Raw genomic sequence first — 57,671 nt, forward strand, 5'->3', positions numbered from 1 at the left:
CAAATTTCAAAAATGGGTATTCCCATTATCGGGAGGGTGTTTTTTTGCGTTTTTTTGAGCAAAAATCCCATTTTCGTATAAAAAGTCCGGTAAAAATGACACATCGAATTTCGTCGTTGGCTTGTTTCTCCGCTGCTCATGTATCTAAATGCGCAGGGGACCTTCTGCTAAGACCGCCCACGTCAATAGCCAACTGCAGAAGTCACCACATCCTTTGGAAGCCCGCTCCTTGGAAAAGAAAACCACTTTTCCTGCGTGCGATGCGATTTCAGTGAAGCTTTTCTTGTGCTCGAAACGGCGCCGCCTCGAACTTTCGACGCACAGGACGTGCTAGTGTCGGCGTTGCAACAGGACGTTGCGAACTTAGCCGACCGGTCCTTTTTATCCTCCTTTTTGAACAGACTCTTTAATGGTTGATATATTGTCTGATTATATGCCAGGCATCATCTTTTCCTTCGCCAGTTTCAGCTGAAAAAGGAATAACAACATCCCCCGAGTCAATATTTAACGCCCGGGTTGTCTGGTTTAAATGCTTTACGCGTTTGCCTTTCGGGATTTTATCCAATTTCGTGGCGATCACGATAACGGGCAGCTCGTAATGCTTCAAATAATCATACATCAATACATCGTCTTCCGTCGGCTCATGCCGAATGTCGGTAATCAGCACACAAGCTTTCAGGACGTCTCGTGTAGCAAAGTATTCCTCCATCATGACGCCCCATTTTTCTCGTTCCTTTTTGGATACTTTGGCATAACCGTAGCCGGGAACATCGACAAAGTAAAACAGGTCATTGATTTTATAGAAATTCAATGTTTGCGTTTTGCCTGGTTTTGATGATGTTCGGGCTAAATTTTTTCGTTGGATAAGCTTATTGATAAATGACGATTTCCCGACATTCGAACGACCGGCCAACGCAATTTCAGGAAGGTGGTTCTTCGGGTATTGTTGTTGGCTGACGGCACTTATCACAATTTCAGCTTCCGTTACTTTCATGTTTCTCCCCCGTTAGTGCGTGTGTTAACACCTGATCCAAATGGTTTACGTTTATAAATGTTAAATCGTCACGCACACTTTTTGGTATATCTTCAATATCTTTTTCATTTTCTTCTGGAATAATAATCGTTGTCAGGCCGGCCCGATGAGCACTTAACGATTTTTCCTTCAATCCGCCGATGGGCAGTACGCGCCCTCTTAGCGTTATTTCCCCTGTCATACCGACTTCTTTTTTGACGGCTCTGCCTGTCAATGCCGAAACAAGGGCTGTCGCCATCGTTATCCCAGCTGACGGGCCATCTTTGGGGGTGGCGCCTTCAGGGACGTGAATATGAATGTCATTTTTATCATGGAAATCCGGATCAATAGCGAGTTCCTCTGCCCGGGAACGAATATAACTGAAGGCAGCCTGTGCCGACTCCTGCATTACATCGCCCAACTTTCCGGTAAGGGTCAATTTTCCTTTCCCGGGGTAATACGATACTTCAATCGATAACGTATCACCGCCGGCAGCTGTATAGGCCAAGCCGGTAGCCGCTCCTACTTGGTTTTCCTGTTCCATTTGCCCGTAACGGAAAAGCGGTTTACCCAAAAATTCCTCTAAGCTTTTCTCAGTGATAATCACCCGCTTTTTCTCACCGGAAAGTATAATTTTTGCAGCTTTGCGGCACAGTTTGGCCAGCTGACGCTCTAGGTTGCGCACACCTGCTTCACGTGTATACGTCCGGATTAACTTCAGCAAGGCGTCTTCACGGATTTGCAGGTTGCTCTTCTGCAGTCCGTTTTCTTGCAGCTGCTTCGGCAGTAAATGTTCTTTAGCGATGTGCAGTTTTTCCACTTCCGTATACCCGGCAATCGTGATCAGTTCCATACGATCCAATAATGGGCCAGGGATGTTATTGACATAGTTCGCCGTCGCAATGAACATAACATTGGATAAGTTATACGTTTCCTCAATAAAATGATCACTGAACTGACTGTTTTGTTCGGGGTCCAATACCTCCAGCATCGCTGACGACGGATCGCCCCGGAAATCACTGGCCATTTTGTCAACTTCATCGAGCAAAAACACCGGATTGATTGTTTTTGCCTTTTTCATACCCTGGATGATTCTGCCGGGCATCGCGCCGATATACGTGCGTCTGTGACCACGAATTTCGGCTTCATCACGGACACCACCAAGCGAAATGCGGACAAAATTCCGATTGATGGAACGGGCAACTGATTGAGCCAGGGATGTTTTTCCGACCCCGGGCGGCCCGACAAGACAAAGAATTGGACCTTTGACGGATTGGGTTAATTTTTGGACAGCCAAATATTCCAACACTCTTTCCTTCACTTTCTCAAGTCCGTAATGATCTTCATCAAGGATGGCTTCTGCCCGGTCGATCTCTATGGTATCCTCTGTCTGCTCTGTCCACGGCAGTGCCAGCAGCCATTCAATATAATTGCGGATGACCGAACTTTCCGCAGAGCTTTGTGGAACTTTCTCAAACCGGTCCAATTCTTTCATGGCAACGTCAGTAATCCGCTCCGGCATATTGGAAGCTTCAACTTTTTCCCTCAGCTGTTCGGCTTCCCCGGATTTCCCGTCTTTTTCACCCAACTCTTTTTGGATGGCCTTTAATTGTTCACGTAAATAGTATTCTTTCTGGGTTTTCTCCATTGAATTCTTGACACGTTGTCCGATTTTCCGTTCCAGGTCCAGCACTTTCTTTTCATTCGTAATCAGTTGCACCAAATGCTGTAAGCGTTCTTTCACATTAACCATTTCCAACAGATCTTGTTTGTCTTTTAATTTTAAAGAAAGGTGTGATATGACGCTATCGGCTAGCCTGCCAGCGTCATCAATGTCGGAAACGGTCGCTAATGTTTCCTTCGTTATTTTTTGAGAAACGTTTATGTATTGTTCAAATTGTTTAAGCAGCGAACGCATCAAGGCTTCTTCTTCATTTTCTTCGCCGTGTTCATCTTCCAGTTGTTCAATGTCAACCGTAAATTCCTCATTGCCATCGATAAATCGGCTAATTTCGCCGCGGTGAAGGCCTTCCACTAATACCCGAATGGTCCCGTTGGGGAGTTTCAGCATTTGTTTGACATAAGCGACTGTGCCAATCCGATAAATATCTTTGGACTCCGGTTTATCCACACTTACCTGTTTCTGGGCAGCAAGGAAAATGGTTTGGTCACCCATCATGGCTTTTTCCAGAGCAGCAACAGAATTGTCACGGCCAACATCCAGGTGCAATACCATGGACGGAAAGACAAGTAACCCGCGCAGTGGCAGGAGAGGCAGTTGTATGGGTTCTTTAGTCATCGTATATGTACCTCCATCATAACTGGTTTCCGATGTATTTCATTTAATCGGTCAAGTGTATAGAAAATATGGTTATTTGTAAACCAATACAGCTGACCATTAGTATGGCCTGGTAGCCAAATACTACTCACAGTTAAGACAAAACATAGAAAGAGACTGACAGCAGCCATCAGCTCTCCCGCTTGTTGAAATGCCTGGCAAGCGGAGCCAAAGAAATGTCAGTCTCTGACCATTAAAATGCATGTTCAAAAGGAAGGATAAAAAGGACCAGCAGGCTAAGTTCGCGACGACAATCGCTAACGCCTGCACTAGCACGTCCTGTGCGCCGAAAGTTTAAGGATTACCGGACTTTTGAACAACCTCTTAAATTATATTTTCATTTGTTCTAAATTAGGCTCTTCACCATAATCTATGGTTGACAAATCAAATTTAATTTGATTATAGCGATCGCTACGGAAAAACACTACGCTTTCCGTGGGCCCCGAGTTCAGCCTCCTCGAAAAAAGAAGTTCGCTTTTTTCTGCTCAGGTCTACACTGCGCTTTCCCACAGGAGTCTACGTGTTTTTCCTCCGCTATCCAGTTGGTAATACCATATTTATTCATATATTTCAACCTTAGATTTTGGTGTTGACCCCTACCTTAAGCACTTTCTTTCGGCAATTTTTCATTTTCATCCTGGACAGTGCCATCGTTGAATACAAATTTAGGTCTTCCATTCTCTTTTTGAACCGTGTCTTTTGTGATAATGCATTTTTCGATATCCTCACGGGACGGAAGTTCAAACATGACATCCAGCATGATGCTTTCTATAATGGAACGCAGGCCGCGTGCACCGGTTTTCCGTTCGATTGCCCGGTTGGCGATTGCTCTGAGGGCTTCTTCTTCAAATTCAAGCTCGACATCATCGACTTCAAACAGTTTTACATACTGCTTAACAAGGGCATTCTTCGGTTTGGTCAGAATCTCAACAAGCGCATCCTCATCCAGTGGCGTCAGACTGCCGATGACCGGAATCCGGCCGATGAATTCAGGAATCAGACCATACCGCAGCAGATCTTCCGGCAATACTTTCTTCAGCAGTTCACTTTCATCTAAATCCTGCTCTTCATTATCAGAGCCGAAACCAATCACTTTCTTGCCTAAACGGCGTTTAACGATTTGGTCTATTCCGTCAAAAGCGCCACCGACAATAAACAAGACGTTGGTCGTATCAATCTGGATAAACTCCTGATGCGGATGCTTGCGTCCACCCTGTGGCGGTACACTGGCAACCGTTCCTTCCAAAATCTTCAGGAGTGCCTGCTGGACACCTTCCCCTGACACATCACGGGTGATGGAAGGATTTTCTGATTTACGGGCGACCTTGTCGATCTCATCGATGTAAATGATGCCCTTCTCCGCTTTTTCCACATCATAGTCAGCCGCCTGGATCAGTTTCAGCAAAATATTTTCCACGTCTTCCCCAACATAACCCGCTTCTGTCAGCGATGTGGCGTCCGCCATCGCAAATGGAACGTTCAGAATACGTGCGAGTGTTTGGGCTAGCAGTGTTTTACCGGAACCGGTTGGACCGAGCATGGCAATGTTACTTTTGGCCAATTCCACGTCATCGGCATTATTTTGCGGTGTGTTAATACGCTTGTAATGATTATAGACAGCAACAGACAAGTTCTTTTTGGCCTCATCCTGACCGATAACATAATCAGCCAGCGTCTCGTTAATTTCTCTTGGTTTTGGCAGTTCTTCAAACTCGGTCGCTTCCTCTGTACCAAGTTCCTCTTCCACAATTTCCGTGCAAAGTTCGATACATTCATCACATATATAAACGCCTGGACCGGCCACTAATTTACGAACCTGATCCTGACTCTTTCCGCAAAACGAACACTTTAATTGTCCCTTTTCTTCATTAAATTTAAACATTGCATTTTCACTCCTAAAGTTTAAATCTGCTTCTTTTTGTCGTGCCTACATTTTAACTTATCGTCATCATATCAAATCAACATACGAAAACAAAATAATAACGCTTTTCCAGCTCCATTTTATAATGGGGAAGCCACCAAAAACAACTTCAGTAATCTGACAAGGAGGCTGAAACAGGAAACAAAACCCCCTGCCGTTTCATCTTTAATTATCGTATGTTAGTTGGACGGGATAGATAACAAAAATTAATAAAAGTTTAAAACAAGGTGCGACATGTCGCACCTTGTTTTAACATGATATTAAGCTCAATTTCCAGAATCAAACCGTTTTACGATGCTCGACCAGGAACTCGATAGCTTTTGTTCCTTTAAGTTCTTCTTTAAGGGCATCGGTATTGCCGCCAAGCATTTGTTTTAATTGTTCTGCATCTGTACCGTACATGGATGCCATATTGCTGATTTCCTTCTCAACATCCTCATCGGTGACCTCTAGATTTTCAGCATTGTAAATAGCTTCCAGTGTCAAATTCGTTTTGACCCGTTTTTGGGCATCCTCACGCATTTGATCTTTCAAGGCCTCTTTATCTTGGCCGGAGAACTGATAGTACATATCGAGTGTCATGCCCTGCATTTGCAGACGCTGTTCGAACTCCTGCAGCATGCGGTCCAATTCCGATTCGACCATGGCATCCGGGATGTCCACTTCGGCATTGTCGGAAGCTTTTTCAATCAATGTTTCCCGTTTTTGATTTTCAGCATCCTGTTCCCGCTGGCTATGCAATTCCTCTTTTTTCTTTTCTTTCAGTTCGTCAAGCGTTTCAACTTCTTCATCAACGTCTTTGGCAAACTCATCGTCCAGTTCTGGCAGTTCTTTTGTTTTAACGTCATGGATTTTGACACTGAATACGGCTTCTTTTCCTGCTAGATGTTCGGCATGATAATCTTCAGGGAACGTCACATTGATGTCGGTTTCTTCCCCTAAGGCTTTTCCGACCATTTCTTCCTCAAAACCCGGGATGAATTGGCCTGAACCAATTTCTAGTGAGAAATCTTCACCTTTTCCGCCTTCAAATGGTTCACCGTCAATGAAGCCTTCAAAATCCATCACAACCGTGTCACCTTCTTCAATGTTGCCCGCTTCTTTAACAATCAGTTCGGCATGATGTTCGCGCTGATGTTCAATCTCATGGTCCACGTCTTCATCTGTCACGTCGACTGACTGTTCTTCCACTTCTAATCCTTTATAGTCACCTAATGTCACTTCCGGCTTGACATTGACTGTAGCTTTGAAAATGAGATCTTTTCCTTTTTCAATCTCTTCAATGTCAACTTCCGGCTGCTCGATCGGTTCAATGCCTGTTTCTTCAACAGCCTTTGTATAGGCATCAGGAAGGACAATATCAACAGCATCCTGATACAGAGATTCCACACCAAAACGCTTTTCAAAAATGTTACGCGGAACTTTTCCTTTACGGAAGCCCGGAATTTGAACATCCTTCACGACCTTTTTGAAAGCCTGGTCCAATGCTTTATCAAACTCATCGGCACTGACCTCTATCGTCAGGATACCCTGATTCCCTTCTTGTTTTTCCCATTTTGCTGACATAACATACCCTCCAAAATCTATTATTCCTTAACATGATAACGGTTCTTGACAGTACATTTCGAATGTTTATGAGCAAATTTGCAACCATCTCATTATAACATAAATCTATGGCCTTTCAACCATTATAGACATCCGTTGCAGCAGCTATCCTTCTCTAATGGTTGCGTATAATGCATCGCACATTTTAATTTCGTCCATATATTGAATGATCTGTTCATTTCTATCTGTTTGCTTTGTCTTATGTATATCCAAATAGTTTTCCCCAATTACCGTTAACGCAGCGGCGATAGAATTAACATCATTTTCATGTGGCATAAGAGGATACCGGACATAGAGGTAATGCCATAATAACTGTTCCATTAATTGAAAAAGCGTTGGATTTTCCTGTTCTTGCTCATTAATGCTTAATAATGTCTGCTGCATCACTGGGTGAGTAGTTAACGGTGATACCTGATCCGGGGCTACAGAAAGTTCTGCGCCTAATTTATGTACTAACACCTTCTCTGAAAAACCGTTTTCTTGGAGCCACATAAAAATGGCTGTTTTGGTGACAGGATGTACACGGTCATCAGTCAAAAGGGATGCCATTCGGTCTGTCGGATTGGCAGTCAGTTTACGTATCTGTTCAACCAATGTGTATTGACGAACATGGTTTTCGGTTTCTACAGCTTGGAATAAATCATCGATGTATCCAGGCGTCTTCTCGGTCCTGATTTCATCACGCATCCGTTTACTCATATCATACAACTGCCGGAATTGGTCTGTCATATCTTTCGGTACCGTTTTGGCGGCAAACTCCTGTTCAACCTGTTCCATCAACAATTCGTATTGACTTGTCTGGAATAATATTGTTAAGTAGATATGAACATATTGATCGTAATGATTATCGTTATGTATTAACAACGCCTCACAAAAGTCCTGTGCTTCCTTATAACGGTTCAGTTCCATCAGACACATTAACCTGCCAATGTTGATTTCATGATTATGTACCCCAAAGCCGAGTAGTTGATCGAGCTTTTCCAATGCTTCTTCATATTTTTTGTTTTTGAGTGCCAAAAGGCTCTCTTCTTCTAAAGCCTGACGCCACTTTGGAAAAAGAATCACATTTTCCGGGCTGTTGTCCATATATCCACCCCTTTCATACCGCAGAAAATTTCTTAATAAATAACCATACCCCGAACATTCTACTTTAAAACCTGACATATGGTTGCAGGCTTTTGAAAGAATAAGTTCCCCTATTTGATTTTCAATTTACATCCTATCATATACAATGATCTAATCGCCATCAATCTACCTGCTGATACATAAAAAATAAAATTTTACGCTTTCTTACCCTGTTGACAAATTGTTTTAAAGTGCCTATAATAAGTTTTGTTCGTCAGTGACGAGTATGACCCGGTTCATGAATAACAAAATAGAAATCATTATTTACCATGCGGCTGTAGTTTAGTGGTAAAACCTCAGCCTTCCAAGCTGATGTCGTGGGTTCGATTCCCATCACCCGCTCCATACATAATACCATGTCCCAGTAGCTCAGCTGGATAGAGCAACAGCCTTCTAAGCTGTAGGCCGCAGGTTCGAGTCCTGCCTGGGACGTTGACTTGAAATGCCCGGCATCTTACTGATAAGATGCCGGGCATTTTTACTTATTACATCCTTTAACTATAAACCCGTTCAAGCAGTGGGTTTTAAGATAATGACGTTTTTAGCGATAAATCTTCAAGCCGATAACCGTCAATCGTATAGAAGTGCACAGAAACATTGTCTAATGTATCCCATGCCATAATGGCATACGTCTTGTCTTTTCGCCCCCGGGGCAGCAGAACACTCCCCGGATTGATCAGTAATTGATTGCCGGTTTTTTCGGCACCCGCAATATGTGTATGGCCGAAGCAGACGACTTGCGCCCCCTGCTCTTCTGCCCGATAGGCAATCACAAGCGGGTTAGATTTAACCTGGTGCAGGTGACCATGTGCAATAAAAAACGTTACGTCATCAACTGTACTGACCTGTTCTTCAGGATATCTGACATCCATGTCACAGTTGCCGCCAACCTTAATGAACCCTGCCAATTCCGGATCATCCATTTCCAGCTCTGAATCACCGCAATGTATCTTATAATCCGCATGATGCCGGGTCTGAATGGTTTTAAGTTCATTCGTTGAGCCGTGGCTGTCACTAACTATTAATACGCTTGGCACTGTATCACCTCAATTACTGACGGCATATTGTCTGACCCAGTCTTCCAATTGATCAATGGCATGTCGCCGATGACTAATCCGATTCTTTTCCTCATGCGAAAGCTCTGCCATTGTTTTTGTATAACGGTCGGGAATAAAAATCGGATCATAGCCAAACCCATTTGAACCTGCCTGTTCAGCAGCAATTTTCCCTTCACAGTATCCTTTTTTAAAGACAGTGGGTTCTCCAGGGATAGCTACAGCTAGGACACAGACAAAGCGTGCGGTCCGTTCTGGCGCCCCAACGCCCTGTAATTCGCGCAACACTTTGTGAATATTCTTCATATCATCTTTCGGTTCACCGGCATACCTTGCCGAAAAAATGCCCGGCCGACCGCTCAACGCGTCAATGACCAATCCGGAATCGTCAGCTAAAACAGGTTTTCCCAGCAGTTCTGCTATTTGTTCGGCTTTCAATGCAGCATTTTCCGCAAATGTTGTGCCCGTTTCCTCAATATCATCCATTTCCCGAGGCAATTCGGGCAATGAAACAGCATTGATCCGGTACCTAGCAAAAAATGTCTTGAACTCCTTTGCCTTTCCTGGGTTTTTTGTGGCAATAATCATCTCGTTCACGGTGAATCTTCCTTTGTCTGTTTTGTCTCGCCAATCCGAGCAGCAAGGTTCCCTAAATGCGATTTCTGGATACTGTTCAATTCCCGCATGCCCTGTCCAGCAAGTCCAAGCATTGTTTGCAGCTGATTACCTGTAAATGTCGCTTCTTCACCGGTTCCTTGTATTTCAATGAACTCGCCTGCCCCTGTCATGACGATATTCATGTCTACAGCAGCTTCAGAGTCTTCTTTATAGTCCAGGTCGAGCAGTGCTGTACCATCCGATGATATCCCGACGGAAATGGCTGCCATAAAGTCTGTCACCGGCATTTTTTTTAGCGTCCCTTTCTGCAGCAGTTTATCAAACGCCAATACGACAGCAACAAAAGCTCCTGTAATCGACGCTGTTCTGGTCCCACCATCCGCCTGCAGAACATCACAGTCCACCCATACAGTACGCTCGCCAATTTGATTCAGATCGACAACCGATCTTAAAGCACGTCCGACTAAACGCTGAATTTCCATTGTCCGCCCGCTCACTTTCCCTTTGGACGATTCACGGATATTGCGCTGCTCTGTCGCTCGTGGCAGCATCGCATATTCTGCCGTAATCCAGCCTTTTCCTTTCCCGCGCATAAAAGGGGGCACGCGATCCTCAATACTTGCATTGCAGATTACTTTGGTATCTCCAAATTCAATCAGGACCGACCCTTCCGGATGTTTAATATAACCCGGTGTCATCGTAATCGATCGTAATTCGTTGTTTTCTCGCTGGTCATGTCTCAATGGAATCTATGCCTCCTTCACTATGCATCACCCATTATCCTAACATATTTTTTACCAGGAAACATAAATTATGAATTCAAGTCGAGAAGAAAAAAGACTGCTGAGCACAGTCTTTACAAATCATTAAATGATCTTTCCCGCTATAGTTTTTCTGTTGACACGAAAGATTTGACCGTCACAGGTTCTGTATAGGGTTCCCCGTTCTCATTAAACAGCGTTTCAACATCTTCCACTTTTACTTCAACCGCTTCTACATCCTCATCTTGTGTTAATGTGCGTACAAGGGTTTCCATCACATCGTTGGAAATGATGGCTTCATCACTATCCTCGAGCACTTCCTGATTGAAAACCACTTCCAGCACGCCTTTATTTAATCGTGGGCCATTCGCTAACTCTGCAGAGCTATTAAATACATGCTGCAGGTTCGTATCGAATCCCGGTCCTTCCATCAGTGTCTGAACAGTCGATTCGTATAAGCTATCTTCCACATTGACATGCTGGGTAACCGGCACAAAATAGTCATTGTCACCTTGAACAGACGGATAATATAATGTAACCGGTTCACTGTTGAGCAAATCGACTGTATTGGAATGGACAAGATTTATCCCGTTAACCCTTGAATACCCTTCACCAATTGGCGTTCCATCAACCGGCATCGATTCCTGCGGGGTTCCGTCAATACGCAGCTTCATTTCATCGACACTATCAAACTGGGTAACCGTATACGTCATAGCTTGCAATATGTTTAACTCGTCCTCAGCCTGATAATTTTCGAATTCCTCAGAAACATCAACGACCATTGTTCCACTGTTATCCAAATCCAATCCGAGTATTTCCGTCCCGGCCGGCAAAATAGCCTGAAATCCGTTGGGCAACAGAGAGGTAACCGGTCCATCCTTCACCAGGTATTCCAATGACTGTTTGGCCACTTCATTGGATGCCGGCTGCGGTAGTTGCAATGTCTGCGATGCTACCATTCCATTGGCATCCAGCAAATACAGCTGCCTGTCGATCGTCTCAGATGTTTCCCCCTTATCACCCTCCATGACTTCTTCCTGACTTTCCTCATCTTCTGTGGCACTAGCTTCTTCACCGGACTCACTTTCCAAATCATCGACTGCTTCAGCGTCCTGTGGCGGATCCATTTCGTTTTTATCCAATGATTGCTCCCCCTGGAAACATCCCGTTAATATAATCGCGAGACACACCGTCAGGCTGAATAGCAATAATCTGTGCTTCTGCATAGTTTCCCCCTCCTACGATGGTTTGTACTATTATATATACGAGCTGTTTTAAAATTTAGACCAATGTGGAGACAAAAAATTAAAACCCTTTTTGAGCATAAAAGTTCAAAAAGGGTTTTAAATAATTGCCCGCTTAATCGAAACAGACTGAAACTGATCGGCGGATGCTTTAAAAATACCTTCCGTGATTTTAACGAAAATGCCAATGTCGCCTGTTGTATAGAACTGATGAGTTGGCGTTGCCACCCCAGTCTGTAATTGATTATGAAATTCCAGAATTGTACTTGTTTCACGTGCCGTTTCCTCACTTGAGGAGATAACCGTCACCTGATCACCGATCGTCTTTTGAATGGTATCTATGATTAACGGGTAATGGGTACAGCCAAGTATTAACGTGTCAATATGATTCTGTTCCTTCAACGGCTTCAGCGACTGTGCCACAATATGATCAGCCCTTTCACCGGATAAAACACCCTGCTCAACCATCGGGACAAACAATGGACAAGCCAATGAATTAACACGAACGTCGGCTTTAATATGTTTTAATGCCGTCGCATAGGCCTCGCTCCGAATGGTTCCCTCTGTTCCAATCACACCAACATGGCCGTTCGTTGTATATTTGATGGCTGCACGTGCTCCCGGTTTGATGACACCAATGACCGGAATCGGCAATTGTTCCTGCAGCTCAGTCAACGTAAATGCTGTTGCCGTATTACATGCTATCACAAGCATTTTGATATCTTTAGGAAGCAAAAAATTCACCATTTCCCAAGTGAATCGTTTCACCTCCGCTTCTGACCTTGGCCCGTATGGACACCTTAACGTATCACCCAGATAAATTAAGCTTTCGCCCGGAAGCTGGCGCATTAACTCATGGGCAACTGTCAGTCCGCCTACACCGGAATCGATAACGCCTATAGCCTGATTCAAAAAATCGCCTCTTCGTGCTGTTATTGATAATCAACCTGCTCCATTTCTTCATAAAGAAAAGTTAACAGTTCATTTAATGTTTTCGTCTGATCTCCTGAAAAATTCTTCAGGACATCACCTAAGTACTCCTGACGCTTTTCCACCACGTCTTCAATAATGGTTTTGCCTTTTGGCAATACATGGATCCTAACGACCCGGCGGTCACTTGTATCCCTTACTCTCTCAACGAGCTCGTTCTTTTCTAGACGATCGACCAGATCTGTCGTTGTGCTGAACGCTAAACCGTTTTTACTGGAAAGCTCACCAATCGTCAAATCATCGTCAACAAGAAACTGCAGGGCTACAAATTGCGGTGAGGTGATTGGATAATGATGAAGTATCTTCCTTCCATTTTGTTTGATGATGCCTGAAATGTAGCGGAGTCTTTTTTCAAGATCGGCAATTGTTTCTGCTGATATGTCTTTATTCAACCCGGGTAACCCCCCCAAAGAACTCGAATGTATACCAATCGTTTTGGAAAAACTAGGCTTGGCCTCGTATATAGCGCATCTTATACGTTATTCCATGACGTTTTATGACTGTATGTCAGTGTAACATAACATGACAAAAATCGCAGTTTTTCGGTGAAATTAGTACGTGAATGAAATCTTGATGGTTATTGTCCAATAATCTACTACCATTTTATTAAACGTCATTTAAAAATGTGCGCACCGTTTACGCATTATTTCATACGCTGTTAGTGACTAAATAATTCACCCTTCAACTGCAGCTCTTTGACAGCAAGGAGGGGTTATCATTTGAAGGACAACACGTACAAACCGAAGCAACTATTGACCAATCGTGAAAAAGAAGTATTCGAACTTCTCGTACAAGACAAAACAACAAAAGAAATTGCCCAGGAATTGTTCATATCAGAAAAAACTGTCCGGAACCATATTTCGAACTCAATGCAGAAATTGGGTGTTAAGGGGCGTTCCCAAGCTGTTGTAGAACTCCTCCGGATGGGGGAGCTAAAGCTTTAGGGAAAACCGACTTTCTTTTTAAGGAAGTCGGTTTTTATCATTTAACCGCCATTAATCGTTCTTTTATCGAATCAGATAATGGGACGGGCTTTCCGGTTTCCGGGTGTATGTATACCATTCTCCCGCGTCCTGTCAAACAGAGTTCCCCCTTTTCATTCAGTGCCATATAATGGACATCCAGAGAGGTATTGCCGATATGGTTCAGTTTGACATATAACTTAATGTTGTCATCGAAATAAATCTGTTGCTGATAATCACATTGCAGGTCTGCCACAATCGGCATGGCCGCGTCACTATCCTGGTTACCAAACATACCTGCCGCTTTTAAAAATTCGATCCGAGCTTCTTCAAAATAAATAAATGCCGACACATTATTAACATGACCGAACATATCCGTTTCGGAAAAACGAATTTTAACCGGAATAGAAAATGAAAACTCAGACCGCCATTGCGCTATGTTATCAATATATGAAACTTTTTTCAACGGTATTGCCTCCCTGTTATGAAAATGACCCCTGCCAAACAAGCAAGGGTCAAACAGATTGATAGAATTTATAGCCTAGTGCGCCTCATCACTGCCAAAGAAGTTCTTGAATGCCTGAATGTTTGTCGCACGGTTCATCGCAGCAATGGATGTGGTCAGTGGAATACCTTTCGGACATACTTGTACACAGTTTTGGGCATTGCTGCATCCCGAAACACCGCCATCTTCCATCAACCCTTCAAGGCGTTCACTTGCGTTCATTTCACCTGTTGGATGCGCGTTGAACAAGCGTACCTGGGAAAGTGCCGCAGGGCCAATAAAATCTGACTTATCATTGACATTCGGGCAAGCTTCAAGGCAAACCCCGCACGTCATACATTTGGAAAGTTCATAAGCCCATTGACGCTTTTTCTCAGGCATCCGCGGGCCAGGACCAAGATCGTGCGTTCCATCAATCGGGATCCAAGCCTTCACCTGTTTCAATGCATCAAACATTTGCTCACGATCGACGAATAGGTCACGGATAACCGGAAATGTCGACATCGGCTCAAGACGGATCGGCTGCTCCATCTCATCCACAAGAGCCGCACATGACTGTCGGGCCGTTCCATTAATAACCATGGAACACGCCCCGCAAACTTCTTCCAGACAGTTCATATCCCATTGAACCGGTGTCGTTTTCTCCCCATTAGCGTTCACCGGGTTTCTGCGAATTTCCATCAGTCCGGAGATAACATTCATATTTTTTTTATAAGGGACTTCAAAAGTCTCGTTATAAGGAGAAGAATCCGGGCTGTCCTGACGGGTAATGATAAACGTAACAGTATTTTGCTCAGCCATCCTCACTTACTCCCTTCACTTATTTTTGGAATAATCACGCTTACGCGGCTCGATATGCGAAACATCGATTTCCTCATACGTGATCGCAGGTTCATTATTCTCCTCGTCATATTGGGCAATTGTTGTTTTCAGGAAGTTCTCGTCATCACGCTCAGGAAAGTCCGGTTTATAGTGTGCCCCGCGTGTTTCATCGCGTTTCAGAGCACCGATTGTAATGACGCGTGCCAGCTGCAACATGCTTTCCAGCTGCCGTGTGAACATGACGCCCTGATTGTTCCAGCGGGACGTATCATTTATGTTGATATTTTCCCAGCGTTCCATCAATTCCTGGATTTTCTTATCTGTCTCTTTCAACTTGTCGTTATAGCGGACAACAGTGACATTATCGGTCATCAGCTCGCCCAATTCTTTATGAATCTGGTAAGCATTTTCCGTACCGTTCATCTGCATCAGGTTTTCAAATTTTTCCTGTTCTTCTTTTTCTCTATCCTCAAACAACTTGGACGGTAAGTCGTCGACGTGTTTATCCAAACCATCAATATATTTGATGGCGTTCGGACCAGCAACTGAACCACCATAAATAGCCGAAAGTAATGAATTGGCACCTAAGCGATTTGCCCCGTGCTGGGAGAAATCACACTCACCGGCAGCAAAGATACCCGGAATGCTCGTCATCTGATCATAATCAACCCACAGGCCGCCCATTGAATAGTGAACAGCAGGGAAAATTTTCATTGGCACTTTGCGCGGGTCTTCCCCGACGAATTTTTCGTAGATTTCCATGATGCCACCCAATTTGACATCAAGTTCTTTCGGATCTTTATGGGACAGATCAAGGTAAACCATATTTTCCCCGTTAATGCCCAGTTTTTGGTGAACACACACATCAAAAATTTCCCGTGTAGCAATATCACGTGGCACCAGATTTCCGTACGCCGGGTATTTCTCTTCAAGAAAATACCATGGTTCACCATCTTTATAAGTCCAGATACGGCCGCCTTCACCACGTGCTGACTCACTCATCAGACGGAGCTTATCATCACCGGGAATGGCCGTCGGATGGATCTGGATAAATTCACCGTTTGCATATTTGGCGCCCTGGCGATAGAGAATGCTTGCTGCCGACCCCGTGTTGATCATCGAATTAGTCGATTTGCCAAAAATAATCCCAGGTCCACCTGATGCCATGATGACAGCATCTCCCGGGAATGACTTAATTTCATGATTCCGGATGTTCTGACCGACGATACCCCGTCCGACATTCTCATCATCAATAATGGCACCGACAAATTCCCAGCTTTCATATTTATTGACCAGACCTTCCACTTCATAGCGGCGCACTTGTTCGTCCAGCGCATAAAGTAATTGCTGCCCTGTTGTTGCGCCTGCATATGCCGTGCGATGATGCTGTGTTCCACCAAACCGGCGGAAATCAAGCAGCCCTTCAGGTGTGCGGTTGAACATAACACCCATGCGGTCCAGCATATTGATAATGCTTGGTGCCGCATCACACATCGCTTTCACCGGTGGCTGGTTGGCAAGGAAATCGCCGCCGTAAACTGTATCGTCAAAGTGAATCCATGGTGAGTCACCTTCACCTTTGGTATTAACCGCACCATTAATGCCACCTTGAGCACACACAGAGTGAGACCGTTTTACAGGCACAATTGAAAACAAGTCAACATTTACACCTGCTTCCGCTGCTTTGATTGTTGCCATCAGGCCGGCTAAACCGCCCCCAACAACAATAACTTTTCGATTACTCATATGGATTCCTCACTCCTTGTTCTAAATAAAAGGTTGCTCACGCTTAAACGCCGTAAGCAAATTGAATTAGTGTTCTGACCCCGATATAACTCAGCGCCAAGAAGACGATCAGTGTCACATATGTAAGAACCTTCTGTGAGCGCGGTGATTGTGTAACGCCCCATGTCACCAGGAAACTCCAGAGCCCATTGGCAAAATGGAATGTTGTCGACACAACGCCGATAATATAAAACCAGAACATAATGGGACTTGTCAGAATCCCTTCCATCAGACTGTAATCCAACTCTTCATTACCAAGACCGATTTGGACACGCGTCTCCCATAAATGCCAGGCAATGAACACGAACGTTATGATACCGGTTATCCGCTGCAAAAAATACATCCAGTTGCGGAAATAACCGTATCGGGTCGTATTGTTTTTACCGACAAAGACAATATAAACCCCTAAGATGGCATGAAATAAAATCGGCAGATATATCACTACAATTTCCAAGACAATCCGGAACGGCAAATCATGCATAAAAGCAGCCGCCTGATTAAAACTTTCTTCACCATATACGGCAAAATGGTTGACCACCAAGTGCTGGATCAGGAAAATCCCGATTGGAATGACCCCTAAAAGCGAGTGGAGCCGACGGTAAAAAAACTCTCGATGCTCTGCCATTCTGTTTAACCCCCCTCAGTTTAAATGATTTGATTGACAGAATGCACATTATTTGGCAACAACCCTCTGCCTATTTATTAACCAAAAATGTACAATTTATGACACATTTATTGTAATGCTATCTATGTAAGGCGTCAAGAAAAGGGAATACCCCAGCAGTTAAAATATTAAAATATGCCTGACACTGCTTGCACTTTAACACATTTGCATGGATAATAATATTGTCGATTATTTTGGACAATCAATTACGGTGCAATTGTTATGGGAAAGGATGACATCAATGTCTAAAGATCATGACGCCATGCCGATTACAATCCTGGACAACCTGCATTCATCAGGAGCCGGATATGATATGATCCGCTACATTGGTTTACCTGATATATTCGGGACGGAATCGGATACCATGCTTTATTTTATGGGCAAAAATCTGGCCAGAAGATTTGAGATAGAGTCAATTTCCGATATTGTCTATGTGTATGAAAAGCTGGGATGGGGCCATCTAGAACTCGTCAAAGAAAAAAAGAAAGAACTTATTTTTCAATTAATGGCTGATTCGGTCGTTTGCCGGTTAACGGCTCCTCTGGATACGGAATTCCGTCTGGAAGCAGGGTTTCTGGCCGAATCAATCGAACGTGTCAAAGAGCGATCATGTGAATGCCGTGAAGAAATACATAAAAAAATTCACCAGATTGAATTCACCGTCATTTATACCGATTAGAAATCGGGCTAGTATTGCTTCCAGGAATATGAGAGTGAAACGGTTTTATTTTATTTTATAAAAAACGGAAGGGAGCGGAACAAATTACGTTGTTTCGCTCCCTTCTTCATTGTTTAAATGGGTGAGAATTCGCTGAGCGACGTCCTGTGGAACACCTAATTTCGTGATATCTTCCAAGGGCGCTTTTTTTATATCATTGACGGACTTGAAATGCGTCAACAACAGGCGTCTGCGTTTCTCCCCCACCCCGGGAATCTTATCCAGTGCTGACTGTACCAGGTTTTTTCCACGCAATTGCCTGTGGAAGGAAACAGCAAACCGATGGACCTCATCCTGGATGCGCTGCACAAGATAAAACGCCTGTGATTGTCTTGATAACTGGATGATCGCGGGTGGATCGCCATATAACAATTCACTTGTTTTATGTTTGTCGTCTTTTGCCAGACCAGCCAACGGAATATCCAACCCCAGTTCATTTTCCAAAACATCCAGCGCAGCACTCATTTGACCTTTTCCACCATCAACGATAATCAAATCAGGAAGCGGCCGTTCTTCTTTTAGGACTCTTGTATAGCGGCGGCGGATAACTTCGCGCATTGTTTCATAATCATCCGGCCCATCCACATTCCTGATTTTATACTTGCGGTATTCTTTTTTGTCAGGCCGTCCATCGGTAAACACAACCATCGCCGAAACAGGGTCTGCCCCCTGTATATTGGAATTATCAAACGCCTCTATCCAGTGCGGCGTCTCAATATGAAGGGCCTCACCAAGCTTTTCCACGGCCTGTACTGTTCGTTCTTCATCCCGTTCAATCAGTGAAAATTTCTCTTCCAAGGCAATTTGGGCATTTTTCATGGCCAAATCAACAAGTTCTTTTTTCCGTCCACGAAAGGGTGTATGAACATTTATCTCCAATAATTCGCTTAATAAATCTGTATCCGTACCAATCGGCACAAGCAGCTGTTTCGGTTTCAAATGGTACTGGTGCAAATAGAATCTTCCAATAAAACTAAGGAAGGTATCAGCAGGCTCATCGAAAAATGGAAATATGGACACATCCCGCTCGATTAATTTTCCCTGTCTGACAAAGAATACTTGAATGCACATCCAGCCTTTATCGTAGCTGTAGCCAAATATGTCACGATCCACTTGATCATTTAATGTCATTTTTTGCCGTTCCATAACTGATTCAATATGCTGAATCAAGTCACGCAGCTCTTTCGCCCGTTCAAAGTTCAATTCGTCACTGGCCTCATGCATGTTGGCAACTAAATCATCTTTAATGGCCTTATGACCGCCGTGTAAAAAAGATGTGATGTTCTGGATAATGTTTTTATACGTTTCTTTTGCTACTGGATTTTCACGGCAGGCAAGACACTGACCCATGTGATAATACAGGCATGGACGCCCCGGTGGATTATTGCATTTCCGCAATGGGTACAATCTATCAAGCAGTTTTTTCGTTTCTCTAGCGGCCAGCACGTTCGGATACGGTCCAAAATATTTTCCCTTATCTTTCCTGATATTTCGTGTAATCAGTAATCTTGGGTGCCGTTCGGACGTGATTTTCAAATACGGATATGACTTATCATCCTTTAAACGAACATTGTACCTGGGATTATATTTTTTAACTAAATTCATTTCCAGAATCAATGCTTCCATTTCGGATGACGTTACAATATATTCAAAATCCTGAATTTCCTGGACCAGCCGCTGTGTCTTTTTATCATTGGCGCCTCTAAAATAGGATCGGACGCGATTACGGAGTACTTTTGATTTCCCAACGTAGATAACTGTATCGTTTTTGTCTTTCATTAAATAGCATCCCGGCTGTGACGGCAAAACAGTCAATTTTTCATGTAGTTGTTGATTCATCTGCCAACCCATCCCCAAAAATCGTGATACCAAACTATAGAGAATCCCTTGTTACATGGTGTAACAAGGGATTCTATCACACTTCCGCTATAATTGTACACCTTACGAGGCGTGTTTGTTAATTAAATCAACCAGAGCTTCTTTAGGCTGGAAACCAACAACCTGATCAACAACTTCGCCATCTTTGAACAACAGAAGTGTTGGTATACTCATGACACCGTACTTACCAGCTGTTTCCTGATTTTCATCAACGTCCAATTTAACAATTTGGACGGTATCTTCCATTTCGCCATCAATTTCTTCCAGTACCGGGGCGATCATTTTGCATGGTCCGCACCATGGCGCCCAGAAGTCAGCCAGCACTAGACCTTCAGCTGTTTCCTGACTGAAGTTTTGATCAGTCACATGTTCAATTGCCATATTTTATTTCCCTCCTCATTCACTGAACTATGAGTTAAGTATATCATCGTTAGCTCTTCCTCGCGAATCGTTTGCTTATTCACCGCCAGACGTGTTCCAGGCGGTTTGATAGATCTCGGATAAGTACCCGGACGGATCTTTGGCTAGAATGTTTCGATTTGAAAAACACCTGACCGAAAACGATCAGATCGTTTCACATTTAAACCGCCACTTCCTTAAGCTCAGCCGTCAATTTTGGAATAACTTCAAAAATATCACCGACAATGCCATAATCAGCGACATTGAAAATATTGGCTTCCGGATCCTTGTTGATGGCTACGATTACTTTTGAGTTGGACATGCCGGCCAGATGCTGGATAGCACCGGAAATACCGACCGCAATGTACAGATCAGGGGTTACAACCTTACCAGTCTGACCAATCTGCAATGAATAGTCACAGTACTCCGCATCACATGCGCCACGTGAGGCACCAACTGCTCCACCCAGCACATCTGCCAGTTCATATAAAGGGTCGAAGCCTTCCGAACTTTTCACACCGCGACCGCCGGCAACAATAACATTGGCTTCTGACAGATCAACACCTTCAGACGCTTTGCGAATGACATCTTTAATGACGGTATTGAGATCTGTGACATCAACCTGTTTGGCTGTCACGTCACCGGAACGTGTATCATCCCGATCAAGCAGCGGTATGTTATTCGGACGGATGGTTACAAATGTCATGCCGCTTGAAATCACTTTTTTCTCAAATGCTTTGCCCGAATAAATCGGTCTGATAAAGACAGCCTGATCACCGTCATTTTCAATGGTGGTGGCGTCAGAAATCAAACCGGTGTCAAGCCTAGCCGCAAGCCGTGGTGTTAAATCCTTACCAATAGCCGTGTGCCCCATGACGATACCATCCGGTGATTCGTCCTCAATCACAGCCATAACAGCCTGCGAATAGCCTTCCGATGTATAGGTTGCCAAATTATCGTGCTTGACCGTCACGACACGGTCTGCACCGTAATAAATGACTTCCTGTGCCTGTTCGTTCATCTCATCACTGCCGCATAAGACACCGACAATTTCCGCTCCGGCATTAATCTTCTTGGCTGCAGCCACTGCTTCAAATGTTACATTCCGCAGTTCGCCATCTCTTGCTTCACAAATCACAAGTAATTTATCGCTCATTTTATTTCTCCTCTCCGTGTGGGTTGTCAGTTAAAGTACTTTTGCTTCATCTTTAAGCAGGGAGACTAGTTCTTTTACCTGGTCATCAACCTCGCCTTCCAAAATTCTTCCCGCTTCTTTCTCAGGAGGCAGAAATACATCAATCGTTTCTGTTTTGGCTTCGACATCCTCTTCTTCCAGATCTAAATCATCAATTTCCAGTTCATCCAACGGTTTTTTCTTAGCTTTCATAATACCGGGTAAGGAAGGATATCTTGGCTCGTTTAATCCCTGCTGACAGGTAGCCAGTAATGGAAGGCCGGTTGCAATTTTTTCGACGTCTCCTTCAACATCTTTATCAATATGGGCAGTGTCCTCATCAATGGCAAGCGCGGTTATCGTCGTCACATAATTGATTCCCAAACTTTCTGCCAGTCTTGGTCCGACTTGCCCGCTTGCTTCATCAATCGCTACATTACCAGCCAAAATGAGATCCGGTTCCTGATCCGCAAAATAAGCTTGCAGAATCTTGGCGGTGGTAACCTGATCACCATTCTCAATATCATCTTCCGTGTTGATCAGAACAGCTTTATCCGCCCCCATAGCAAGCGCGGTGCGTAATTGTTTTTCCGACTCTTCCCCGCCAACAGTAACGACTGTGACTTCCCCGTCGTGCTCATCCCGCTGCTTTATGGCTTCTTCCACGGCATATTCGTCATACGGGTTAATAATATATTCAGCGCCTTCATCTTCAATTCGCCCGTCTGATACAACGATTTTTTCTTCCGTATCAAATGTTCTTTTCAGCAATACATAGATGTTCATATAAGTTCCTCCTTTAGGTCACAATCTATTTATCCTGGAAGTTCGGTTTGCGTTTTTCAATAAATGCCTTTAGGCCTTCTTTCGCATCTGCCGACCCAAAAATACCGGCAAATGCCTTGGCTTCTTCTTGAACACCTTTAGCAAACTGTTCTGACTTGGCATAAGGAATCAGATCCATAATCGCGTTTATGGATAATTTACCCCTCGAAGCAATAATTTCAGCCAGTTCAAATGCTTTGTCATAAGCATTCCCACTTTGTACTGAATGATTGGCGAGCCCGAATACTTTTGCTTGTTCGCCGCTGATTGGCTCACCGCTTAGAATCATCTCATAGGCTTTAGCGGTACCAACATACTGCGGTAGGCGCTGTGTTCCGGCAAATCCAGGGATAATCCCAAGCGTTACCTCGGGCAGTCCAAGCTTGGCATCTTCGGTCACAACACGAATGTGACATGCCATTGCCAATTCCAGACCGCCTCCCAAAGCAGCACCGTGAATTGCAGCAATCACCGGTATTGGAAAATGTTCAATCCGGTCAAATATCCGCTGTCCTTTTTCCGACAGGGATTGATAAGCGGAAGTATCCTGCAGGGATGTCAATTCTTTAATATCCGCCCCGGCAGAGAAAAATTTACCCTCACCCGTTAACACAACGGCTTTCACGCTGGAATCGGTTTCAATTTGGTCCAGTAGTTCATTTAAATCATTTAGAAGGTGGCTTGAGAGAGCATTTGTTGGCGGGCTCTGGATAGTCAGTACCGCAACATGTTTTTTTGTCTCATAGGATAATGTACGCAAATCGATGTTCCTCCCCTCTATGACATTTTTAAGGAAAGACCATCCGTGATAAACGCGTGAGCATCCGGTGTCTGTGATGTAAGATCGTACTTCTGTTCCTTCATCACCCAGTTGGTAACAATTTCATCCATTGTACCAAAAATCATCTGTCTGACAAGCGGAATATTCAGATTATCACGAAAGACTTTTTCCTCGATCCCCTCTTTGATTATATCATCTATGACAGCAAGATAGGGTTTTAAAGCGTGATTGATTTTTAGTCTGAGTTCTTTATCAGACTGTCGTAACTCCAGCTGGGTAACAACTGCAAGATGGTGATCCTCTGAAAGCTGCCGGAAGTGCATTTCGATCAATGTGTACAGTTTTTCAACGGCATTGTTTTTATCACGGATAGCATTGGCAATTTTCTCAATAAATTGCCCCATTTTTTCTTCAAAAACAGATACGAGAATATCTTCTTTGTTTTTAAAATACAAATAAATGGTTCCGTCAGCGACCCCTGCTTTGCCAGCAATTTTGGCTACCTGTGAAGCATGATAGCCATTTTCTGCGATCACCTCAACAGCCGCTTCAATAATTTGATTGTACTTCGGTTTGTTTTTTTTCATGACGATCTCCTTAACAAATACGATACCAATAAATGAATGAATAGTCATTCACAATTTTATTTTACATGGCTGTGTGGCTTCTGTCAATATACAACTTGTTCAAACGATGTTCTGAATCAAACCGTCTCAGTTTTTGTTTGTTGCGCTTTCTCTTCCGCAACCAGCTGCCGGCGTAAAATTTTGCCAACCGCTGTTTTGGGCAATTCATCACGGAACTCGTATATCCTTGGTACTTTAAAAGCTGCCAGATTACTGCGGCAAAATGCGTTCAATTGCTTTTCATCAATCTGATGACCGGCTTTCAGGGCAACATAGGCCTTAACGGTTTCACCGCGGTACGGATCCGGAACACCTGCGACAGCAACTTCCTGAATAGCTTCATGCTCATATAATACTTCTTCCACTTCCCGCGGATAAATATTATAACCACCAGCGATAATCATATCCTTTTTCCGGTCAACAATATAAAAATAGCCACTTTCGTCCATATAGCCCACATCTCCCGTGAACAACCAACCGTCCTTTAAAACGTTATCGGTCTCTTCCTGATTGTTCCAATACCCTTTCATGACTTGCGGGCCACTGACAGCCACTTCGCCAATTTCACCGACTGGTGCCTCTTCACCGTTTTCCATTATGATTTTAGAATCTGTATCAGGCCACGGCACACCAATGCTACCGTTGACACGCTTCCCCCATATAAAATTGGCATGGGTGACAGGTGACGATTCAGTTAATCCATACCCTTCAACAAGATGTCCATCCGTCACTTTTTCAAATTGTTCCTGGACTTCCACAGGCAATGGTGCCGATCCACTGATACAGGCTTCAATGGACGATAAATCGTATTTTTTCAGATTGGGATGGTTCAATAATCCCACATAAATCGTTGGTGCGCCCGGAAACATGGTCGGCTTTTGCTTCTGGATCGTCTTAAGGACCTCTTCGGGATCAAATTTGGGAAGCAGGATCATTTTGTAACCGTACATAATAGACATATTCATGACAGCGGTCATCCCGTATACGTGAAAGAACGGCAGAACGCCTAAGACGGTTTCCTTACCAGGCTCAGCTTTATATAACCACTTCCGACACATTTGCACATTGGCAACCAGGTTATAGTGGGTCAGCATCACACCTTTTGGATTTCCGGTTGTTCCGCCGGTATACTGCAGTAATGCCAAATCATTTTTCGGATCCATATCAACTGGTGTATAGTGTTCATGACCCGTTTCCATAATCGTTTGCCAGATGTGTATATCTTCGGATGGTTCCACTTTCACAACCATGTTGTATTCTTTCTTTTGGATAAACGGATAAACCAAGTTTTTGGGAAAAGGCAAATAATCCTTAATCCCCGTGACAATCGTATGTTTTAACGGGGTGTTTCCGCGGACATGGGTGACGCGCGGCAATAGGATATCCAGGCAGACGATAAATGTTGCGCCTGAATCGTTCAGCTGGTATTCAAGCTCTCGCTCTTTGTACAGCGGATTGGTCTGGACAACAACCGCCCCTGCCAGCAATGCCCCATAATAACTGATGACCGCCTGCGGACAATTCGGCAACATCACAGCCACTCGATCACCCTTTTTCAGACCAAGCAACTGAAAATGGGCTGCCATTTTCCTTGCCTGTGAATAAACGTCCGCAAATGTCCATTCTTTCCCCATAAAGTGAAGCGCTTTCTTTTTAGGGAATTGTTCAGCTGTCGAGGCTAGAAAAGCATCAAGCGGCTTCTCATCATACGCAATGGTCGTCGGAATGTCATCTGGATAATGAACATGCCAATTCTTCTGTTTCACCATAAAACGTTTCCTCCTTTATGATTGCATACATTCATTATACCGATAAATGTGTATTTTTTGAAACTTTAATTACCTATTTTACGAAATTTTTCTAAAGGAAATAGAAAACCCCGACAACCAAAAACACCACAGCAACAACAAACATGATTTTTGCCAACCGTTCCAGCAACACGTTAATCTCCCCCAATACTCGCACCGATCACAAATGCCAGGCCGACGGAAATAAGCAGCGACATTAGACCTACTGCCTTATTACCGTGGCCGATTTCCTGATCGACTTTAATGGACGGTGTCATGAATTCAAAGATGATGTAGCCGAAAAGCAACAGGATGAATCCGAACGTCCCCCAGCCAATCATCTCCATCAGCGTATCGTTATGGGCTATGGACGCTCGGAAAATCACGGCCAACCCCATGATTTTTCCGCCGGTCGCCATAGCCACGGCAAAATTACCCCGTCTGATTTCCTGCCAATTATGGTAAGACGTAACAAACTCAAATATGGCCAGAAAAACAACCGTACAAAGAACAACAACACTGTATCTGGCGGCTGTTTCCACCAGAATGTTTTCCCAAAAACCAGTCATTTTCAACAAACCCCTTTGCCATTACGTCAATTCCAGAACCGTCACACCACTGCCGCCTTCCCCGGCTGAACCGGGTCTGTCTGCTGCAATCCGGGGGTGTTTTTTGGCAAATGCTTTTACACCCTTCCGGAGAGCGCCGGTACCTTTGCCGTGAATGATGAAAACTTTCGGGTAGCCCGCAAGCAGTGCATCATCGATATATTTTTCCAGCCTTCCGATCGCATCCTCATAGCGTTCACCACGCAAATCAAGCTCCGTTTTGACATGATAGCTAGAACCTTTGATGGTTGTTAGTGGCTTTTCGGTGGCAGGCTTTTTGTTATTTATCAACTGGATCTCATCACGTTTTACTTTGACTTTCATAATGCCGACTTGTATCAGGTACTCGTTCTCATTGACCTTTTCCAAAACTGACCCACGCTGGTTTGCTGACAACAGTTTAATATCGTCGCCTGGCTTCAGTTCTTGTTTTGTCGTGGGCTGTTTCGGTTTGTCCGGTTTTTCAGCAGACAGATTCGGCTGCGCTTCTTCAAGCATTTTACGGGCTTCAATCCATTCGTGTTCTTTTAATGCAGCATCTGTTTTCATTTGCCGTATGTCATTGACGATTGTTTCAGCTTCATCCCGTGCTTTTTCAAGTGCTTTGGCCGCTTTATCTTCCGCTTTTTTATATAATGCTTCCCGTTTATCTTCAAACTGTTGCCATGCGTTTTGTAAATCGTTTCGTAACGTTTCGCTTTCCTGCAATATATCATGCGCCTGCTCGTAATCCGCCTCAGCCTGACGTTGTGATTGTTCGAGGGAGGCAATCATATTTTCCACACTTGTGGCGTTCACCCCGACCTGGTTTTTGGCCTGGTCAATAACTGATTGGCTCATTCCCAGCCGTTTGGTGATGTCAAATGCGTTACTCCGGCCGGGTACACCAATCAGCAACCGGTAAGTAGGTTGTAATGTTTCCACATCAAATTCCACCGATGCGTTGACCACATTGTCCCGGTTATAACCGTAAGCTTTCAATTCGGGATAATGGGTGGTAGCCACGACACGTGCCCCCTGGGAAACCACATCATCCAGAATAGCCATAGCCAGGGCAGCACCTTCCTGAGGATCGGTACCCGCGCCGAGTTCATCAAACAGAACAAGGGATTTATGATTGATCTGACGAAGAATGGAGACGATATTGGTCATATGGGAAGAGAACGTACTCAAGCTTTGTTCAATCGATTGTTCATCCCCAATATCAGTAAAGACGTCATCAAAAATGGCCATTTGACAGCCATCAGCCGCAGGAATCTGCAAGCCGGACTGAGCCATTAACGTAAACAGCCCAATCATTTTCAATGTAACGGTTTTACCACCGGTGTTAGGGCCGGTTATGACGATGGACGTATAATCCTTCCCCAAAACAACATCATTGGGCACAACCTCATCATCAGGAATCAGCGGGTGCCGCGCTTGCTTGATGTCGATCAAGCCGTTATCATTCATGGCCGGCATAGCAGCCTTCATAAGCCTTCCTAGTTTCGCTCGTGCAACGATGAAATCAATTTGCGCCAATACGGTGACATTTTCATAAAGTATCGCTTCTTGATCCGCAATATGGGCGCTTAATTCGTGAAGAATCCGGTCAATCTCCTGTTTTTCTTTAACTTTTGCTTCTTGGAGCTGGTTATTCATGTCGATAATGGCTTTCGGTTCCATGAACAGTGTGGCACCGGAAGCGGACTGATCATGAACAATCCCGCCGATAGCCCCACGGTACGCCTGTTTTACCGGCAGAACATAACGGTCATTGCGAATCGTAATGATCGCATCCGACAACATCTTGCTCTGTGATTTGGTATAACTGTCCAATTTATCCCGTACGTTGCTTTCGTATGTGCGAATCGAGGAACGAATGCTTCGTAACTTAACAGAAGCACTATCCATCATGTTCCCTCTGTCATCGATGCAGCTGTTAATCGCTGTTTCCAGTTCACGTAATGTAACAATCCGGCCGGCCAATTCTTTTAAAATTGGTAAATCTTCTTCCATTTTTTCCAAAAACTGTTTAACCTGACGTGCGGCGTAAAGCGTAGTCGACACATCAAGGCATTCTTCAGCGGCCAAAACCCCGCCTATGACACTCCGTTTGATACTTGGCCGAATGTCAGCTATTCCACCTAATGGAACAGCCATATTCAACCGTAAAATCTGGCTGGCCTCATCGGTTTCCGCCTGCATTTCCCTCACGTCAGTTATATCAGTGGACGGTTTCAACTTGCCGGTTAATTCCTTTCCGATTGATGTTGCTGCCTGATTATTCAGTTGTTCGATGACTTTATCAAATTCCAACGTTTGATGTATAGGTTCATTCATCAGGCTTTTCTCCTTTAGCTGATTAAACGTTTCACGCGACTGAATTTATCTTTGATCTGACTCTATCGAACGATTCATAAAGTCGGTCAGTTTTTGTGTTGGCCACGTATTGATGACAGTCTCTTTTTTGAGCCACCCTTTGCGAGCAGCTCCGACACCATATGCCATATGATCAAGCATTTGATAATCATGAGCATCGGTGTTAATGGCGATTTTAACGCCTGCCTCCTGCGCCTTTTGCGCCCACTCACTTGACAAGTCGAGCCGGTTCGGGTTGGCATTAATCTCTAGAGCTGTATCCGTTTCTTTGGCACGCTCAATCAGCCGTTCAACATCGGCATTATACCCTTTACGACGGCCGATCAGTCTGCCTGTAGGATGGGCAATTAGGGATACATAAGGATTTTCCAGTGCAGCATCGAGCCGTGCCATGATTTGCTCCTGTGATTGATTGAAACCGGAATGAATCGCGCCGATAACAAAGTCCATTTCCTGTAAAAAGTCATCCGAAAAGTTTAGCGCTCCATCCGGTAAAATATCCATTTCCACACCGGCAAAAATATGAATATCCTGATACGTTTCATTTAACTTGGCAATTTCTTCCCGCTGTTTGCGCAATCGTGTTTCATTTAACCCGTTGGCTACCCGGAGAAACTTGGAATGATCTGTAATCGTTATATAGTCATATTGTTTCACGCGCGCCTGGTTGACCATCTCTTCCAGCGATTGCGCACCGTCACTCCAAGTCGTGTGCATGTGCAAATCACCACGGATATCGTCCAATTCAAGCAACGGGACGGGGTCGCGGAATGTTTCAACCTCCCCGGTATTTTCCCGGACTTCGGGCGGGATATAATGCAAGTTAAAATGTTCAAAAAATGCTTGTTCACTTGGAAATGTCACGATTTCACCGGTCTCTTCAACTTCAACACCATATTCATTGATTTTTTCACCTTTGGATTTGGCAAGCTGCCTCATGGCAACATTATGATCCTTGGAGCCGGTAAAATGGTGCAGTGTCGTCGCAAATTCCTCCGGCGCAACAATCCGGAAGTCCACATTAATGTCATAAACATCTTCAAGGGTGACGGACACTTTTGTGTCACCTTGTGCGATAATTTCCTTAATTCGATCCATTTCCAACAGACGGTCACGAACTGGCTGGAAATGGTCCGCCGCGATAATAAAATCAATATCCCGCACCGTTTCCCGCATTCGCCGTAAACTTCCGGCCCGGGAATACTGCCCGATTTCCGGAATCTTATCCAAATAACGTTCAAGCTGTTCAGCCAGTGGAAACATTGTCGCAATCGGCAGCCGTTCGGGACGCTCATTAGCTTCGTCAATCGCTGTTATCATTTTTTCAGCGGTCTTTTTCCCGAATCCTTCCAGCTGTTCAACGTCCCCTTTTTCACATGCGACCTTCAGCGAGTCAGCATCCGTAACACCAAGCTCCTGGTAAAGCTTGGCGAGCTTTTTTCCTCCGAGGCCAGGCAAGTTCAGCAGCGGCACCAAGCCCTGTGGGACTTCCTTTTCCAGCTGCGTTAGTGTTTCCGATGTCCCTTTCTGAATATATTCATCAATGACAGAAGCTGTCCCCTTGCCGATACCCTTTATTTTCGAAAAAGCGTCAATAGCCGCAATCGATCGGTCATCCCGCTCAAGTGCCTGGGCAGCTTTACGGTAAGCCGAAACTTTGAACGGATTTTCCCCCTTCAGTTCCAGCCGGACAGCGATATCCTCCAATAATTTAATAACGTCTTTTTTATTGACAGCCATACGATTCACCTGCTTTGTGTTCATTAAAAAAGCCGATTCAATTAAGGCTATCCCCATTGTACACAATGACAATCGGAATGCCTATTATTCGAACCAGCCTTTCATTTTGATTAATTGGCATTGATCAGGTCATCCATGCTCGTAAACCATAATGTCCTGATTTGTTCCGATAAAAATGGTGTGTGTTCAATGATATACAATGCGATCGATGAATCATTGATCCATGCCTGAATTTCCGTTAACGGCGTAAGGGCCAATATATATAAAACAATAAAAATCAACAGGTATATTTCCACAAAACCGAGTGCCGCACCAAGCAATTTATTAACCGAGCGCAATATCGGCAATTCCGCCACAAAATCAAGCATGGAAGCCATGATTTGCAGAAGTATTTTGACGGCAAAAAAGATAATCGCAAACGCAATGGCATTGTAGAAGGCGCCTTCCACCGGCAAGGCTTCCAAGAAGTCCGCCCATGCACTATCGCTGTCCAAATCAGGATATGGGATCCACAAAGCTAGCTGCGGTGCCAGCTCATCATAGTATAAAGCGGCTAGAATGAAGGCGGCCATAAACCCGATTAAATGAAATGCCTGCAGAATAAACCCGCGTTTCAGTCCAATTAAAAATCCAAAAATGAGTAATACGATTAAAACGAAATCTACCATTGACCATTAATCCTCTTTCTTATGTTGTGATCCAAGCAAGGCTGCATACGCTTCTTTTAATTTCATATAATCATTCATGGTGTTGACAGCAGTCAGTACAGCAAGTTCAGTCGTCGTAAGCTGCTGGTTTGCCCCGTGTATTTCGCGCATTTTCTGGTCAACCTGACTGGCGATCAGACGCACGTGACTTGTATCTTCATTTCCGACTATTGTATAATTTTTATTATATATTTCGACTGTTACCCGTGTTTTATCATCCTGGGCCACACCAGACACCCTCCTATCAGCATTGCAAACGATTGATTCACCCGATACTGATTAAAATTCGATATCAGCCCTATGTTACATCTTAAAATAATCTACTATATCGTAACACAAAAACGGCCAACCGGGAAATCCAAAAATTTACCGTAGGAACACCTAAACCTGTTGAAAATTGCTTGTCTTTTATTTCCATTATACCCCGGTGTTTGCTATTGTTGAAAACATCACATCAATTGGAGGATAATCATGCCACAGACCGTGTACCAATTACCAGCGGCTATGCTTGAAAACATGAAAACGTATTATACCGAGAGCCTGCAAACGCCCCCTCAAGGAGCGGTTTTTCGCGCCAAGACGGCCAATACCACCATAACGGCTTATAAATCCGGAAAAGTGTTATTTCAGGGTAACAACCCGGCAGCCGAAGCGGAAAAATGGACCGGCCATATGAAGGAAAAACCAGCACAGCCAAAGAAACCCGCTCCCAAATCCACTATGCCACCGCCAGATTCGCTCTTATCCGGAAGCCATATCGGATCAGATGAAGCCGGAACAGGGGATTATTTTGGACCAATCACCACAGCCGCGGTTTTTGTCAGGCAGGAACAAATGCCACTGCTTAAAGAATTAGGTGTAAAAGACTCCAAAAACCTGACTGATACAACCATCCGGCAAATCGCCGGAGATATCTTGGCGCTGGATATGCCGTATTCGCTTCTGGTTTTACGCAATACGAAATACAATAAGCTTAAAAAACGAGGATGGTCACAGGGAAAAATGAAAGCCATGCTCCACCACCATGCCATCAGCCATGTTTTAAATAAAATGAATGACGCGGAAACAGAAGGCATCCTGATTGATCAATTTTGTGAACCCGCCGTTTATAAAAAGCATATTGCAGCAGAACACGAACACCTTCATGAAAACACGTACTTCATGACCAAGGCAGAAAGTTATTCAATCGCTGTAGCGGCCGCGTCCATCATTGCGAGAACCAGCTTCGTAAAGGAGATGGACCAATTATCGAACCAGGCAGGCTTGACACTGCCGAAAGGTGCATCGGGAAAAGTAGACCAGGCAGCCGCCCGGATCATTAAATCACATGGCCAAGATTTTCTGGACACTTGTGCCAAAACCCACTTTGCCAACACGACAAAAGCGCTAAACAAGCTGTAAAACTAAAAAGAGCAGACACCGGCGTGAGTGCCTGCTCTTTCATATCAGGTGCGCACATAGGCGTCGAATGCGCCATTTACTTTGCTGATAATTTTCTGATAGGATTCTTCAACCTCATCATCTTTCAATGTTTTTTCCGGATCCTGATAAAGCAGGCTGTAGGCAATCGATTTTTTGCCCTCCGGTAAATTTTCACCCTTATAAACATCAAATATCTGCACGTTTTGAACGAGCGGCGCCCCGGCTGCTTCAATCATTGCTTTGATATCCCCGGCATTGACCGATTCATCAACAATAAAGGCAATGTCTCTTGCGACCGACGGATATTTCGGAATCGGCACGTAGTCTGTCCTATTTTGATAGACGTCCAATAAATAAGCCATGTCAATGTCAAATACGTACGTTTCTTTCAGATCCATCGTTTTTTCAAAGTTTGGATGGACCTGTCCAAAAAATCCAATCACACGATTATCGAGCGAGATCGTCGCACACCTGCCGGGATGCATATCGCGCAATTTTGCCTGTTCAAACGTTATCGGCATACCCAAAAAGTCAAACAACCCTTCAAGAATGCCTTTGACAACATAAAAGTCAACCGGTTTTTTCTCCTGTTGCCATGGATGGTTCAGCCACAATCCGGTAAGTGCCCCCGATAAGCGCATTTGTTCATCAGGCTGGCGTGAAGGGGTTTCTTCATGGGAAATAAAGACATTTCCCAGTTCAAAATAATGGATGTCCGTTTGCGTTCGTGCCAAATTATAGGACACGGTTCGCAAAAGTTCCGGCAAAATGCTCAGGCGCAAATATTTATGGTCTTCACTCATTGGCATGGCGAGTTGAACAGCGTTTGGTTTTTGTTCCTTGAGTTCCGGACTGATTAGCTTATCAATCATCACATCATCGGTTAATGAATACGTGATCGTTTCCATAAGCCCAGCACCTTGCAAATAGTTTTTAACGTCACGTTTCAATTGCTGTTTTGTCGTTAAACCGCCGGCCTGTGATGATCCGTGCGGCAAGGTATAGGGCAAATGATCATAGCCGTATATGCGGGCAACCTCCTCCAGCATATCTTCAAAAATGGTTATATCACCACGTCGAGTTGGGACATGTACAACAAACCGATCCTGTTCCTGTTCAAATGAAAACTGTAATTTCTGTAAAATAACGCCGATATCGCTTGTGGTGATCGCCGTACCAAGACGTTTATTAATGTCATCTGTTTCAATGGTCACGACTTTCTCACGGCGGTCTAACGCGTCAAAGGCAACGGGGCCTGCTAATATCGTCGCCCCGGCGTATTTTTCGAGTAAATGACAAGCACGCCATCCAGCCCGGTCCACCCGGTCAGGGTCAACGCCTTTTTCAAATCTAGCACTGGCGTCACTGCGCAACCCGGTATCTTTGACGGTGGTTCTGACTGCAGCCGGGTCAAAATAGGCGGCTTCCAGTAAAATAGTCGTCGTGTCATCTTTAACTTCTGTATTCGCGCCGCCCATCACACCGGCAAGGGCAACCGGTTCTTTTCCGTTTGTAATAACAAGATTCTCAGGCGTCAACGTTCTTTCTTCACCGTCGAGCGTCATCATCGTTTCATGCTCCCGAGCACGTCGCGTTACGACCAGATCAGAACCAAAACGGTCATAGTCAAAGGCGTGTAGCGGCTGACCATATTCGAGCAACACATAGTTGGTAATATCCACCACATTATTGATCGGGCGTATACCGGCGGCCATTAAAGCGTTGCGCATCCATAATGGGGATGGTTTGATCTCAACATCTTTAGCCATGAACGCGCCGTAATAAGGATTTAACTCAGGTGTTTCCACCTGGACGGAAATATAATCGTCTGCTTTTTCACTACCGTGTTCGACGTCTTCACTCGGAAGCGTCACATCCTGGTCAAGAATAGCTGCTGCCTCATAGGCCACACCAAGCATACTCAGAGCATCAGCGCGGTTTGGTGTGAGATCAAATTCCAGGATGGCATCGTTTAAATTCAGAAGCGGTTCAACACTTTCACCAACCGTGACATCATCCGGAAATACAAAAATCCCTTCAGCAACATCTTTGGGAACGTATTTTTCATCAACCCCGAGTTCCTGGAGTGAGCAAATCATGCCATTTGACTCGACACCGCGCAGCTTCACTTTTTTGATTTTGAAATTGTTGGGCAATACAGCACCAGGCTTGGCCACAGCCACTTTTTGGCCTTGACTGACGTTCGGTGCACCACAGATGATTTGCAGCTGGTCTTCACCAACATCTACTTGGCACAGGCTTAGTTTATCTGCATTCGGATGCTGCTCACATTGTTCGACATAACCGACGACAACCCCATCGCTTTTGTCGGCAAAATACTCGATTCCATCCACTTCGATACCGCTTTTTGTAATTTTTTCCGCAATTTCCTCAGGACTGTTTGACGCGATATCAACGTAGTTTCTCAGCCAATTTAACGACACAAGCATTACAGTGTCCCTCCTTTTGCATGGTGATATTGCGTCATAAAGCGCTTGTCATTCGTGTAGAAATGACGAATATCATCAATGCCGTACTTCAGCATGGCAATCCGCTCCGGTCCCATGCCGAATGCAAATCCGGTATATACATCGGGATCGTACCCGGCCATTTCCAATACATTCGGGTGAACCATCCCGCCTCCGAGAATTTCAATCCAGCCGGAGTGCTTGCAGACAGAACAGCCATCCCCTTTGCATACCTTGCAGGAGATATCCATTTCGACAGATGGCTCGGTGAACGGAAAAAAGCTTGGCCGCAGACGGATTTCCCGGTCATCACCAAACATGCTTTTGGCAAACGTGTCCAGTGTTCCTTTTAAGTCACTCATTCTGACATGTTCATCGACATACAGCCCTTCAATCTGTGTGAATTGATGGGAATGGGTAGCATCGTCTGTATCACGCCGGTAAACCTTCCCGGGACAGATCATCTTCACCGGCTGTGTTCCGCCATAATCCTGCATTGTTCTTGCCTGCACGGGTGATGTGTGCGTTCTGAGAAGCAGTTCATTTGTGAGATAAAATGTATCCTGCATATCGCGGGCAGGGTGTCCTTTTGGCAAGTTCAACGCCTCAAAATTATAATAATCGGTTTCCACTTCCGGACCTTCACGTACTTCATACCCCATCCCGATGAATAAATCTTCAATCTCTTCGATAAGACTTGTTAATAAATGCGGCCCGCCGACACGCACCGGGCGGCCCGGCAATGAGACATCAATGGCTTCTTTTTCCAGTTTTTCTTCCATTTCAGCCTGCTCAAGGTCAGCTGTTTTAGCCTCAATTGCCGCCGTAATCACCTCACGGACCTTATTCGCTATCTCGCCAACGACAGGCCGTTCTTCTTTGGATAGCTTCCCCATCCCACGTAACACATGTGTCAGGGATCCTTTTTTACCTAAATAGGTTACTTTTATTTCCTGAAGCGCTTTTAAATTGTTTGCCTCTTTGACTTCAGCGAGTGCCTCTTTGCGGATATCTTCCAATTGCTCTTTCATCCATATGCCCCCTTATACATTTTTTGGTCATGGTCACCATTAAAAAAAGCCTCTATCCCTAGAAGGGACGAGGCTGTATTGTCGCGGTACCACCCTTGTTGACACAACTGCTTCGTGTCCAACTTTAACATGATAACGGATGCCATCATCCGGGGCACCTTTACTTTTACAAAGGTCCAAGTGCCAGCTCCAGAGTGAAATGGCAGCAATTGTCACAGCGGAGATGCTCGCAGTCCATGACATCTCCTCCCTTTTTGCTGGACAGTGTATTGCCACCTGTCTCTTTCACAGCCTTTATAATGCGTTTTTAATCAAATTTCTTTTATTATAAATAATTTGGTGAAAAGATGCAACTATCTTATCAGTGAATACATTAATATGCCCGCTGCAACGCTGGCGTTGAGTGATTCAGCCTGCCCGTAAATTGGGATGTTAACAGTTTGATCGGCTAAAGCGATAATAGCGTCGTCAATGCCTGCCCCTTCGTTCCCAATGACTAACGCGGCTTTATCGCCCGCTTTCGCTTGATGAAATGGAATGGCATCAGCAAGGGCTGATGCCCAAACGACAACCCCTTCTGTCTGCAGCACAGGTATCATGCTGGTTAATATAGCATGCACGATCGGCACATGAAATAAAGAACCCTGTGTCGCGCGGACCACTTTATCATTGTACACATCAACTGTTCCCTCACCAAGCACGACCATGTCAAACCCAGCCGCATCTGCTGTCCGAATCATGGTACCCAGGTTGCCCGGGTCCTGAATCGAATCGATTATCAGTATCTTATCGCGGACTCCGACCTTTGGCTCTGTCATTTTAACCACTGCGGCAATTCCCTGGGGGGACTCAGTCCGTGTTATTTGCTGCATCACTTTATTGTTGACCAAGACAGGCATAAATGCTCTGCACCAGTCCGGGCAGTCAATCCCCTCTTCCACAATGATGTCGTCGATCTCCCAATTGCTTTGAACGGCCTCTTCAACTAAGTGAAACCCTTCCACCAGAAACATTCCGGACTGTTTGCGCCCTTTCCGCTTGTGCAGTTTTAACCACTGCTTCACTTTTGGATTCTGTAACGATGTTATCATGATCTTCAACCTACTTCGACATTTTTCCTTTATGATACATATTTTATGCTTTGTCGGTCAAACTATCGTTAGTTTAAAAAGCAGAAAAGGTGGTTTCATGGATCTGAATTTACGGAAAGCGATCGTATCCAATATTGCAACAAATGATCAGGAACAATTGGAAGCAACCATTGTCGATGCCATCGAGGACGGTGAAGAAAAAATGCTCCCTGGTTTGGGCGTTCTCTTTGAGCTAATTTGGGAACAGTCCGATGAACAGGACAAACAGGATATGATTAAAGCATTGGAACAAGGGGTTAAAGATGCGAGCGGCAAAGCGTAACGGAACATAAAGACAGGCGCATTTACGCACCTGTCTTTTTTTATGGAAAAAAACAGCCGCGTGCATGGGCTGCGCCAACATTTATATAGTCTATCGATCTATAGTTTCGTCAATATTTTTCTACTATTTTCAACACAATTGACCATTTTTTCAAAGAATGATATATAATGGAACTATTGTATTAAGACAAGGGACTTCATAATACATATCGTTTATAAGGAATCAGAAAGGAGATCATTTATGGAGGAAAATGCGAAAAAAGGGGTGCCTAAAAAATACATAGCCATTATTGTGGTGGCTGTACTCATTGTTGGTGGGAGTGTGGCTGCTTTTATGGTGGTAACTGGTACCCCTAAAGCACAATACTTTAAAGCAGAAAAAAACACAATTGAATTTCTGGCAGAAAAAGGGGAGGAACGGTATCAGCCGGAATTTGATTGGGCGGAAACAACAATGGAAAATCCGATTGAAAATACCCTGGAATTATCCGCCGAATACAACGGACCTCCAAGCAATAATATGGGCATGGGCCCCGAACAACTGCTTAATCAATCAACTTTGCAGCTGACATCGCAATTGAACCAAGATAACAACCGGATGGCAGCGGACATGCAACTCAATTTTGGCGGGATCGAGATGAACAATATCAGTATGTACCTTGACGCCGATAATGCTAGATTACAGTTGCCGTTCCTGGAAGAAATTCTGCAAATAAACGATAGCGAGTTGTCGGAACTGCTGCAGGAAGCAGATCCGGCACTCAACGATGTGAATATGGATTTTGAATACATTTTTAATCAAATGGATGGCATGTTGTCAGATGAAGACCAAGCTTATATAACAGAGGAATATCTGACCATGGTTTATGGGGAACTTTCGAGTGATGCCTTTGCAACAGCGGATGAGACTGTGACTGTTCAGGATGAGTCAGTTGATACGAAAAAAATCACCCTCCAGCTGTCTGAACAGGACGTAAAAGAACTCACAACAACGATTCTGGAGAAAATGAAACATGATGACCAATTAAAAGACATCATTGAAGCGCAAATCAAACAGCAACAATTTGGCATGTTCGCTTCCAATACGATGCCTGCCGAAATGGAAAACGAAGTGAACACAATGATGGATGATTTCGAGCAATCAATTGATGAAGCTATTAATGGCGTGGAAGATTTCCAGATTCCCGACGGCTTAACCTCTGTTATCTGGGTACAAGATGACCTGATCGTACAGCGTGATCTTTCCATCAGCCTAGCACCTAAAAACGAGGAATTGACTACTTTGACAATCAATGGTAGTCAATTATTAAAGGATGAGCACCAAAAACTTGACTATGAGTTAGCGATTGACGACATGGAACTTATGTTTGACGCCGATCTCTCCCATCAGGATGATGTGCTTGACGACTCGATTACAATTGGCGCGGATGATATCGAGCTATCCTATACCGGTTCATCCACGCTTCAGGACGGCACAAGGGATTTTGAACGAACCGTCACATTTAACAGCCCAAGCCCAAATGGCTCCGGCAGTCTAATCTGGAGCGGAGAAGCTACGTATGATCAGGACCAGAAAAGTGCCGACCACACACTATCGGTGGAAATGCCGGATTTGCCACAGGATATCGTCAGCCTGCATGTCAGTAACGATGCCAAGACCATTCATGAAGTTGAACAGCCTGATGGTGACAATGTAAAAGACCTTGGCAACATGTCTGTTGATGAGTTGGAGCAATATTTTCAAACCGACGTTACCCAACAATTCGAGCAATGGCTCATGGGACATATGGGTGTCCCCGGCGGTAATATGAACAGTTTCTAATAAGGAAGTGCCGGCATGACATTTATAAAGCACACGTTATTGTTCATACGAAGCAATCTTAAGACATTACAGAGGAAGTGGTTCTCACTTCCTCTTCTTTTACTGTTTCCGATTATACTCATATCCCTTGTTACGGTTGTTGCTATTTCCATCTTCATGCCCGAAGACACAGAACCGATTCATGTCGGGTTGGTTGATTTGGACCAATCAAAGGAAACCCAAACAGTTGTCGGTTTAATTGAAGAGTCATCACAACTGGGAAGTGTCATTCACATCGAGGAAATGACCAAAACCCAGGCCGAAAAGCAGATTAGCACCCAATTGAGTGCCTTTGTGACTTTTCCTGAAGGCTTCACAAAAAGTTTGTATAATGGAAATTCAGTCACCTTACATATAACCGGTAATCCCGGAAAGCAAACGGAAAGTTATCTTGTCAAAGAAGTGCTCGACAGTATTGCCAGACATATCCGCGCGTCACAGGCTAATATTTTAACGGTAAACGTTTACGCCAAACAGTTGTCCATTGATAACGAGACACGTCAGGACATACTCCTCCAGCAATTTAATGACTTTCTCATTTATGCCGTCGGAAAAGACAAAATGATGGATGAAAAACAAATCACAAATCAGGCCAGCACCTCACCCGTTCAATACTATGGTCTTGCCGGATGGTTCATGATGGTGACGATTTGGCTGTTCATATTTTATTCATTTTTTACAACTGAGGCGCAAGCGCGCATGCAAAACAGAATGCGTTTATATGGTGTCACCATACGGCAGCAACTGACGGCGAAAATCGTGACAGCATTTGTACTGACCTGCATTTTGGCCGGCATGGCAATCTATACATACGTCACATTAATGGATATGGCATTATATGGTGAGGATTATGGTCGCATCACTGTAATAACCGGATTATACAGTTTCACATACCTCGTCATACTGGCCATTCTCGAAACGATAATCACTGGACAAAAAGGACGACTGCTTGCTCAGTCAATGTTCACACTTATTGTTTTATTGGCAAGCGGGGCCATTATACCAACCTTGTATTTCCCGTTATATGTGCAGGATCTGCTCCCGTACGTTTTTGCCAGTGAAGCCTTCCACTGGCTGCAGGAGATATTATTGGAAAACCGGCTGTATGCCGATTATATACCGATGGCGCTTATACTGATGGCTGTTCTACTACTGTTGATTGGCACGACGGTATGGAAGGAGCGTACGATTCCATGAAACAGATCATAACAACACGTCTTATGCACTGGAAAAAACATTGGATCAGCCTTATTTTCTGGCTTTTGTTTCCCGTCATAGCTACCATCAGTATAACGCTCATAACCGGTACACTACAGGAAGATGCCAACGTTCCTGTCGGTATTGTCCAAGAGGAACATACGGACGCTGCCGAAGAATTGATACAGGAAATAAAGTCAACACCGTTTATCAGGATGGAATTACGTTCTGAAGAAAAGGCACTGTCTGATTTGGAAAAACATGCACTGGACAGTGTGTTCATTATTCATGAAGGTTTTCAAGACAATGTGCGACAGGATAACCGGCAGCAACTGATCACCAGTTATCAGACCAATTTATCGTTCGCCTACTCACCCGTCAAGGAAATGATTCTATCATACGTACAGCAGGAAACCGGCCGGTCCAAAGCAGCATTTGTTATCAAAGAACTGGAAAAGCAATACGATGGACAAGAAGCGTGGACAATCGAGGAAATCATGTCCAAAAGCCGGGAAATCCAGCAAGACGAAAACTTGCTGGACACAGCTTTTTCGTTTCACGATGCCCCGGCAGGATCACGTGATAACCCACGACTCTTCCCGGTTTGGGAGATCTGGGCGATTGCCATGCTTCTTTCCACATTGCTTATTTTTGACTGGGTTATGAAAGAAAAACAATCGCGTGCCCTGTTACGCCTTGCTTTTTCACGGAAAACGTTAAAATCATACCTGCTGCAAAACTTTATCGTATACAGTGTCGTGTTATTAATGGTTGATTTTTTCACCGTCAGTATAATCTATTTTCTATTCGGGGAATGGGTCAGTCTCATGAATCTACTGGTTTACCGCCTATTCGTCTGTATAGCAGCATTCCTGTTTGCTCAATTTTTCAGGAACGTATTTTTATATTATATTGTGTCATTTGCGCTGGTTTTGATTGTTGGGATTAGCAGTGGTGTTATGCTTCCATCAGGGATAGGCGGCAGCTGGTCATGGTTTGATCCCGTAAACCCATTGGCGCCACTATTTTCAGGAAAATATATCAGCCTGTGGTCTGTCTTGGTTACAGTATTTGCTGTTATTTGGCTGTTCAGAAAGGAGCGATATGATGCTTGAGGTTCAATCATTGTCAAAAGCCTATGGAAAGAAGCAGGTTTTGGATTCACTTTCATTTTCAGTCAAACCCGGCGAAATCATTGGCCTTGTTGGTGAAAACGGCGCGGGCAAGTCAAGCCTGCTGCAGATTCTTGCTTCATTATCCAGGCCAACGTCCGGTACCATCACGTTGAACAACCAGTCGTACAAGACTGAGTTAAAAAAGGTCCGCCGGCAAATCGGCTTTGCCCCGCAGGATGTCGCGCTATGGGAGGAATTTACAGTTGCGGAAAATATGGTGTTTTTCGAAAAGCTTGCCTGGAACCGGCTAAATAAGGATCAACTCAGACAGCTTTGCTCTGAAATGAAGCTGGACAAGTGGGACGATCCGGTCAATACGCTTTCAGGCGGCATGAAGCGTAAACTAAATATCGCGATCAGCCTGATTCATGAGCCTAATTTGTTACTGCTTGACGAACCGACTGCGGGAATTGATTTGAAATCACGCAAGGAAATTGGCGCATATTTAAACAACCTAGCAAAATCTGATGGGAAAATGATTTTATATACATCACATGATATGGATGAAATTAGGCAATTATGCGACAAGATTTATTGTATTGGTAATGATCCATTTTATTACCAGGTGTTAAAGGCATATGGTGAGAATCCGATTTCATTGTAACTTTTTGTTGCCTATTGACGTTTTCCGTTATAAACTGAACGTAACAGGATGAGGAGATGGATTTATGGATATACGTCGTCTGCAATCATACATACAGCAACAGGCAATGGCCACGCTAACATCATCCGGGTCCCCCGGCACCCCATGGAATAGGCCCATGACAGATGAACCATTCAAGCTTTTGCTCCAGCAGCAGATCAATCATGATCACTCGACTGAACAGGTCCAATTAGATGCTGGATCAAACGACGATACGGTAGGGAAATATTCAGGGCTGAACAGCCAGCCAGGGGGCCATATCAGTCAACTTTCACCCGGTGTCGCGGTCAACACTGCCTCACGGGATACATTGAATGCTGACATAGCACAAGCTGCTGAAAAATATGGGGTCGATCCTGAATTGATTCATTCGGTCATTGAAGCGGAGTCAAATTATAACCCGAATGCGACAAGCCGTGCCGGTGCACAGGGGCTGATGCAGCTCATGCCGGAAACAGCGGTGGCTCTTGGTGTTACCAACCCTTATGATCCGCAGCAGAATATTGACGGTGGGGTAAACTATTTGAGCCGGATGCTTGAGACGTATAACGGCAATATAGAACTGGCGCTTGCTGCTTATAATGCCGGTCCCGGGAATGTGGACAAATACCAAGGTGTCCCGCCATTTAACGAAACAAAGCAATATGTTGACAACGTCATGACCCGCTACTTGACGTAGGATAAAAACGCCTGGCATGTGTTCAGGCGTTTTTATCTTTCCTATTTCATCAGTACGTGGGTTACCCCAGCTTAATTTCACTCACTTTGTCGGCATCCAATTTCTTAATCGTGGCGACAATCAGCTTCACGGCATTTTCAAAGTCATCACGATGCAAAATTGCGGCATGTGAGTGGATATAGCGTGTTGCAATCGTAATAGACAACGATGGAACACCGTCTGCCGTTAAATGAATGGAACCGGAATCCGTTCCACCACCGGCAATGGATGCAAATTGATACGGAATATTGTGCTCGTCCGCCGTATCAACAACCAGGTCACGGACACCCTTATTTGGCACCATTGATGCATCATAAATAATGATTTGCGGCCCCTTTCCCAGTTCGCTGTCCGCTTCTTTATCGGACACGCCCGGCATGTCTCCGGCAATGCCAACATCCACGCCAAAACCAATATCCGGCTGGATGGCATGAGCGGATGTTCGCGCACCGCGCAAACCGACTTCTTCCTGAATCGTTCCAACACCATAAACAATGTTAGGGTGTTTGTCACCTTTAAGCTGTTTTAAGACTCCGATCGCAATCGCGCAGCCAATCCGGTTATCCCAAGCTTTGGCCATCAGCATCTTATCATTTTTCATTTGGGTAAATTCAAAGTAAGGCACGATTGAATCGCCCGGCCGGACACCGAATTCTTGTGCCTCCTCTTTACTTGACGCGCCGATATCAATAAACATATTTTTAATTTCAACCGGCTTTTTGCGTTCGTCAGCTGTCAGCACATGCGGTGGTTTGGACCCGATCAGACCTGTCACATCGCCGCGAGCGGTCATAATCGTGACACGCTGGGCAAGCATTACCTGATTCCACCAGCCACCCACTGTTTGGAAATAGATAAAGCCGTTGTCATCGATGCGGGTAACCATAAATCCAACCTCGTCCAGGTGGCCGGCAACCATGATTTTCGGCGCGTTTTCCTCACCGGTTTTTTTCGCAATCAGACTACCCAGGTTATCGGTATACACATCGTCAGCATATGGGGCAATGTATTTTTCCATAATCTCCCGTGGTTCTTTTTCATCCCCCGGGATTCCACGTGCATCTGTCAAATCTTTCAGCATCGTGTTGGTTTCATCTAAATGAGCCATATGTAAAAAACCTCCTTTTATGTTCCGCTATCATTATAACGGTTCCAGTGAAAATGCCAAACCATTTTTATTAATATCCTTGATCTTGCCGCTCATAATTGATTTCGTTCTTTTTTAGGTAGGCATCTTTAACTGCTATTTCATCAAAGCCAAGCAACTTGCCCAGCTGCAAATAACGCGCAAATAACTGTTTGTAATGCGCTTCGGAAGGATCGCGGTAAAACGTAACACACACCTCATATACACGATTAAATTGCCCTGTTTCATCTGTGTCAGCAGGTTTTAAGTCGTTTGAGTCATACCGGTAGCCTTTGTCCAGTCCGAGCGATAAAATAAAGTGAATGCCATCAACATATTCTTCCAAAATAACTGACTGTTTATTCCTTGGTTTCCTACTCCAAAACTTAAAGCACCTTGTTTCATTAGCTAGCTCGCCCAGTTCCACCAGTAATGCCAAATATTTTTCGCGGAACAGATCCTTGCCCGACAGATCATGGTGCGACACAATATAAGTATCCAATTGCGCCTGCATCGTATACAATGGTGACCAATCCATTTTTCTCACCCCATTTCCTATCACGTTTAGAACTATTCTAGCATGAAATGATCCCAATCGTGAAACTTTCAGGAAGCTGGTGCGTACTAACTGCTATCAAACATAACAGGGAGACGGTCGATATGATGGTCCTTTTGATCCGATTACTTATTCTCATCGCGCTCGGTCTGCTCATCCATTTGATCATTCAATATTTTCGGAGCCCGGACCGTAAACTGCAAATCGCCAAAACAGCCAATACATTCTATTTGGCTGATGAGCCTGCTAATTCCCAAAAAAATATCCAATTTGTTTATAAAGGCTGTTTGTTTGAAGGGGAAAAATATATCGGTGTCACTGAAAAGGCGTTTGAGGTTGTCAATATCGATGTGTCTGCGCGTGATACGGATGAACTGGAAGGCATAACGCGGGACGATTTATATTTTATGGAAAACGAATTATTAAACCGCTATCCTTACGCCGCCATTACGTGGAAATATCCCATCAATAAATTGATCATAACACCGGTTGATTGATTTTGGGCATTGTGAATGCTAGTTGGAAAAAGCGCACCCTGGGCGAGTGCGCTTTTTGGCATCATGTGCTGACCTGAAAAAAATCATCCCATTTTATAAAAATTTCTTTTCGGCGCAGCAGATAAATGAAAGGCAACAATGTGAGTAAAAAAACGAGGATATAAAACGGGGATAAGTTTGACAGCCACTTACCAACAGACGTATAAACAAACGCCAGCGGAATATTCGTCAACAACGACGACCTGGTGTAATCCCTGAAGTTTTCCGAGACCTCAATCAGACACAACGATAACAAATGAAAATGAATAAAAGGCACGAGTCGTAAAAGTGCAATTTGCGATGTCGTCAATTCAGAACCAGTCCCCATTAATTTTTGTTTTAAAAGGACAAGTTTCCCGAGCGTTTTGGGCATCCAGCGAATCAAGCCATAAAAAATTATGCTGGAAAGTGTGATGCCGATGACCGAGTATAACGTTCCGGCTACAGCCCCGAAAAGAACCCCGCCCGAAATACAAATGAAAACAACCGGGAGAAAAAATAATGGCCTTAATAAATGAAAGCTGATAAATAAAATCGGTGCGAACAGCCCGCCTGTTTCAATAAACATCATGATGTAATAGCCAAACTGCTCCATAGCTCCCCTCCTTCTCCGGCTCCTGGTCCTGTTCACACATCAGTTCATATATATGACAAGAGACGAGCCGTTATGACATCCATTAAACAAACCAATGTCAGTAGTCTGACGGCATAATTGGAAGAAGCGTCCAATACGGATTGACTATATAGATTCTCTTTCCAAAATTGTACAGAATGTGCGAACCAAAACAGAACAGCCTCTGTTATAAAACGCGTTAACCGCCATACCATTCCCGGACATTCTTATCGGACGGCAATAAAAACGTCAGCAATCCAAGCAGTGGTAAAAAGGCTGCAGCCATCATCGTCGGGGTGAGACCAATGAAGTCGATCAACGATCCAACCGCCACCGACCCAATCGCTCCCATGCCAAATCCCAAACCAACAATCAATCCCGACATCGTACCAATTTTTCCCGGGATCAGTTCTTGTGCATAAACAACGGTTACCGAAAAGCTCGACATGATAATGACCCCTAACAAGGCGAGCAAGAAAATCGCCATCACTGGTCCAGCAAACGGCATAACCAAGGCCAAAGGAGCGGCAGCTAATAACGAAAAGATAATGACATTCCGTTTACCGAAATGATCGGCAAACGGTCCACCCAAAAAGGTTCCAACTGCACCGGATAATAGAAAAATGAACGTATAGCCTTGTGATTCAGCAATTGTCACCCCATAACGATCAATCGCATAAAAGGCATAAAAATTGGAAATGACATTTTTATACCAGGAACGGGCAAACACAATAAAGACAAGGACAATAAGCGCCCTTTTTATTGCTTTGGAAAGACGTTTATCACGCTCACCGCTGCCATTCCGAGCTTTTACGTTTACCGGGGAATGATCAATTTGTGTTGCGTACCATTTTGCAATATAAATTAAAAAAAGGACTGCCAATCCAGCAATGAATGTGAACCAAATGGCACCGAACTGACCCAATGGAACGAGAATCAGTGCGGTAATCACAGGAGCGAGCGCCTGACCAGAATTCCCGCCTACCTGATAGATCGATTGCGCCAATCCCCTGCGTGAACCTGCTGCAAAGTATGCTACCCGCGAACCCTCCGGATGAAATACAGCCGAACCCAACCCGATAAATAACACACTCGCCAAAATAGCCCAAAAATTCGGCGCCAAAGCCAAGCCGAACATTCCGAACATACTGCTGCCCAGTCCAATAGGCAAGGCATACGGCATTGGCCGTTTATCTGTATACATCCCAACAAACGGTTGCATGACTGAAGCAACCATATTCAAGGTAAACGCGATAAGGCCAATTTGTGTAAACGTCAACCCTAGTGAATTTTCCAAAATGGGAAACATGGCGGGAACAACCGCCTGCAAGGTGTCGTTTAATAAGTGGCACGTTCCAATAATGAACAAGATCGAATAGACGGTTTTATTGTTTGATTGAATCGTTTGCTTGCGATTGCCTTCTGTTAAACGTCCCACCTTCCCTCAACACCTTTCTATTTACACCTATATAATAACGAAATGAATTCCATGACTCTTCAAAAGCGACACTTTATTCAATAAATGTGTTTATCACGCCATATTCATTATAGAATGGCCGCTTTAATAGAAAAATGGCCAAACCCATTAAACGGATTTGGCCTTTTGAATTCTGCACTATTTCAATGCCGCTTTCGCCTTATCGGCTAATTGGGCAAATGCTTGTTCATCGTTAACAGCTAGATCAGACAGCATTTTACGGTTTACTTCAACACCAGCCTGTTTCAGCCCGTGCATCAATCGGCTGTATGAAATATCGTTCATGCGTGCGGCAGCATTAATACGGGAGATCCACAGCTTGCGGAAGTCACGTTTTTTCTGTCTGCGGTCACGATAAGCATACTGACCGGATTTCATCACTTGCTGTTTGGCTGTTTTAAATAACGAATGTTTGGCACCATAGTACCCTTTTGCTAGTTTTAATACGCGTTTACGACGTTGACGCGTCACTGTTCCACCTTTTACGCGTGGCATGTCAATTCCCTCCTAATACAATTGAAAAATCGTTGCATCATGATAATGTTCTGGTAAAATTTCAAGCCTATTTATATGGAAGCATTGTTTTGATACGTCGGAAATCACTTTTGGAAACAATAGCTGATTGACGCAGTTTACGCTTCTGCTTCGGTGATTTATGAGCAAACATATGGCTTGTGTACGCATGCGCACGTTTTAATTTTCCTGTACCTGTTTTACGGAACCGTTTTTGCGTTCCTTTATGGCTTTTCATTTTAGGCATATTGGTATCCTCCTTGTGTCGTTGAAAGCTTATTTATCTTTATTTGGCGCAAGCATCATAAACATATTGCGGCCTTCCATTTTTGCTTTGGATTCAATCGTTGCCACATCTTTTGTTTCTTCCGCCAGGCGGTCAAGCACTTCTCGGCCAAGCTCTTTGTGCGTGATGGCGCGTCCGCGGAACCTGACAGTTGCTTTCACCTTATCACCTTTACTTAAGAATTTCCGTGCATTTTTAAGCTTGGTGTTAAAATCATGCTCGCCAATTCCCGGAGTGAAACGTACTTCTTTAACATTAATGACCTTTTGTTTTTTGCGTGCCTCTTTTTCTTTCTTTTGCTGCTCGAAACGATATTTGCCATAGTTCATGATACGGCATACCGGTGGTTTCGCGTTCGGTGCCACAAGCACCAGATCAAGGTCTCTCGTTTGCGCGATTTGCAGCGCTTCTTTCCGTGGCTTCACTCCCAACTGATCGCCATTAGAGTCGATCAGCCGTACCTCTCGGGCACGGATTTTTTCATTGACGTTCATCTCTTTGCTAATTGCTAGACACCTCCAAAATTTTAATTCGTGATCTGTTCATTGACAAGTGAGTTTATCGCAAATAAAAATGTGTCGATGCATACATGCACCCACACGTCTCCAATAATGGCTATTGAAAAAGTTAGGACCAGCCGACTGCTATTTTGCGTCGATCAGGTGAGAAGCGGGTGCTTCTACTTGTCTCAGATCATTTTTTCAGCTTTTATAGAATAGCATCTATTACACAATGTGTCAAGTTATTTTGCCAAGCTGTAAAAGCTTCATTTTAAGTTTATCATAATTGCAGTTAAAAAGGAAGCCCAGATGCTTTAATACCATGTCGATCCATCGAGGTTTCTTATAAATTAAGACTGTTTCCTAAAAGGTTGTTGTTTTTGACACAAAACGCCATATATTACGACATAGAATATATTTTGAGTGCAATGACACCGCTCCGGAAATACGCTCCGCTTTCCGCGGGTGACCCGTGAGCCTCCTCAGGCATTCGCCTTGCGGGGTCTCACTTTGGCCACTTTTCCCGCAGGAGTCTCCGCGTATTCCTCCGCTGGGAGTGACGTTCTGCATAATGAGTGTTGAGCCCCATAAAATCGGTGATCAGCGGTTTTTCTCTCACTAAGACAGAACACGACACTGAGCTGCGGAAAAATGCGAGACTCCTGCGGGAAAGGAACAGTCTGAAGACCCCGCAGCGACGAACCAGCAGTCAGCCCCGATAGACTTGGAAGAAAACATCCCAAAAGTTACGTCGCAGTTTATATCAACTGCGAGGGTTAAACGCAGCATAACAAGAGCCTAAATGAAGAACCCGGGCTTTCTTGCTTACCCGGGTTTCTTGCTATTTTTTGTTTAGCACTTTTTGATCGATTTCTTGTTTGATCAGTGCTTTAAAATCGTCATAGCTTAATGTTTCAGACTGTTTCTCACCATACCGGCGCACATTCACGCTACCCGTCCCCATTTCATTATCCCCCAGAACAAGGGCGAACGGGACTTTTTGTGTCTGTGCTTCCCTGATTTTATAGCCGATTTTCTCATCACGTTCATCCACTTCGACGCGCACACCATCAAAACGTAATTTATCCGCGACTTCTTTCGCATATTCCAAATGCGCATCCGGTGATACCGGGATAACCTTCACTTGAACAGGTGCAAGCCATGTCGGGAATGCGCCTTTATATTCCTCAATCAGAAATGCCACAAACCGTTCCATTGTGGACACAACACCGCGATGAATGACAACCGGGCGATGTTCTTTGCCGTCCTCACCGATATAGGTCAGATCGAACCGTTCCGGCAGCTGATAATCAAGCTGAACAGTGGACAGCGTTTCGTCTTTTCCTAATGCTGTTTGCACCTGTACGTCCAATTTCGGGCCGTAAAAGGCAGCTTCCCCTTCTGCTTCCACATATTCGACATCCATTTCTTCCATTGTTTCCTTCAGCATAGCCTGGGCCTTTTCCCACATGTCATCATTATCGATATACTTCTCTTTATCTTCTGGATCACGGTACGATAGGCGGAAATAATAATCCTGGATTCCGAAATCCTTATATACTTTTTGCACGAGCTTCACAACCCGGATAAACTCGTCCTTCAACTGATCCGGACGAGCGAATATATGTGCATCATTCAGTGTCATCGCCCGGACACGCTGCAGCCCTGCCAGTGCGCCAGACATTTCATGACGGTGCATCGTTCCGAGTTCCGCAATTCTGACCGGCAGATTGCGATAGCTCCATAATTGATTTTTAAAGACCATCATATGATGCGGGCAGTTCATCGGCCGGAGAACCAAGTCTTCGTTATCCATTTCCATGGTCGGGAACATGTCATCTTGGTAGTGATCCCAGTGCCCGCTCGTCTTATACAGGTCAACACTGCCTAAAACAGGTGTATACACATGGTCATAACCAAGCCGTTCCTCAAGGTCAACGATATAGCGTTCGATGTTTCGCCGGATGGTCGCCCCTTTTGGCAGCCAGAGCGGCAGTCCCTGCCCAACTTTTTGTGAAACTGTGAAGATGTCCAGTTCTTTACCCAGTTTACGGTGATCGCGTTCTTTCCGTTCCTCCAGAATGCGCAAATGCTCATCAAGTTGGCTTTGTTTTTCGAACGCTGTTCCATAGATGCGCTGCAGCTGCTGATTATTGCTGTCACCGCGCCAATAAGCCCCAGATACACTCAGCAACTTAAATGCCTTGATTTTGCTTGTTGACGGTACATGCACCCCGCGGCACAGATCAAAGAATTCACCTTGTTTATAAATGGTGACCTGCTCACCTTCAGGGATATCATTGATCAACTCCAGTTTAAGATCGTCACCGATTTCCCGGAACATCTCTTTCGCCTCATGGCGGGAAACGTCAACCCGCTCGATTTCCAGGTTTTCGTCAACAATTCGTTTCATTTCTTTTTCAATTCTGGGAAGGTCTTCAGGTGTCAGGGCATGATCCAAGTCCATATCATAATAAAAGCCTTCCTCAATGACCGGACCGACACCGAATTTCACATTATCAAACAACCTGGTGACGGCCTGTGCCAAAAGATGGGCTGTTGAATGACGCATGATATCGATGCCTTCCTGATTTTTATACGTCATCAATTCGATCTCCCCACCGTGAGGAAGCTCCCTTCGCAGATCAAATAATGTTCCATCCACCTTGATGGCCAGTGCCTGTTTTTTTAATCCCGGTGAAATGGAGCCTGCAATGTCTTCTCCGGTTGTTCCCTCTGGAAATTGTTTGCTTGCTCCATCCGGGAACGTTATGGTGATGTCTGCCATGATAACCGCTCCTTTGTTTTTATATTTTGGCACATTAAAAAACGCCCGCCACTTTGCCTTAAAGCAAAGGGACGAGCGCTTAACACGTGGTTCCACCCTAATTCCCGCACAACATGCGGCTTCATTTTTCTTTAACGCAGATAATACGCTGCTGTTTACTCATTGGTTCGACAACAGAGTTCAGAGGTGGTAATTATTTAGATGGTCAGCGGAAGTTTTCAGCCGATGACTTCCTTCTCTTGTCTGCCCAGTCAGCCAAACAATCATGTCCTCATCAATACTATTAACATTCATGAATTAATATAAATTGTATTATAGCTGTTGTTTAACATAAAATCAACCGATATTATTTATTTTTTGAATGATACGGGAACGGAAAGCTGCTGATTGATGTAAATTCGGCCCTTTCCTGAAATATGTTAATCACTGTCAATGTTTTCGGTTCGGATGGATCATCGCCATAAATCTTAATTTTTTCCGGTGCCATGGTAATCAGCGGCGACAAATTCAGTTCGTCAGCATCCAATCCGACGATATATAGCGGCTCCTTCTGCATAAGTGTCCGCAATTCCATCCTTGAAAACTGCCTGCCATCCGATTTAAAAAATGAAAATGCCTCTCCCTGCAGAACGTGAACCGTATCAACGACAGGGGTGCGTTTTTTGACATATCCCCGAAGCATGTCAATGAACGCCTGGTGGTCTTCCTCGCGTTTGAATTCATCAATGGCCAGCCCGACATAATGGATTAGCTGGTTTTTAAACACTTTCAATTGAAAGTTGACAATTGACTCAAAATGAATGGACCCGGATTGTTGAATGTTCGCCAGGAACAAGGAATACAGCAGCTGACTCGGGTCTTTGTTTTTTCTGACCATCTGACTGTCATCGTCGTCCCCGGAAAAAATCCAATGGGATAAATCCATGATCCGTTCAATTTCATCTGAATTTGTATAATAATAGTTACGCCGTATAATGCGACTGATCAAGTCAGTTAGCCGATGTGTCACGAAAACCCCAACCATTGCCCCGGCAACTGACTCCATAAAATTGTTCTCGGGCACCCGGTTGTCCAATTGCAGATGATTCCCCCATTCTTCAGTTGTTTTCCAATGTAATTCGATTTGTTTATTAAGTTGAAATAACTTCTCACAGAAACTTATCGCTTCTCTGTCCGACTCAAAGTAAACCTCCAGCAAATACATCACCCTCATCCAACCAAACTGATACATTATATGGACATCAATGTGAAAAAATGTATGGTGCCATGAAACTAGTAACTATCTATGGCTTGGCTGTTGTGATAGGGTGTGTCAGTGTAGCGTATCCTTTTACATTACAATCGAACAAAACATGAAAAAGGTGGCATGCGCCACAAAATTTTTTGGGACACGCCACCTTTTCGGATTTTGTTTCGATTATAGGAGTACAGGCGGGCTTATCAGTCATATCTTGAGAACATTATAAGTCTCGTCGGTTTTGACCCGACAGGTTGACTTCCCTGCTGACCTGTTTTATCCGTTCAATAATCCGGCCCGCTTTGACTGTTTCACTGCCGCCCCGGTTTGTAGTGGCCAACTGTTCCTCCAGCTGTTCCATACTGTAATTGGAAGTGAAAAATACCGGCAGATTTTCCATCATGCGATATTGTAAAATAGACCCTAGTATCTCATCTCTGAACCATGCTGATTGTGTTTCAGCACCAATATCATCAAGCATAAGAACATCAGTCTTTTTGAAATAATTGATTTTTTCATTGATGGAGTCATCTTTTATGGAACTTTTCATTTCCCTAACAAATTCAGGCATATAGATAAGCATGGAGGCGATATTTAACCGCTTCAGTTCATTAGCAAGTGCTCCAAGAAAATAGGTCTTTCCAACTCCAAACGGACCATAAAAATAAATTCCTTTTTTCGGGAAATTGGTTTTGGCCTCCTTCAGGAAGTTCAACATTTCATGTACAACCGGCTTTCGCTGCTGCCCGTCAACATCAGAAATACGATTAATGCTTGCATTCAATATATCTTTCGGCATATAAAGGCTCTGAATTAGATTTTGTTGTTCTTTCTGTTTCTCATCATTGATCCGGTTATAACATTTTTCATATACAAGGTGTATCTCATTATTCTCTACCCGCAGAATCGGTGAGTATCCTTGAAGCATATTAATACACTGATCAAAGCACTGGCACTGATCACACTGCTTGGATTGTGTTTTATATTCATGGAGCTTGATAAGGTTTTTATCAATTTCTTTTTGCGAGAGTTGCGGATGAAGTGATAGAAATTCACTAATTTCAGGATCGTTTAGAACTTCTTCCCTTATTTGTAAGTAATTCTCTTTGAAGTTTTTGTTCTGGTTCATCCATTTTTTAATTTCGGATTGTACTGGCTTCATATGCTTCACCCTTGCGAATGGTTGTTATGTCCGTTAGAGAATTCCCGAAGAAGCGCTGCAAATTCCGCGTCATTCTGATGTGTGTCCTGATTATTTCGCCGTGGTTCCGGTTTTTGTTTCTTCCGTTCTTTGAACCAATCAGGTACAACTTCTTTCGCCGCTGGTTTGCGGTTGTTTTTCCGTTTCGTTTGCCGCTGCTGATACTGTGTCTTTTGTTTTTTGGCAAATGCCATGGCTTCTCTAGCTGTTTTCAAATTGGCACGTGACCAGTGACTGGCAATCGTCTCCATATAAGCTTTTGACAGCTTCATATCCGATTGCAGCAGGACATAGTGGATAAGAATATTCATGACCGGTGATGGCAACCCTTGTGTCGTCATCACATCACGAATCACTTTCAAATCCTGGCCGGATGCCTGACCACCGCTCGACAAATCCTCAAGTAGTTGTTTTGGCGAAATGTTTTCCATTTTCTTCATGAGCTGTTCTTCTTTTGTCGTCGATTGATCGTCCGTGTCGGTTGCTGGCATGTCGTTTCTTTCCATCAGTTTGATCGTTGCTTCTTGATGTGAGGTCTGAAACAAATCATGGCAGGCTTCCTTAAATTCTTTGGAATCCAGTATATTTTCTTCCGTCAATGCCCATAGAACCGCTTTTTCCACTTCAAATTCAGCTAGACCATAAAGTGTCATCATTTGTGACATAAGTCGTTTATTAGCAGTCGTCAGTACGTTTTTGACTGGAATCATGCGGGATTTGAGCATCTGTTCCATCCAGGAAAAATCAATCGATGGGATGGCTTCTTCCGGCGCCTGATCATTATCCGTGATATCCAAACCGGTTGTGTTCGGCTGAAACGTCTGGAACACCTCATTGAACGAAGCCGTAATGTTCGTACCTTTTTCAGTTGCCGGTAATCGAAAATGCGCCTTCAACATGTCAAATTTTGCCTGTCCGATATGGTGATAGAGTAGTTGCGTCAGCATATCGTCAGCAAAAAATTCCACCGGTGCAAACGGGCTTTGCAGTACATACGTATACGTTTTGTGCTCACCGGATTGCTGAAAAGTTTTCAGTAATCCGACACCTTCCAGCATACGTCTTGCCCGGTAGATGGCATCAAGCGGCAGGTTCATGTAATTCATCAGTGTATGATGGGTTTGGGCTGTGGCGTCCTGTTGAAAGTCACGTTCATTCATCAGGGTCTGGTATAAGGAAATGGCTTGGATTCCGATCAGCGGCTGATACAGATGTGTTAACGATTTCGAGTAGTCAAACGGAAGGCTGCCTTTCAATAAAACCCGGTAACCTTCAATTGGCAAGATCTTTCCGATGTCATTCATCATGCTAACCCTTTCCTTTATCCAATGTACTGAAGTGTTAATCGGATTGTTCTTTATCAGACTGAATCAAATCCTTCAGCTCGTCAAGAAACACAGATAAATCTTTGAATTGGCGATAAACAGAGGCAAAACGGACATAGGCGACTTCATCAACATCAGAAAGCCGTTCCATCACCATTTCACCAATGTCATTGCTATCCACTTCTGAGACCCCGGTATTACGCAGTTCTTTCTCCACACCGATCGCGATTTCCTCGATTTTCTCGAGGGGAACAGGTCGTTTTTCGCAGGCTTTGATTAACCCGCGGATAAGCTTCTCACGGCTGTATTCCTGTCTGGTGCCATCTTTTTTGACGACAATTAATGGTACTTCTTCGATCCGTTCAAACGTCGTGAACCGAAAGCCGCACTGTTCACATTCCCGGCGTCTGCGGATCGAGTGCCCTTCTTCAATTGGACGTGAATCCAATACTTTTGTACTTTTATTTTGGCAATTTGAACATCGCATATTGTCCAACCCCATTCATTGATGCTGCCATCAGTTTCTGTTATCGAGCAACGGCAATTCCTTATCGGCATATGTATACAATTGCTGAATCACTTTATGACTGTAACCAAAATCCATTGGCATGGCTGACTCAGTCGTAACCGAAAAATCGATCGCTGTTCTGTATGGTCTCACCATGATAACCGTCGCCACAATGAAAGCCTTTCGTCCTTTGATGATTGTTGCACTGATTTCACCACGTTCGTTGGAGACGGCATTGACACGGTATTTGGGATTGCTTTGAAACAGGCTTTCCAGCAACGCCATCCCTTTTTCACCCGTTATTTTATAGTAGTGTGTCTGCAATAAAGGATCCATATGTATTTCATTGGTCTCGGCGTGATTACTGAAATACCTGGCAATTATTTGGCGAAATGACATTTTCTGCACCTCATCCCAGCGAAAATCAAAAAAACTATCGAACAAACTTCTTAAAGTGCGTGTTCAAAAAGGAGGATAAAAAGGACCGGCAGGCTAAGTTCGCGACGACAATCGCTAACGCCTGCACTAGCACGTCCTGTGAGTCGAAAGTTCGAGGCGGTGCCGTTTCGAGCACAAGAAAAGCTTCACTGAAATCGCATCCCACGCAGGAAAAGTGGTTTTCTTTTCCAAGGAGCGGGCTTCCACAGGATGTGGTGACTTCTGCAGTTGGCTATTGACGTGGGCGGTCTTAGCAGAAGGTCCCCTGCGACTTTAGATACATGAGCAGCGGAGAAACAAGCCAACGAGCTTCTCGCGTGTGTGGTGACTTCGACGTTCGACACAGGACGTATCGATATTTAGTCGAAGGTCCCCTATTCGACGTGTCATTTTTACCGGACTTTTTGAACAACCTCTTAAACCTATTATATATGATATGTCTATTTATTGTAACACGATTTTCAGTTTTAACGGAACAAAAAAAGATTGACGCATTTTTTAGGTCAAAATGGTCAATCTTTTTTATAATGATCGGCATCATGAAACTTGTGGCTGCCTGTTGTTGATATGATTTCCGACATAGCGGGTAAGATCCACTACCCGTTTGGAATAACCCCATTCATTATCATACCAGGCCAAAATCTTAATCTTGCTGTCATCCATCACCATCGTCGATAACCCATCAATAATTGCAGAATACTCTGTTGTTGTATAATCAATCGATACGAGTGGTTCATCGCTGTATTTGATAATGCCATGCATGCCATTTTCCGAAGCATCTCGGAAAAGTTCATTGATTTCGCTTGCTGTAACAGATTCTTCCACGTCAATGACCAAGTCAACAAGCGAAACATTCGGTGTCGGCACCCGCAATGCCATGCCGTGCAATTTTCCATCCAGTTGTGGCATCACCTCACCAAGCGCTTTCGCTGCGCCTGTCGATGTCGGAATGATCGATTGTGTGCAGCCACGGGCACGCCGCAAATCTTTATGCGGATTATCAAGATTCTTTTGGTCGTTGGTGAACGAGTGCACTGTGGTCATCAGGCCGTTAATAATTGTCAAGTGATTATCCAGTACCTTGACGACCGGTGCCAGACAGTTTGTCGTACATGAAGCATTGGAAATGACCTCATCTTCTTCCGGGTTATACGTTTGTTCATTTACACCCATAACGATTGTTTTGTCGACCTGCTTTCCGGGAGCTGTAATGACAACCTTTTTAGCACCTGCTTGGATATGGCGGCCGGCGTCTTCTTTCGTTTTGAATTTACCTGTTGCCTCTATAACAATATCAATCTCATGCGCTTGCCATGGAAGGTTTTCCGGTTCACGTGAACTGACTAGATTAATACGTTTTCCATCTACCTCCAGCCCGTTTTGGAGCGCTTTCACGTCACCGTCAAAAATGCCGTGAATACTGTCATACTTAATTAAATGTGCGAGTGTTTCGGGAGGATAGTTGGCATTGATGGCCACAACTTCCAATGCATCATCTTTTACCGCCTGACGAAAAACCATTCGTCCGATACGACCAAATCCATTAATTGCAATCCGGGTTTTGCACATATGTCATCCTCCATTATATGTTATACTTTTTAGTGGTCTGTTGTAATTAGTATAACACAT

General features: G+C 44.3%; 54 protein-coding genes, 2 tRNA genes and 1 other annotated feature. Of the genes, 12 read left to right on the top strand and 44 right to left on the bottom strand.

Going from position 1 to position 57,671, the window contains the following annotated elements; all coding sequences use genetic code 11:
• Window positions 1–406: 406 nt before the first annotated feature.
• The 5 genes from yihA to ACFQ4A_RS10880 form a co-directional block, all read right to left on the bottom strand.
• Window positions 407–994 (bottom strand): ribosome biogenesis GTP-binding protein YihA/YsxC, encoded by a 588-nt coding sequence (yihA, locus tag ACFQ4A_RS10860; protein WP_382400466.1) that lies wholly within the window; start codon window positions 992–994, stop codon window positions 407–409.
• Window positions 975–3,311, bottom strand: coding sequence for an endopeptidase La (gene lon / locus ACFQ4A_RS10865; RefSeq protein WP_382400468.1), 2,337 nt, complete (start codon window positions 3,309–3,311; stop codon window positions 975–977). Before lon ends, yihA begins: the two co-directional genes overlap by 20 nt.
• Before the next feature lie 640 nt (window positions 3,312–3,951).
• Entirely contained in the window at window positions 3,952–5,232 is a 1,281-nt protein-coding gene (gene clpX, locus ACFQ4A_RS10870) for an ATP-dependent protease ATP-binding subunit ClpX (RefSeq protein ID WP_382400470.1), read from the bottom strand.
• A 318-nt stretch (window positions 5,233–5,550) separates the two neighbouring features.
• A complete protein-coding gene (gene tig, locus ACFQ4A_RS10875) occupies window positions 5,551–6,837 on the bottom strand; it encodes a trigger factor (protein ID WP_382400472.1) in 1,287 nt (428 codons plus the stop codon).
• Between the two features lie 144 nt (window positions 6,838–6,981).
• The gene (locus ACFQ4A_RS10880) at window positions 6,982–7,962 is read right to left on the bottom strand and encodes a tetratricopeptide repeat protein (RefSeq protein ID WP_382400474.1); all 981 of its coding nucleotides are present in this window, start codon (window positions 7,960–7,962) and stop codon (window positions 6,982–6,984) included.
• Window positions 7,963–8,272: 310 nt separating this feature from the next.
• Here ACFQ4A_RS10880 and ACFQ4A_RS10885 point away from each other — a divergent pair.
• Window positions 8,273–8,346 (top strand) — tRNA-Gly (locus ACFQ4A_RS10885).
• A gap of 13 nt (window positions 8,347–8,359) precedes the next feature.
• Window positions 8,360–8,433 (top strand) — tRNA-Arg (locus tag ACFQ4A_RS10890).
• Window positions 8,434–8,525: 92 nt separating this feature from the next.
• On the opposite strand, the gene ACFQ4A_RS10895 is transcribed toward ACFQ4A_RS10890, so the two are convergent.
• The 6 genes from ACFQ4A_RS10895 to ACFQ4A_RS10920 all read right to left on the bottom strand — a co-directional run bounded on the left by ACFQ4A_RS10895 (window position 8,526) and on the right by ACFQ4A_RS10920 (window position 13,061).
• Window positions 8,526–9,038 carry a YfcE family phosphodiesterase gene (locus ACFQ4A_RS10895; protein ID WP_382400476.1) on the bottom strand — a complete coding sequence of 171 codons (513 nt, stop codon included), beginning with the start codon at window positions 9,036–9,038 and terminating at the stop codon, window positions 8,526–8,528.
• A gap of 9 nt (window positions 9,039–9,047) precedes the next feature.
• Window positions 9,048–9,653, bottom strand: a complete 606-nt coding sequence (locus ACFQ4A_RS10900) for an XTP/dITP diphosphatase (protein WP_382400478.1) — start codon at window positions 9,651–9,653, stop codon at window positions 9,048–9,050.
• The gene (gene rph, locus ACFQ4A_RS10905; protein ID WP_382400480.1) at window positions 9,650–10,417 is read right to left on the bottom strand and encodes a ribonuclease PH; all 768 of its coding nucleotides are present in this window, start codon (window positions 10,415–10,417) and stop codon (window positions 9,650–9,652) included. The genes ACFQ4A_RS10900 and rph overlap by 4 nt, the downstream gene beginning before the upstream one ends.
• Window positions 10,418–10,557: 140 nt before the next feature.
• Complete coding sequence (locus tag ACFQ4A_RS10910; RefSeq protein WP_382400482.1) at window positions 10,558–11,661, bottom strand: GerMN domain-containing protein; 1,104 nt, start codon at window positions 11,659–11,661, stop codon at window positions 10,558–10,560.
• 117 nt (window positions 11,662–11,778) lie between these two features.
• Window positions 11,779–12,591 (bottom strand): glutamate racemase, encoded by an 813-nt coding sequence (racE, locus tag ACFQ4A_RS10915; protein WP_382400484.1) that lies wholly within the window; start codon window positions 12,589–12,591, stop codon window positions 11,779–11,781.
• Between the two features lie 20 nt (window positions 12,592–12,611).
• Entirely contained in the window at window positions 12,612–13,061 is a 450-nt protein-coding gene (locus ACFQ4A_RS10920; RefSeq protein WP_382400486.1) for a MarR family winged helix-turn-helix transcriptional regulator, read from the bottom strand.
• A gap of 327 nt (window positions 13,062–13,388) precedes the next feature.
• Between ACFQ4A_RS10920 and ACFQ4A_RS10925 the strand changes: the two genes are divergently transcribed.
• Window positions 13,389–13,613 (top strand): helix-turn-helix domain-containing protein, encoded by a 225-nt coding sequence (locus ACFQ4A_RS10925; RefSeq protein ID WP_382400488.1) that lies wholly within the window; start codon window positions 13,389–13,391, stop codon window positions 13,611–13,613.
• Window positions 13,614–13,650: 37 nt separating this feature from the next.
• On the opposite strand, the gene ACFQ4A_RS10930 is transcribed toward ACFQ4A_RS10925, so the two are convergent.
• From ACFQ4A_RS10930 to ACFQ4A_RS10945, 4 genes are all read right to left on the bottom strand, one after another.
• On the bottom strand, window positions 13,651–14,097 hold the full coding sequence (locus ACFQ4A_RS10930) for an acyl-CoA thioesterase (protein WP_382400490.1): 447 nt from the start codon (window positions 14,095–14,097) through the stop codon (window positions 13,651–13,653).
• Window positions 14,098–14,172: 75 nt separating this feature from the next.
• Window positions 14,173–14,937 carry a succinate dehydrogenase iron-sulfur subunit gene (gene sdhB / locus ACFQ4A_RS10935; RefSeq protein WP_382400492.1) on the bottom strand — a complete coding sequence of 255 codons (765 nt, stop codon included), beginning with the start codon at window positions 14,935–14,937 and terminating at the stop codon, window positions 14,173–14,175.
• A gap of 15 nt (window positions 14,938–14,952) precedes the next feature.
• Complete coding sequence (gene sdhA / locus ACFQ4A_RS10940; protein WP_382400494.1) at window positions 14,953–16,704, bottom strand: succinate dehydrogenase flavoprotein subunit; 1,752 nt, start codon at window positions 16,702–16,704, stop codon at window positions 14,953–14,955.
• 43 nt (window positions 16,705–16,747) lie between these two features.
• Window positions 16,748–17,368, bottom strand: a complete 621-nt coding sequence (locus tag ACFQ4A_RS10945; protein ID WP_382400496.1) for a succinate dehydrogenase cytochrome b558 subunit — start codon at window positions 17,366–17,368, stop codon at window positions 16,748–16,750.
• A gap of 280 nt (window positions 17,369–17,648) precedes the next feature.
• Here ACFQ4A_RS10945 and ACFQ4A_RS10950 point away from each other — a divergent pair, with 280 nt between their 5' ends.
• Window positions 17,649–18,086, top strand: a complete 438-nt coding sequence (locus tag ACFQ4A_RS10950) for a YslB family protein (protein WP_382400498.1) — start codon at window positions 17,649–17,651, stop codon at window positions 18,084–18,086.
• An 84-nt stretch (window positions 18,087–18,170) separates the two neighbouring features.
• Here ACFQ4A_RS10950 and uvrC read toward each other — a convergent pair whose 3' ends face one another.
• The 12 genes from uvrC to zapA all read right to left on the bottom strand — a co-directional run bounded on the left by uvrC (window position 18,171) and on the right by zapA (window position 31,239).
• Window positions 18,171–19,964 (bottom strand): excinuclease ABC subunit UvrC, encoded by a 1,794-nt coding sequence (gene uvrC / locus ACFQ4A_RS10955; protein WP_382400500.1) that lies wholly within the window; start codon window positions 19,962–19,964, stop codon window positions 18,171–18,173.
• Between the two features lie 102 nt (window positions 19,965–20,066).
• Window positions 20,067–20,384 (bottom strand): thioredoxin, encoded by a 318-nt coding sequence (trxA, locus tag ACFQ4A_RS10960; protein ID WP_382400502.1) that lies wholly within the window; start codon window positions 20,382–20,384, stop codon window positions 20,067–20,069.
• Window positions 20,385–20,583: 199 nt separating this feature from the next.
• A complete protein-coding gene (locus ACFQ4A_RS10965; RefSeq protein ID WP_382400504.1) occupies window positions 20,584–21,558 on the bottom strand; it encodes an electron transfer flavoprotein subunit alpha/FixB family protein in 975 nt (324 codons plus the stop codon).
• Between the two features lie 30 nt (window positions 21,559–21,588).
• On the bottom strand, window positions 21,589–22,362 hold the full coding sequence (locus ACFQ4A_RS10970; protein WP_382400506.1) for an electron transfer flavoprotein subunit beta/FixA family protein: 774 nt from the start codon (window positions 22,360–22,362) through the stop codon (window positions 21,589–21,591).
• Between the two features lie 25 nt (window positions 22,363–22,387).
• Complete coding sequence (locus tag ACFQ4A_RS10975) at window positions 22,388–23,161, bottom strand: enoyl-CoA hydratase (RefSeq protein ID WP_382400508.1); 774 nt, start codon at window positions 23,159–23,161, stop codon at window positions 22,388–22,390.
• A gap of 17 nt (window positions 23,162–23,178) precedes the next feature.
• Window positions 23,179–23,769 (bottom strand): TetR/AcrR family transcriptional regulator, encoded by a 591-nt coding sequence (locus ACFQ4A_RS10980; RefSeq protein WP_382400510.1) that lies wholly within the window; start codon window positions 23,767–23,769, stop codon window positions 23,179–23,181.
• A gap of 116 nt (window positions 23,770–23,885) precedes the next feature.
• Window positions 23,886–25,577, bottom strand: a complete 1,692-nt coding sequence (locus ACFQ4A_RS10985) for a long-chain-fatty-acid--CoA ligase (RefSeq protein WP_382400512.1) — start codon at window positions 25,575–25,577, stop codon at window positions 23,886–23,888.
• A 173-nt stretch (window positions 25,578–25,750) separates the two neighbouring features.
• Window positions 25,751–26,164, bottom strand: a complete 414-nt coding sequence (locus tag ACFQ4A_RS10990) for a DUF350 domain-containing protein (RefSeq protein WP_382400513.1) — start codon at window positions 26,162–26,164, stop codon at window positions 25,751–25,753.
• Between the two features lie 21 nt (window positions 26,165–26,185).
• Window positions 26,186–28,525, bottom strand: a complete 2,340-nt coding sequence (locus ACFQ4A_RS10995) for an endonuclease MutS2 (RefSeq protein WP_382400515.1) — start codon at window positions 28,523–28,525, stop codon at window positions 26,186–26,188.
• A 45-nt stretch (window positions 28,526–28,570) separates the two neighbouring features.
• Window positions 28,571–30,304, bottom strand: a complete 1,734-nt coding sequence (gene polX, locus ACFQ4A_RS11000) for a DNA polymerase/3'-5' exonuclease PolX (RefSeq protein WP_382400517.1) — start codon at window positions 30,302–30,304, stop codon at window positions 28,571–28,573.
• 110 nt (window positions 30,305–30,414) lie between these two features.
• A complete protein-coding gene (locus tag ACFQ4A_RS11005) occupies window positions 30,415–30,972 on the bottom strand; it encodes a CvpA family protein (RefSeq protein ID WP_382400519.1) in 558 nt (185 codons plus the stop codon).
• A 6-nt stretch (window positions 30,973–30,978) separates the two neighbouring features.
• Window positions 30,979–31,239, bottom strand: coding sequence for a cell division protein ZapA (gene zapA / locus ACFQ4A_RS11010; protein ID WP_382400521.1), 261 nt, complete (start codon window positions 31,237–31,239; stop codon window positions 30,979–30,981).
• Window positions 31,240–31,482: 243 nt separating this feature from the next.
• Here zapA and rnhC point away from each other — a divergent pair, with 243 nt between their 5' ends.
• The gene (gene rnhC, locus ACFQ4A_RS11015; protein WP_382400523.1) at window positions 31,483–32,412 is read left to right on the top strand and encodes a ribonuclease HIII; all 930 of its coding nucleotides are present in this window, start codon (window positions 31,483–31,485) and stop codon (window positions 32,410–32,412) included.
• Between the two features lie 44 nt (window positions 32,413–32,456).
• On the opposite strand, the gene pheT is transcribed toward rnhC, so the two are convergent.
• The 3 genes from pheT to ACFQ4A_RS11030 form a co-directional block, all read right to left on the bottom strand.
• Complete coding sequence (gene pheT / locus ACFQ4A_RS11020; RefSeq protein WP_382400524.1) at window positions 32,457–34,883, bottom strand: phenylalanine--tRNA ligase subunit beta; 2,427 nt, start codon at window positions 34,881–34,883, stop codon at window positions 32,457–32,459.
• A complete protein-coding gene (gene pheS, locus ACFQ4A_RS11025; protein WP_382400526.1) occupies window positions 34,883–35,932 on the bottom strand; it encodes a phenylalanine--tRNA ligase subunit alpha in 1,050 nt (349 codons plus the stop codon). The genes pheT and pheS overlap by 1 nt, the downstream gene beginning before the upstream one ends.
• 353 nt (window positions 35,933–36,285) lie before the next feature.
• Window positions 36,286–37,023 (bottom strand): TrmH family RNA methyltransferase, encoded by a 738-nt coding sequence (locus ACFQ4A_RS11030; RefSeq protein ID WP_382400528.1) that lies wholly within the window; start codon window positions 37,021–37,023, stop codon window positions 36,286–36,288.
• 97 nt (window positions 37,024–37,120) lie between these two features.
• Here ACFQ4A_RS11030 and sspI point away from each other — a divergent pair, with 97 nt between their 5' ends.
• From sspI to ACFQ4A_RS11060, 6 genes are all read left to right on the top strand, one after another.
• Window positions 37,121–37,345, top strand: coding sequence for a small acid-soluble spore protein SspI (gene sspI / locus ACFQ4A_RS11035; protein ID WP_382400530.1), 225 nt, complete (start codon window positions 37,121–37,123; stop codon window positions 37,343–37,345).
• 240 nt (window positions 37,346–37,585) lie between these two features.
• Window positions 37,586–39,166: a hypothetical protein gene (locus ACFQ4A_RS11040; protein ID WP_382400532.1), complete on the top strand. Its 1,581-nt coding sequence runs from the start codon at window positions 37,586–37,588 to the stop codon at window positions 39,164–39,166.
• A 15-nt stretch (window positions 39,167–39,181) separates the two neighbouring features.
• Window positions 39,182–40,402 carry an ABC transporter permease gene (locus ACFQ4A_RS11045; RefSeq protein ID WP_382400534.1) on the top strand — a complete coding sequence of 407 codons (1,221 nt, stop codon included), beginning with the start codon at window positions 39,182–39,184 and terminating at the stop codon, window positions 40,400–40,402.
• A complete protein-coding gene (locus ACFQ4A_RS11050; protein ID WP_382400536.1) occupies window positions 40,399–41,517 on the top strand; it encodes an ABC transporter permease in 1,119 nt (372 codons plus the stop codon). The genes ACFQ4A_RS11045 and ACFQ4A_RS11050 overlap by 4 nt, the downstream gene beginning before the upstream one ends.
• Window positions 41,510–42,181, top strand: coding sequence for an ABC transporter ATP-binding protein (locus ACFQ4A_RS11055; RefSeq protein ID WP_382400538.1), 672 nt, complete (start codon window positions 41,510–41,512; stop codon window positions 42,179–42,181). Before ACFQ4A_RS11050 ends, ACFQ4A_RS11055 begins: the two co-directional genes overlap by 8 nt.
• Before the next feature lie 64 nt (window positions 42,182–42,245).
• On the top strand, window positions 42,246–42,899 hold the full coding sequence (locus ACFQ4A_RS11060) for a lytic transglycosylase domain-containing protein (protein WP_382400540.1): 654 nt from the start codon (window positions 42,246–42,248) through the stop codon (window positions 42,897–42,899).
• Between the two features lie 61 nt (window positions 42,900–42,960).
• Here ACFQ4A_RS11060 and ACFQ4A_RS11065 read toward each other — a convergent pair whose 3' ends face one another.
• Both ACFQ4A_RS11065 and ACFQ4A_RS11070 read right to left on the bottom strand, forming a co-directional pair.
• On the bottom strand, window positions 42,961–44,046 hold the full coding sequence (locus tag ACFQ4A_RS11065; protein ID WP_382400542.1) for a M42 family metallopeptidase: 1,086 nt from the start codon (window positions 44,044–44,046) through the stop codon (window positions 42,961–42,963).
• Between the two features lie 70 nt (window positions 44,047–44,116).
• Complete coding sequence (locus ACFQ4A_RS11070) at window positions 44,117–44,602, bottom strand: dUTP diphosphatase (RefSeq protein WP_382400544.1); 486 nt, start codon at window positions 44,600–44,602, stop codon at window positions 44,117–44,119.
• A 122-nt stretch (window positions 44,603–44,724) separates the two neighbouring features.
• On the opposite strand from ACFQ4A_RS11070, the gene ACFQ4A_RS11075 reads away from it, so the two are divergent.
• Entirely contained in the window at window positions 44,725–45,117 is a 393-nt protein-coding gene (locus tag ACFQ4A_RS11075) for a sigma-w pathway protein ysdB (protein ID WP_382400546.1), read from the top strand.
• Window positions 45,118–45,178: 61 nt separating this feature from the next.
• Here ACFQ4A_RS11075 and ACFQ4A_RS11080 read toward each other — a convergent pair whose 3' ends face one another.
• The 12 genes from ACFQ4A_RS11080 to ACFQ4A_RS11135 all read right to left on the bottom strand — a co-directional run bounded on the left by ACFQ4A_RS11080 (window position 45,179) and on the right by ACFQ4A_RS11135 (window position 57,611).
• Window positions 45,179–45,751, bottom strand: a complete 573-nt coding sequence (locus ACFQ4A_RS11080) for a TVP38/TMEM64 family protein (RefSeq protein WP_382400548.1) — start codon at window positions 45,749–45,751, stop codon at window positions 45,179–45,181.
• Between the two features lie 217 nt (window positions 45,752–45,968).
• A complete protein-coding gene (locus tag ACFQ4A_RS11085; protein ID WP_382400727.1) occupies window positions 45,969–47,171 on the bottom strand; it encodes an MFS transporter in 1,203 nt (400 codons plus the stop codon).
• Window positions 47,172–47,384: 213 nt separating this feature from the next.
• Window positions 47,385–47,741: a 50S ribosomal protein L20 gene (rplT, locus tag ACFQ4A_RS11090; protein WP_382400550.1), complete on the bottom strand. Its 357-nt coding sequence runs from the start codon at window positions 47,739–47,741 to the stop codon at window positions 47,385–47,387.
• A 67-nt stretch (window positions 47,742–47,808) separates the two neighbouring features.
• Complete coding sequence (gene rpmI / locus ACFQ4A_RS11095; protein ID WP_382400552.1) at window positions 47,809–48,006, bottom strand: 50S ribosomal protein L35; 198 nt, start codon at window positions 48,004–48,006, stop codon at window positions 47,809–47,811.
• Window positions 48,007–48,035: 29 nt separating this feature from the next.
• Window positions 48,036–48,539, bottom strand: coding sequence for a translation initiation factor IF-3 (infC, locus tag ACFQ4A_RS11100; protein WP_382400554.1), 504 nt, complete (start codon window positions 48,537–48,539; stop codon window positions 48,036–48,038).
• Between the two features lie 69 nt (window positions 48,540–48,608).
• Window positions 48,609–48,736, bottom strand: a sequence feature (ribosomal protein L20 leader region).
• A 650-nt stretch (window positions 48,737–49,386) separates the two neighbouring features.
• On the bottom strand, window positions 49,387–51,333 hold the full coding sequence (gene thrS / locus ACFQ4A_RS11105) for a threonine--tRNA ligase (RefSeq protein ID WP_382400556.1): 1,947 nt from the start codon (window positions 51,331–51,333) through the stop codon (window positions 49,387–49,389).
• 346 nt (window positions 51,334–51,679) lie between these two features.
• Entirely contained in the window at window positions 51,680–52,537 is an 858-nt protein-coding gene (gene ytxC / locus ACFQ4A_RS11110; RefSeq protein WP_382400558.1) for a putative sporulation protein YtxC, read from the bottom strand.
• A 256-nt stretch (window positions 52,538–52,793) separates the two neighbouring features.
• A complete protein-coding gene (dnaI, locus tag ACFQ4A_RS11115) occupies window positions 52,794–53,732 on the bottom strand; it encodes a primosomal protein DnaI (protein ID WP_382400560.1) in 939 nt (312 codons plus the stop codon).
• 5 nt (window positions 53,733–53,737) lie between these two features.
• A complete protein-coding gene (locus ACFQ4A_RS11120) occupies window positions 53,738–55,078 on the bottom strand; it encodes a replication initiation and membrane attachment family protein (RefSeq protein ID WP_382400562.1) in 1,341 nt (446 codons plus the stop codon).
• 34 nt (window positions 55,079–55,112) lie between these two features.
• Complete coding sequence (gene nrdR / locus ACFQ4A_RS11125; RefSeq protein WP_382400564.1) at window positions 55,113–55,583, bottom strand: transcriptional regulator NrdR; 471 nt, start codon at window positions 55,581–55,583, stop codon at window positions 55,113–55,115.
• 30 nt (window positions 55,584–55,613) lie between these two features.
• Complete coding sequence (locus ACFQ4A_RS11130) at window positions 55,614–56,003, bottom strand: cytosolic protein (RefSeq protein WP_382400566.1); 390 nt, start codon at window positions 56,001–56,003, stop codon at window positions 55,614–55,616.
• Between the two features lie 576 nt (window positions 56,004–56,579).
• Entirely contained in the window at window positions 56,580–57,611 is a 1,032-nt protein-coding gene (locus tag ACFQ4A_RS11135; RefSeq protein ID WP_382400568.1) for a glyceraldehyde-3-phosphate dehydrogenase, read from the bottom strand.
• Window positions 57,612–57,671 lie beyond the last annotated feature (60 nt).

It is taken from the genome of Lentibacillus salinarum, assembly GCF_042679865.1.
Taxonomy (GTDB): Bacteria; Bacillota; Bacilli; order Bacillales; family Amphibacillaceae; genus Lentibacillus; species Lentibacillus salinarum.

Bases quoted from the DNA above. Each gene is read 5' to 3' on its own strand.
- yihA (WP_382400466.1), bottom strand. From the start codon at position 994: ATGAAAGTAACGGAAGCTGAAATTGTGATAAGTGCCGTCAGCCAACAA.
- lon (WP_382400468.1), bottom strand. From the start codon at position 3,311: ATGACTAAAGAACCCATACAACTGCCTCTCCTGCCACTGCGCGGGTTA.
- clpX (WP_382400470.1), bottom strand. From the start codon at position 5,232: ATGTTTAAATTTAATGAAGAAAAGGGACAATTAAAGTGTTCGTTTTGC.
- tig (WP_382400472.1), bottom strand. From the start codon at position 6,837: ATGTCAGCAAAATGGGAAAAACAAGAAGGGAATCAGGGTATCCTGACG.
- ACFQ4A_RS10880 (WP_382400474.1), bottom strand. From the start codon at position 7,962: ATGGACAACAGCCCGGAAAATGTGATTCTTTTTCCAAAGTGGCGTCAG.
- ACFQ4A_RS10910 (WP_382400482.1), bottom strand. From the start codon at position 11,661: ATGCAGAAGCACAGATTATTGCTATTCAGCCTGACGGTGTGTCTCGCG.
- sdhB (WP_382400492.1), bottom strand. From the start codon at position 14,937: ATGGCTGAGCAAAATACTGTTACGTTTATCATTACCCGTCAGGACAGC.
- sdhA (WP_382400494.1), bottom strand. From the start codon at position 16,704: ATGAGTAATCGAAAAGTTATTGTTGTTGGGGGCGGTTTAGCCGGCCTG.
- ACFQ4A_RS10945 (WP_382400496.1), bottom strand. From the start codon at position 17,368: ATGGCAGAGCATCGAGAGTTTTTTTACCGTCGGCTCCACTCGCTTTTA.
- ACFQ4A_RS10950 (WP_382400498.1), top strand. From the start codon at position 17,649: ATGTCTAAAGATCATGACGCCATGCCGATTACAATCCTGGACAACCTG.
- uvrC (WP_382400500.1), bottom strand. From the start codon at position 19,964: ATGAATCAACAACTACATGAAAAATTGACTGTTTTGCCGTCACAGCCG.
- trxA (WP_382400502.1), bottom strand. From the start codon at position 20,384: ATGGCAATTGAACATGTGACTGATCAAAACTTCAGTCAGGAAACAGCT.
- ACFQ4A_RS10965 (WP_382400504.1), bottom strand. From the start codon at position 21,558: ATGAGCGATAAATTACTTGTGATTTGTGAAGCAAGAGATGGCGAACTG.
- ACFQ4A_RS10970 (WP_382400506.1), bottom strand. From the start codon at position 22,362: ATGAACATCTATGTATTGCTGAAAAGAACATTTGATACGGAAGAAAAA.
- ACFQ4A_RS10980 (WP_382400510.1), bottom strand. From the start codon at position 23,769: ATGAAAAAAAACAAACCGAAGTACAATCAAATTATTGAAGCGGCTGTT.
- ACFQ4A_RS10985 (WP_382400512.1), bottom strand. From the start codon at position 25,577: ATGGTGAAACAGAAGAATTGGCATGTTCATTATCCAGATGACATTCCG.
- ACFQ4A_RS10990 (WP_382400513.1), bottom strand. From the start codon at position 26,164: ATGACTGGTTTTTGGGAAAACATTCTGGTGGAAACAGCCGCCAGATAC.
- ACFQ4A_RS10995 (WP_382400515.1), bottom strand. From the start codon at position 28,525: ATGAATGAACCTATACATCAAACGTTGGAATTTGATAAAGTCATCGAA.
- polX (WP_382400517.1), bottom strand. From the start codon at position 30,304: ATGGCTGTCAATAAAAAAGACGTTATTAAATTATTGGAGGATATCGCT.
- ACFQ4A_RS11005 (WP_382400519.1), bottom strand. From the start codon at position 30,972: ATGGTAGATTTCGTTTTAATCGTATTACTCATTTTTGGATTTTTAATT.
- rnhC (WP_382400523.1), top strand. From the start codon at position 31,483: ATGCCACAGACCGTGTACCAATTACCAGCGGCTATGCTTGAAAACATG.
- pheT (WP_382400524.1), bottom strand. From the start codon at position 34,883: ATGCTTGTGTCGTTAAATTGGCTGAGAAACTACGTTGATATCGCGTCA.
- pheS (WP_382400526.1), bottom strand. From the start codon at position 35,932: ATGAAAGAGCAATTGGAAGATATCCGCAAAGAGGCACTCGCTGAAGTC.
- ACFQ4A_RS11030 (WP_382400528.1), bottom strand. From the start codon at position 37,023: ATGATAACATCGTTACAGAATCCAAAAGTGAAGCAGTGGTTAAAACTG.
- sspI (WP_382400530.1), top strand. From the start codon at position 37,121: ATGGATCTGAATTTACGGAAAGCGATCGTATCCAATATTGCAACAAAT.
- ACFQ4A_RS11040 (WP_382400532.1), top strand. From the start codon at position 37,586: ATGGAGGAAAATGCGAAAAAAGGGGTGCCTAAAAAATACATAGCCATT.
- ACFQ4A_RS11045 (WP_382400534.1), top strand. From the start codon at position 39,182: ATGACATTTATAAAGCACACGTTATTGTTCATACGAAGCAATCTTAAG.
- ACFQ4A_RS11050 (WP_382400536.1), top strand. From the start codon at position 40,399: ATGAAACAGATCATAACAACACGTCTTATGCACTGGAAAAAACATTGG.
- ACFQ4A_RS11055 (WP_382400538.1), top strand. From the start codon at position 41,510: ATGCTTGAGGTTCAATCATTGTCAAAAGCCTATGGAAAGAAGCAGGTT.
- ACFQ4A_RS11060 (WP_382400540.1), top strand. From the start codon at position 42,246: ATGGATATACGTCGTCTGCAATCATACATACAGCAACAGGCAATGGCC.
- ACFQ4A_RS11065 (WP_382400542.1), bottom strand. From the start codon at position 44,046: ATGGCTCATTTAGATGAAACCAACACGATGCTGAAAGATTTGACAGAT.
- ACFQ4A_RS11070 (WP_382400544.1), bottom strand. From the start codon at position 44,602: ATGGATTGGTCACCATTGTATACGATGCAGGCGCAATTGGATACTTAT.
- ACFQ4A_RS11075 (WP_382400546.1), top strand. From the start codon at position 44,725: ATGATGGTCCTTTTGATCCGATTACTTATTCTCATCGCGCTCGGTCTG.
- ACFQ4A_RS11080 (WP_382400548.1), bottom strand. From the start codon at position 45,751: ATGGAGCAGTTTGGCTATTACATCATGATGTTTATTGAAACAGGCGGG.
- rplT (WP_382400550.1), bottom strand. From the start codon at position 47,741: ATGCCACGCGTAAAAGGTGGAACAGTGACGCGTCAACGTCGTAAACGC.
- rpmI (WP_382400552.1), bottom strand. From the start codon at position 48,006: ATGCCTAAAATGAAAAGCCATAAAGGAACGCAAAAACGGTTCCGTAAA.
- infC (WP_382400554.1), bottom strand. From the start codon at position 48,539: ATGAACGTCAATGAAAAAATCCGTGCCCGAGAGGTACGGCTGATCGAC.
- thrS (WP_382400556.1), bottom strand. From the start codon at position 51,333: ATGGCAGACATCACCATAACGTTCCCGGATGGAGCAAGCAAACAATTT.
- ytxC (WP_382400558.1), bottom strand. From the start codon at position 52,537: ATGTATTTGCTGGAGGTTTACTTTGAGTCGGACAGAGAAGCGATAAGT.
- dnaI (WP_382400560.1), bottom strand. From the start codon at position 53,732: ATGAAGCCAGTACAATCCGAAATTAAAAAATGGATGAACCAGAACAAA.
- ACFQ4A_RS11120 (WP_382400562.1), bottom strand. From the start codon at position 55,078: ATGATGAATGACATCGGAAAGATCTTGCCAATTGAAGGTTACCGGGTT.
- nrdR (WP_382400564.1), bottom strand. From the start codon at position 55,583: ATGCGATGTTCAAATTGCCAAAATAAAAGTACAAAAGTATTGGATTCA.
- ACFQ4A_RS11130 (WP_382400566.1), bottom strand. From the start codon at position 56,003: ATGTCATTTCGCCAAATAATTGCCAGGTATTTCAGTAATCACGCCGAG.
- ACFQ4A_RS11135 (WP_382400568.1), bottom strand. From the start codon at position 57,611: ATGTGCAAAACCCGGATTGCAATTAATGGATTTGGTCGTATCGGACGA.